The sequence below is a fragment of the Roseicyclus sp. genome (assembly GCF_965662675.1).
In the GTDB taxonomy this organism is placed as follows: domain Bacteria; phylum Pseudomonadota; class Alphaproteobacteria; order Rhodobacterales; family Rhodobacteraceae; genus Roseicyclus.
This window is the reverse complement of record NZ_CBFIIK010000002.1, coordinates 54664-104874: the sequence shown is the minus strand read 5'-3', so window position 1 is coordinate 104874 and position 50211 is coordinate 54664. Positions and strand designations below refer to the sequence as shown.

Here is a 50211-nt window from a genome sequence, read left to right as displayed (position 1 = left end):
TTGGCGAAACGGGCGGTCCGGCGTTATCTTGCGCCCATGACCGAGCGCAAGACCGACCCGATCCGCCCCACCGATGACGAGGCCCGCAGCATGGCGCGCGGCTTGATCGCACAGGCGCGCTTTGCCGCCCTTGGCGTGATCGATCCCGCAACGGGCGCGCCGATGGTGACGCGCATCGCGCTGGTGCCGGCGCCGGACGGGGTGCCGCTAACGCTGATCTCGGATCTCTCGAGCCATACCGCGGCGCTGCGCGCGAACCCGGCCTGTTCGCTTCTGATCGGCGAGCCGGGGGGCAAGGGCGATCCGCTGACACACCCCCGCCTGACGCTACAGGCGCACGCCGAACCCGCCGACAAGGCGGCGCTCAAGGCGCATTACCTGTCACTCTATCCCAAGGCGCAGCTTTACTATGATTTCGGAGATTTCGGGCTGATCCGGTTCGCCCCCGTCGCGGGGCTTTTGAATGGCGGCTTTGGCCGTGCCTATCGCCTGTCGCCCGCCGATCTGGCGGGTTGAGCGGCTTACCAATGCGTTGTGCCAACGGCACCCTTGATCTTGCCAATCAGATTGGGCGTGACCCAGCCGCCGTAGAAATCACCGGGCTGGGGCAGCACACGGATCTCGCCGACATAGGCCGCATCGACCGATGTGGCGTAAAGGGCGATGTGGTCGCGGATCGCCTCGAACTGCGCGGTGGGGGCGGGGTAGAACCATCCCGCATTGCGCGCCCGCCGCCCGTTCAGCACCAGATCGACATAGGCCGCCCGCCCCTTCCATTCGCACCATGTCTCGCGCTGGGACGCCACAAGAACAGCAGACAGCACCGCATCGGGCGGCAAATAATAGGTCGGCGCGTGGTGGGTCTCCAACACCCTCCAGGCCGTTCCCGCATCGGCATTGGCGATCTCGACACCCGCAAAGATCACGCGCAGGGGCTGGTGCACCCGTTCCAACCTTGGCGGGCGGGGGTAATCTTGTACATTCTCGACCGGCAGAACCGTCATTCCCGCACCTCCTTGCAGGGGCGGAGCTAGCCCGATGAGACGCAAAAGAAAAGCCCGCCCCATAACAGGACGGACAATCCGATACCACAAAGCTCAGACGTCGAAGCGCGCGGTAATCTGTGCCGTGCCGCGCACATCTTGTTGCCAGCGCATCCGCAAGGTGCGCCCACCCGCCCCCTGCCCCGGCTCGGCATAGGGCGTGACATAGATGATCACGTTTGACGCCGAACGCAGCGGCCCCTCGGCCAAGAAAGAAATCCCACCCCGCACCTCGGAGCCAAAGGGTGAGACATCGCTCAAATCGACGTTCCAAACGCTGCTTGCCGTCCCTTGGACATGGCGCACCGTGACCGGGTTCTCGGTGCGCTTGACGATGCCGTGATAGGTATTGCCCGAAAACAGCATGTCGGCGGTGCGCCCCAGATCGAGGGTGGCGAAACTCGTGTCGATCCCCTCGACCGCCAAAAGCTGAGGGCCGGTGGTTTTCTTGAACAGGTTGTCCGTGACCGTCAGCCCGTTGATGAAATGGCCCGACCCGTAGGGCTTGATCAAGATGAAGTTCATCCACGGCGCGCTGCCCGTCGAGAAGAAGATATTCCCATCAAGTGACAGCCCGTGAAAGCTCAAACCACCGGTGAAATTCGGGGCGGGGTCACGCTCATTGCCCCATTCGATATAGCAATTATCGACGTAATTGCCTTCGAAAGTGGTCTTGATGTTGTTGTCGGTCAGGACCAGACCCGCGGTGCGCGGCCCATCGGTGACACCATCGCCTTGGAAGAAGTGGTTGCCCGACAGGATATTGCCGGTGCCAGCGATCACGCCGAAATGGCGGAAGCGCACCGCGCGATTGTCACGCACCTTGATATCAGAGACATTGGCGTTAAAGGCGATCGTCGTGCGCAAGGGCGCGGCGATATCTTGCTCGTTCGACAGGAATTGGCAGCGGTCGATCTGTAGCCCCTGACACCCCTCACCCGCCGAGGTGATGGCGCGGTCCTTGGGTCCGGTGAAATAGCAATCATTGATCTGAAAGGCCAAACCATCGCGCGGTAGGTTCAGGCCCGAGCAAATGCCCGCGCACAAGAACTCGATATCCGAGACGATGAAACGCTGCAGGTTCAGCCAGCCGAAGAAATCGAGCAGGTATTTGAACCGCCGGAAGGTATAGGTCTGCGTCACCGGGGCCGCGCGCAAAGCCCCTGAAAGCGTGACGCGCCCGCCGGCCACATCCTTGCTCGTGACATAGATTTCTCGGCCCACACCTTGGCCCGCGGTGACCAAGGCCCCGACCGGGATATCGGCCACATTCGACAGGCCCGTGATCCGCCGCGCATCCGAAGCCGACCATGTGCCCGACCGCGTATGCACCTCGTCGGCCCAAGCGGGGTTGTTCTGGGCCGCAAGCTGGCCGTTTCGCAGCACGCGGCGATTGGCATAGGTGTTGCGGTTGCCCACGATGGCCTGCACATCAAGCGGCCCATCGAGCAAAACGCGCCGCCCGCACAGATCGAAACTTTCATAGTCGGATTGGTTGAACAGCTGCTGCAGGCCCTTTTCCAAGCCCAGAACATCATCACCCATCGCCTCGGCATAGCCCTTGAGGTCGAAGTTGCGGTTCAGCGCCAGGCGCGCGCCATCGGGCATCATCAAACGCCCCTCGAAGCGGATCGGCGTATTGATCGTCAGGCTTGAGCCGATGAAGTAATTGCCCGCAGGCACCATCACCTCACGGCCCGCGGCGGCGGCATCGGCGGCGACAAAGGCATCGCGATCATCGGTGATCCCATCGCCCCGTGCGCCGAAATCGCGCACATCGACCCAATCCATCATCTTGCGGAAAAAGACCGAGGTCACATCCTCGATGGTGATGCTTTCGATGCGGACCTGACCGCCATTCGGCCCGGTCAGATCTAGGCCCATATGCCCGAAGGCCGCTTGCGGCCCCCAAGCCATGTCCACGCCGCCCCGCGCGCCTGTCCCGATGATGGCCGAGACCGTAACCACCGCGCCATAGGCTGACACCGTCGTGCTGGGCCCGGCTTGAACCACGCCGCCCACGTTTTGATTGCTCGTACTGCCCGCCCATGCCGCGATCCGGACGCTGGGGAAATTTCCCGACAGCACCTTGATCCGGGCGGAAACCCGCAGATAAAGCCCCGGCAAGATCGGGGTCTGGCCCATGTAACGCAGCCGCGTCGTGGCCTCGGTCTTCACGATCTCGAGGCAATTGCCGAAATCCGCATCGGCGGCCACCAGCGCCGCATTGGGCGCGGTGGCCCATGTATCGCTGCCCGGCCGCCCATCTTGGCGCGACCATACCGACAGCCCATTCGCGAAAGCGGGCGGCATCAAGACCAACCCGTCGGTAATCACCTGGTTCATAATTTACCCCTTTCCGCGCCTGGTTTAGCGTCAGGCGCGCGCATGTCCTTGGACCGAAAGGGGCAACCGAGGCGCCCATAAACGGCCACCTCGGTTGTGAAGCGATGTCAGTGAAACTGCCCGGCACAGCAAGCCGGGTTAAGGCCGTTCTAAAACGAAATGATTAACTGCGCGTAAAGATCAGGCCGCGACCTGTGGCGGTGGCAAGATCTGCACACCGTTGATCTTCCATCCGTTCTCGGTCTGAATCATCTGGTAGCCAAGGTAGTGGGCGTTTCCCGCCCGATCGATGACCTGCACACGTTGGACAAGGATGCCGCCGAAACTCTGCAAATCGATGAAATCGACCTGCGCCGGCGCCCAGACCATGGGATAGCCCTGCTGCACCATCCGTCCGAAATTCTGCGAATCGCGAAAGATGCGCTGGATATTGGGGCTGGCGAATTGCCAAGCCGTCGCCACATCCTCGGCCAGAAAGGCGTCGAATTGCCCGCCGATCACGGCCTCGATCTCGGGGTTGGGATCCAGCGCCTCTTGGGCATGGGCCATCAGGGAAAAGAAGCTTGCGAAAATACCTGCAAGAACCATGCGCAACATCTCGGCAACCCCTTTCACAAATTGAGATGCCGAGATGGTAGCGCGCCGTAATGCGATTTCACGCGCTCAATTCGCCCGCCAATCCCTTGGCGATCAGGGCGCGGGTTTCCTCGATGCCGTAAAGCGCGATGAAACCACCGAAACGCGGTCCTTGGCTGGCACCAAGCAGCACCTCGTAAAGCGCGCCGAACCAATCGCGCAGCGGCTCGAACCCATGCAGCTTGCCGACGGCAAAGACGATGGATTGCAAGAAATCGTCATTGTGCCAATCGATTGTCACCTCCGCCGCCGCAACCCCCTCCAACGCAGCCTTGCGCGCCAGAACATCGCGCGCCTTGGCTTCATCGCCCAGACAGGCCGACAATTCGGCCATGGCAGCGGCTTCCTTTTCGTTGGCGGCACGGAAGACGCGGGTGGGTTTCACGAAATCGGCATAGTAGCGGATCGCGAAACCGGCCGCCTGATCCAGATCGGGGTTCCCATCGGGCGAGGCGTCGGGCGCATAGCGACGGATAAAGGCCCAAAGCCGGTCCTTGTCCTCGGCGCCCGAGACACTGACAAGGTTCAGCAGCATCGCAAAGGGCACGACCATCGTCGACACTGGCACATCGCCGCCATGTATATGCCAAACCGGGTTGGCCAATTGCTGCTCGGGGGTCTGATCGGGATAGGCGCGCAATTGCTGATGGTATTCATCCACCGCCTTGGGGATCACATCGAAATATAGCCGCTTGGCTGTCTTCGGCTTGAGATACATGAAGTAGCTCAAGGATTCCGTCGAGGCATAGCTCAGCCACTCGTCGATCGAGATACCATTGCCCGAAGATTTCGAGATCTTCTGCCCTGTCTCATCCAAGAACAGCTCATAGGTGAAATGATGCGGCGCGGGAGCGCCCAAGATCTCGCAAATCGCGTCGTAGATCGGCGTGTTGGTCGAGTGGTCCTTGCCATACATCTCGAAATCGACGCCCAGCGCGGCCCAGCGCGCACCGAAATCGGGCTTCCACTGCAACTTGCACTGCCCGCCCGTGACCGGCAGCGTCCATTCGCGACCCGTCTCGTCGTCGAAGGTCACGGTGCCCGCTGTCGCATCGACATGCTTGATCGGCACGTAAAGCACGCGCCCCGTTTCCGGGTGGATCGGCAGGAAGATCGAATAGGTCTGTTGGCGTTCATCACGCAAAGACGCCAGCATCACCTTCATCAGCGCGTCATAGCGTTCGCAAGCGCGTAGCAAGATGGCATCGAAAGCCCCCGAGGCGTAATACTCGGTCGCCGAATAAAACTCGTAATCGAACCCGAATGTATCGAGAAAGCGACGCAGCATCGCGTTGTTGTGATGGCCGAAGCTTTCGAATTCCCCGAACGGGTCGGGCACACGTGTCAGCGGCATTTGCAGATGCTCGCGCAGCATGTCCTGATTTGGAACGTTCCCGGGAACCTTGCGCATCCCGTCCATATCGTCGGAAAAACAGATCAGCCGCGTGGGGATGTCTGAGATGATCTGGAACGCGCGACGGATCATCGTGGTGCGCAGAACTTCGCCGAAGGTGCCGATATGGGGCAACCCCGAGGGGCCATAACCCGTTTCGAACAGCACATAGCCCTTTTCGGGCGGCGCGTTTTCATAGCGTTTGAGCACCGCCCGCGCCTCTTCGAAGGGCCAAGCCTTGGAGGTCATCGCGGCATCGCGGAGGGTGGTCATCTGTTTCGGTCCCGAATTGACAGCGAGCCCCATCGCCCGCGCGCCCATGCCCCTATTGTGCAGACGCGGCAACGTCAATAAATTCCCCGTGATGAAAGGAGGCCCAAGATGGCCGAACTCAGCCCCGAAGATGCCCTTGTCGCGCTGATGGTGGGGGTGTCCGTATCGGATGCCGCGATCCGCACCGCCGAGCTGGTGAATATCGAGCAGATCGTGAACCATCTGCCGGTTTTCGCCAATTACGACGCCGATCGCATGCGCAGCATCGGCAATATCGTCTTCGAACTATTCGAGGAGGAAGACGGGCTTGATGCCTTCTTCGGCCTTGTGACCGATGCTTTGCCGGAGAAACTCTATGAAACCGCCTATGCGATCTGTTGCGATGTCGCGGCGGCCGATGGCGCGTTGGCGCAAAGCGAGCTGCGCTTTCTCGAAGAGTTACGCCACGAGCTGGAAATCGACCGCTTGCACGCCGCAGCGATCGAACGCGGCGCGCGCGCGCGGCACATGACGTTGTAGGATGGGCACGCAACGCCCGATTGCCCGAATACGGCAAAACTGACATTTTGGGCGTATTATGTCCGACGATGTCACGCTACCAATTTGGCTTTTTGTTCTGATCCTGCTGTTTGCGGGCGTGACCTTCGCATCGCATTTCTTGTTCCCTTCGGTGCGCTGGTTCCTGCGCCGAAGACTCGAACGCGCGGTGGAACAACTCAACACCCGCCTCAAGACGCCGATACAACCCTTCAAGCTGGCCTCGCGCACCGATACGATACGCCGCCTGATCTATGACCCCGAGGTGGCGCAAGCCATCGCCGATCACGCGCGCAGCAACAAGATCCGCGAGGATGTCGCCTTTCAAAAGGCCGAGCGCTATGCGCGCGAGATCGTGCCGGGTTTCTCCGCCTTCACCTATTTCGGTTTCGCCATTCGCGCCGCGCGCATGCTCAGCCAATCGCTCTACCGGGTACGGCTGGTGCATGCCAATGACCGCGCGCTCGAGGATATTCCGGCTGACGCTACCGTGATCTTCGTGATGAACCACCGCTCCAACATGGATTACGTGCTGGTCACGTGGCTGGCCGCCGAACGCTCGGCCTTGGCCTATGCGGTGGGCGAATGGGCGCGGGTCTGGCCCTTGCGTCAGCTTGTGCGCGCGATGGGCGGCTATTTCATCCGCCGCCGCCACAACAACCCGCTCTACCGCAAGGTGCTGGCGCGCTACGTGCAGATGGCGACCGAGGCGGGTGTGACGCAGGCCGTCTTCCCCGAGGGCGGCTTGAGCCGCACGGGCGGGCTGGGGCGGCCCAAGCTGGGGCTGTTTTCCTATATCATTGACGGGTTTCGCCCCGGCCAATCGCGCGATGTGGTCTTTGTGCCCGTGGCGATCAATTACGACCGCGTGATGGAAGATCGCAGCCTGATCGAAGCGCAAGACAGCGGAACGCGCGCCTTTCGGTTCACGCTTTGGCCGATCTGGCGCTACCTACGCCGCCAAATCTGGCACCGCATGACGGGTCGTTTTCACCGCTATGGCTATGCGGCGGTCAGCTTTGGCGACCCGCTCAGCCTGACGCATTTCCTGCATGATGAACACCAAGACCCCGCCAAGGATCTCGGGCAGGAATTGATGACGCGCATCGCCGGCGTCATGCCCATTACACCCGTGCCATTGGTTGCCCTTGCACTGACCGAAGGGGTGCGCAGCGTCGTGGCGCTGGAGGCGGTCCTGCGCCGCAGGATCGATGAGGCCCAGCGCCGCGGTATCGTGGTGCATATCCCGCGCGGCGACATTCCTTATGCGATCGAGGTCGGCCTGCGCGCGCTGATGGAGCGCGATCATGTCACCCGGATCGGCGACCGTTTGTCCGTTTCCGCCGAAGGGTCGGAGTTCCTTACGTTCTACGCAGCCTCGATTTTTCACCTTATCGGCGATCAGCCTGACCATCGTGACACGCCTGAGGCGAAAATTCAGGCTTCTACGACATAATATTTCAAATTAAGAAATTTCTGGTTTGCTTTGTTGCGCAGCGATCTGTATCCCTCGCATCAGCAGCATAAATGATTCCGCAGTGCGGCATCGGCAAAGGATCGGAGATATGACGATGGCCCTCGACGCGACCCCAGCGATCGCCAGCTATGACGCGCCCAAGAAAGATCTCTATGAAATGGGCGAAATCCCGCCCTTGGGTCATGTCCCCGCGCAGATGTATGGTTGGATCTTGCGCCAAGAGCGTCATGGCGAGCCAGTCGATGCGCTGAAGGTCGAAGTGGTCGATACCCCCAAGCTCGACAGCCACGATGTGCTGGTCCTCGTGATGGCAGCGGGTGTGAACTACAACGGCGTCTGGGCCTGTCTGGGCAAGCCCGCATCGGTTTTCCGCCAGCACAAGGCGCCCTATGCGATCATCGGGTCGGATGCGGCGGGCATCGTCTGGGCCGTTGGCGACCGCGTCACCCGCTGGAAAGTCGGCGACGAGGTCGTGATCCATTGCAATCAGGACGATGGCGATGACGAGGAATGCAATGGCGGCGACCCCATGCTGTCACCCAGCCAGCGCATCTGGGGCTACGAGACCGCCGATGGTAGTTTCGCGCAATTCACCCGCGTGCAATCCCAGCAGCTCATGCCGCGCCCCAAGCATCTGACATGGGAAGAAAGCGCCTGCTACACGCTGACGCTGGCGACCGCCTACCGGATGCTCTTCGGCCATGAACCTCATGACCTGAAGCCCGGCCAGAACGTGCTGGTCTGGGGCGCTTCGGGTGGCCTTGGGTCTTTCGCGATCCAGCTGATCAATGCGGCGGGCGCCAATGCGATCGGCGTGATCTCGGAAGAGGACAAGCGCCAATTCGTGATGGACCTGGGCGCCAAGGGCGTGATCAACCGGAAAGACTTCAACTGCTGGGGCCGCCTGCCCGAGGTCGGCACCGACGAATACACCGACTGGTTCAACGAGGTGCGCCGTTTCGGCAAGGCGATCTGGGACATCACCGGCAAGGGCGTGAATGTCGACATGGTCTTCGAACACCCCGGCGAGGCGACTTTTCCCGTCTCGACTTTCGTCGTCAAGCGCGGCGGCATGGTCGTGATCTGCGCCGGCACATCGGGCTATAACTGCACCTTCGACGTGCGCCATATGTGGAGCCACCAAAAGCGCCTGCAGGGCAGCCATTTCGCCCATCTCAAACAGGCCGCCGCCGCCAACAAGCTGATGCTCGACCGCCGCCTTGACCCCTGCATGTCCGAGGTCTTCCCCTGGGACGACCTGCCGCTGGCGCACATGAAAATGATGCGCAATGAGCATAAACCGGGCAACATGGCCGTCTTGGTGCAAGCGCCGCGCACCGGGCTGCGCACCTTGGAAGACGTGCTGGAAGCAGGCCCGCAAAAAGGCTGAGTTACCCAGCCAATTCAAGGCAATTGGCCATCTGAGCGTCAAAATTTCACCGCAATCGGGTTTTAACCCTGATCGCGTTGTAAGGAGACGACACCGATGGGCATTGATCCGATTGCATGCACATTGCTTGCCGCCGCAAGCGTTTCGACAGGCTTGCGGCGCATGGGTAGGGCCAAGCTCAAGGGGTCGACGCTGGCCGCACACTACATGCCGACCAAGCAAGATCAGGCATTGAGCATCGCCGCCCAGCGTCATCGCGCACGACTAATGAACATTCCCGATAGTGCGATTGACAGCCATATCGAAGACGCGCGTGCGCGCGGTCAATCCGACCTGCTGGCCCTGCAAGGGTTGATCTCAGGCAACGACCAGCGACGCCGCTGAAACAGGCCGCTCAGCCCGTCGAGGCCTGACGGATCGCCGCGATATTCGCGCCGTAGACTTCTGGGCTGTCAACTGATCCGCCCTTGAACACGGCAGATCCGGCAACCAGCACATCGGCACCCGCTGCCGCGACCAATGGCGCGGTCGTAACATCCACACCACCGTCGATCTCGATATGAATGGGCCGATCACCGATCATCGCGCGCAGGCTGCGCACCTTAGCCGTCATATCGATGAATTTCTGCCCGCCGAAACCGGGGTTCACCGTCATCACGCAGACCAGATCAGCCATGTCCAAAAGATGCGCCACCGCCTCGGCCGGCGTGCCGGGGTTGAGCGCCACACCGGCCTTCATCCCTGCGCCCCGGATCGCCTGTAGCGTGCGGTGAATATGCGGCCCCGCCTCGACATGGGCGGTCAAGACATCCGCGCCCGCCTCGGCATAGGCATCGATATAGGGATCGACGGGTGCGATCATCAGATGCACATCCATTACCGTCTGCACATGCGGGCGAAAGGCTTTGACCGCCATCGGGCCAAAGGTCAGGTTCGGCACGAAATGCCCATCCATCACATCGACATGGACCCAGTCCGCGCCATGATCCTCGATCGCGCGGATCTCGGCCCCGAAATTGGCGAAATCGGCGGACAGGATCGAAGGTGCAATCTTGATGGAACGGTCGAAGGTCATCTGGCAGGCTCCGTATGGCGGTGACGTCCTGTTAACGTCTTGGTCCACGGCTGTCACGGCCCCAAACGGCCGCCGGGTCAGGCTTGCCAAGCGACAGGGCGCATGACACGCTTTCGACGTGATGCCAAAAGAACAGCCCAACCCCACCATGCACGCGACGACCCAACTCCGCACCGCAGCGACGCAAAGCCAATTGCCGCAGCTTCACCGCCCCCGCAATCCGGGGCTGCCGCTCGATCTTGACTGGATCGCGCGGGTGCAGGCCAACACCTCGGCCATCGAACGGCGCGCAGCCACCCTGCCCGGTCGGCGCACGGTGAAAAAGGAGTATCAGGCCGCGTGGCTTGCACGTGCGATCACATGTATCGACCTGACGACGCTGTCAGGCGACGATACGGCGGGCCGCGTGCGACGGCTGTGTGCCAAAGCCCGCCAACCGGTGCGCGCCGATCTTCTCGACGCCCTGGGCCTGCCGCCGATTACCGTGGGCGCGGTCTGCGTCTATCACGAGATGGTGGAAGCCGCCGTAGCGGCGCTGGCGGGCTCGGGCATCCCCGTCGCCGCTGTCTCGACCGGCTTCCCGGCGGGGCTATCTCCCTATCACCTGCGCGTGAAAGAGATCGAGGAAAGCGTGAAAGCGGGTGCTTCGGAAATCGACATCGTCATCTCCCGCCGCCATGTCCTGACCGGCAATTGGCAAGCGCTTTATGACGAGATGCGCGAATTTCGGGCCGCCTGCGGCGAGGCGCATGTGAAGGCGATCCTTGCAACAGGCGAGCTTGGCACGCTCAGGAATGTCGCGCGCGCGTCGCTCGTCTGCATGATGGCGGGGGCCGATTTCATCAAGACGAGCACGGGCAAGGAAAGCGTCAACGCCACGCTGCCTGTCTCGCTCACCATGATCCGCGCGATCCGCGCCTATGAGGCGGCCACAAGGATCAAGGTCGGCTACAAGCCCGCGGGCGGCATCTCCAAGGCCAAGGACGCGCTCGTCTATCTCAGCCTCATGAAAGAAGAACTGGGCGACGACTGGCTGCGCCCCGACCTGTTCCGCTTTGGGGCCTCAAGCCTTCTGGGCGATATCGAACGACAACTCGAACATCATGTCACCGGCGCCTATTCGGCAAGCTGGCGGCATCCGATGGCATGACGAAACGATCCGTTTTCCAGCCGTACGGCAAAGAAAGACGACGACGATGACCACCCGCGAGATCTTTGAAACGATGGACTATGGCCCCGCCCCCGAAAGTGCCGCCGAAGCGCTGGACTGGATCGCCACCCGTGGCCCCGCCTTTGGTCATTTCATCGACGGCAGCTTCACCGCGCCGGGCGAAACCTTTGCCACCCGAAACCCGGCGACGGGCAAGGAACTGGCCCAGATCACCCAAGGTACGGCCGGGGACGTGGACGCGGCTGTAACAGCCGCAACAAGAGCCTTTCCGAAATGGGGAAAGCTGTCGTGCCACGCGCGGGCGAAATACCTCTATGCTTTGGCGCGCCTCCTGCAAAAACACGCCCGCCTTTTCGCCGTGCTCGAAACCCTCGACAACGGCAAGCCGATCCGCGAGGCCCGCGACGTCGATATCCCGCTGGCCCAGCGGCATTTCTACCACCACGCAGGGTTGGCACAGCTGCGCGATACCGAAGCGCCGGGCATGGCGCCTATCGGCGTATGCGGGCAGGTCATCCCGTGGAACTTCCCCCTCCTCATGCTGGCATGGAAAATCGCCCCGGCGCTGGCCGCCGGGAACACGGTGGTTCTGAAACCCGCCGAATACACCTCACTGACAGCTCTCTTGTTCGGCCAGATCTGTCAGGAGGCAGGCCTGCCCAAGGGCGTCGTCAATATCGTCACCGGAGACGGGCGGACGGGTGAGGCCATCGTGACCCATCCAGCGACCCAGAAAATCGCCTTCACCGGCTCCACCGCTGTCGGCCGCCGCATCCGCGAACAGACGGCGGGGATGGGAAAATCCCTGACGCTCGAGCTGGGCGGCAAATCCCCCTACATCGTCTTCGACGACGCCGATATCGACAGCGCCATCGAGGGGTTGGTCGACGCGATCTGGTTCAATCAGGGGCAGGTCTGCTGCGCGGGCTCGCGCCTGCTGGTGCAGGAAGGGATCGCGGACGATTTCCACGCGCGGCTGAAAGCGCGCATGGCCAAGCTGCGGGCCGGCGACCCGCTCGACAAATGCATCGACATGGGCGCGCTGGTCGACCCAAGGCAACATCAGGCGATCAGCGCCATGGTGGATGCCAATACCGAAGGGCAGATCTACCGCGCGCCCACGAATTTGCCCTCGCAGGGATGTTTCTATCCGCCGACACTGATCACCGGGCTTTCGCCGGCCGCACCGCTCATGCAAGAGGAAATCTTCGGGCCGGTGCTTGTCTCCACCACCTTTCGCACGCCGGCGGAGGCTGTCGAGATCGCAAATAATACCCGCTACGGTCTGGCCGCGACTCTTTGGACCGAGAACCTCAACCTCGCGCTCGACATCGCGCCGAAACTGGCCGCCGGTGTGGTCTGGGTGAACGCCACGAACCTGTTTGATGCGAGTGCCCCCTTTGGCGGCATCCGCGAGTCGGGCTTTGGTCGCGAAGGCGGATGGGAGGGGCTCTCGGCCTATCTCAAGCCTGCACGCAAGCACACCCCGATCAAGCCCATCGCGCCTGTTCCCGCCCCCGCCACGCCCGAGGCGACAGGGCTGGACCGCACGGCCAAGCTTTACATCGGCGGCAAACAGGCCCGTCCCGATGGCGGCTATAGCCAAGCTGTCTGGTCCAAACGCGGCCGGCTTTTGGGGCATGCAGGCGTCGGCAACCGCAAGGATATACGCAACGCGGTCGAGGCCGCGCGCGGCGCGGGCGCATGGGGAAAGGCCACCGCGCATAACCGCGCGCAGGTGCTTTACTATGTCGCCGAAAATCTCGCAGCGCGGGCGGCGGAATTCCAACACCGCTTGCGCGAAATGACGGGATGTTCGAAATCGCGAGCCGAGGCCGAGCTTGACGCCAGCATTGCGCGGCTCTTCAGCTATGGCGCATGGGCCGACAAGATGGATGGCCGCGTGGCGCAGGTGCCGATCCGGGGTGTTGCATTGGCGATGCGGGAACCCGTGGGCGTGATCGGTGCGCTCGCGCCAGATGAGGCGCCGCTTCTGGGAACCTTGTCCCTTGTCGCGCCGGTGATCGCGATGGGCAACCGGGTGATCTTGGTGCCATCGGCCGCTTATCCCTTGGCTGCGACCGATCTTTATCAAATCTTCGACACCTCGGATCTGCCCAGCGGCGTCGTCAATATCGTGACGGGCGATCCGCAAGAGTTGGGCAAGACCTTGGCCGCACATGCCGATGTCGATGCGCTATGGTCATTTGCCGGTGGCATGGACCACGCCGCGCTCGAAGCCGCCTCGGCGGGTAATCTCAAGCGGACATGGATCAATCGCGACGCCCCGGATTGGGCAGGCGCGTCGGGCGAGGGACGGAGCTTTCTTGCACAGGCGACCGAGGTCAAAACGATCTGGATCCCCTATGGCGAATAGGCCCGGCGACATGAGGTATGGCTAGCGGCAAGATGCCTCCGGCGGGGATATTTATGAAACGAAGAAGCGGCGACACTCCGCCTAGCCGCGCCCGGCCGTCTTGTCCTTGATCTTGGCCCATTGCACGGCCAAGCGGTCGCGCAACGGGTCGATCACGCGATCCTCGAATCGTTCCCAGATACGCCATACCATGAAACCGATGACCAGAAGCGCCAACAAGATGATGGCATTGAGCCAAGGCACGAAAGTCGCATCCGGCCCGTCGACGGGGCGAATGCCTACTGCATTGGGATAGGTCGTCAAAAGCCGCGAGCGCCAGCCATAATGGGTGACCGCCACCCATTGCGGGGCGGCGGCGGTCGAAGTCAGGTTCGCCGCCTCGGCATGCAGATCGGCGCTGTCGAGTTTGAAGTAGGGCGGCCAGCCGAAGCCCGTATCTTCGTTGCGATAGACCATCACGGCACCCGACACATGCACCGCATTGATCAGACGCAGGTCGCGGCTATCGGTCTGGGCGTTGCCGCTATCACCTTGGGCGTAAAAGATCCGGTTAAGCCCGGAAAAATCCTGCCGGATGATTTCGGTCCCGGTAATGCGCACGATGTCGCGCTGCGGCAGCGTGTAATGCAGCATGGCCCCGAGGATCAGGATCAGGGTCAAGAAAAAGACGATACGGGGCCAGCGCATGGGCGCACCTCAATTCGTAAGGGTGATATACAAGCTCAAACCTGCGACCGGCAGCAGGTAAACGAAAAACACTAGCCATGCGCGGATGCGCCGCGCGATCGGCGCAATGCGCTCGTCGATCCACGCGTCGCGATCACCGGGTCGCCCGGCCATCACCCATTGCTCTTCCAAGCGCATCTTGGCACCGGCGCGCCAATAGAAGAACAACGAGACATAGACCACCGTCAGTAGCGCCAGCATCAACAGCAGCATACGTCCAAGCCCGATGATCATCTTTCGCCTCTTTTTCGTATCTCGATGCTTTCGATATAGGGGATATTTGTACGAAATGGCAGGGCTTGCAGCCTGTGCCGCATCGGCGCACTCTTGCGGCGATGGAAAATGATGACCGATTGCTGGAGGCCATTGCCGCGCGCCAAGACGAACTGGTCGCGCTGACCCAAGCATTGGTCCGCATCCCGACCCTCAATCCACCGGGGCGCAATTACCTCGAGATCTGCGAGATGCTGCAGGCGCGGTTGTCAGCCAAGGGTTTCACAGTTGAGATGATCCGCGCCCATGGCGCGCCCGCCGATAGCGAAGCATACCCGCGATGGAACATGGTTGCGCGCCGCAACGGGGGGCGACCCGGCGATTGCGTGCATTTCAACAGCCATCATGATGTGGTCGAGACCGGCCATGGCTGGAGCATCGATCCCTTCGGCGGCGAGTTGCGCGACGGACGCGTCTATGGGCGCGGGGCATGCGACATGAAGGGGGGCCTGGCCGCCAGCATCATCGCGGCCGAGGCATTCATCGACACTCATCCTGACCACGCCGGCGCAATCGAGATCAGCGCCACGGCGGACGAGGAATCGGGCGGCTATGGCGGTGTCGCCTATCTGGCCGAGCGCGGCTATTTCAGCCCGGAACGCGTGCAGCATGTCATCATCCCCGAGCCCTTAAACAAAGACCGCATTTGTTTGGGCCATCGCGGCGTATGGTGGGCCGAGATCGAGACGCATGGGCGGATCGCGCATGGCTCCATGCCGTTCTTGGGTGATTGCGCCGTGCGCCATATGGGCGCGGTTTTGGCCGAGATGGAGGCGACGCTGTTTCCCCTCTTGGCGGGCAAGCGCACCGCCATGCCCGTCGTGCCGGAAGGGGCAAGATCCTCGACCTTGAATATCAACGCGATCCATGGCGGCGAACCGGTCCAGCCCGATGGCTATGATGGCCTGCCCGCCCCATGCGTGCCAGACCGCTGCCGCATCACAATCGACCGGCGCTTCTTGATCGAAGAAGACCCCACCGAGGTGAAGGCGGAGATAACCGCCCTGATGGAGCGCGTGCGCGCCCGCAGGCCCGGGTTTTCCTACGAGATCAAAGAGCTTTTCGAGGTGCAGCCGACGATGACGGCGCGCGACGCGCCGATCGTGACCAGCGTCGCCGCCGCGATCGAACGGGTTCTGGCACGACAGGCCGATTATGTCGTTTCACCCGGCACCTATGATCAGAAACATATCGACCGGATCGGGCGGCTGAAGAACTGCATCGCATATGGGCCCGGTATCTTGGACCTTGCCCACCAGCCCGATGAATGGGTGGGCGTGCAGGACATGATCGACAGCGCCAAGGTCATGGCGCTGACCTTGGGCGAGTTGTTGTTGGCCAAGCCGTGTTAAGTGGTTTCCTCGAAGCCAAGATGGCGCAAGGCGTGGGCGGCCATGTCGCGGGCGGCCTCATCCCCATCGATCAAGGTGCGGTTGAGCGTTTTGACAACACGGCTCAAGGTGCGCGACGATGTGTGCTTTCGGATGAAGTCGGGCATCGCATCGGGGCTTATCGCCAAGATCTCGTCGATGGTCAGATTCGGCATGCCGCCCCCTCAATTCGTGCTCCAGCCTAAAATCTTTAATCCGATTCGCCAGCCAAAGCCCATAGATTTTGACGCTGCCATTCCGGCCACACCCGGCCAGCCGGCTTGCATGGCCCAACGCAAGATGCAAAGAACGAGCGAAGGTTCACAATTCGCGCCAAAGGCGCGCGTCTTTTTTGTCTGGACACGACTCCATGAACGAACAGCCCATTTTCGACCAAGTTTTCCTCAGCGTCGGCGCGATGAAGGCGGGAACCACCTGGCTTTACGATGTCATGAGCCGCCATCCCGATGTACATTTCAGCCACGAAAAGGAAATCCATTACTTCTATGCGCAAGCCTTGCGCCCTGGGCTCTTGTCGGATCGGGCGCGCATGCGACGCGCCAAAGGATATCTCGCCTTCGACCCCGAGGTGTCGCATGTTCAGGTGCTGCAAAAACGGGTGCGCTGGGTGGCGAACTGGCTGAACGGTCCGGTGGATGATGCTTGGTTCAACGAGTTGTTTCTGCACCGTGGCCAGGCGCGCTGGGTTGCGGATTTCTCGAACCTGAACGCGCTTTTGCCAAGCGAGACGTGGCGCGATATACACGCCCGCTCTCGCCGCCTGCGCGTGCTATACACCTTGCGCGAACCCATCGATAGACTCTGGAGCCATGTGCGCTTTCATCTCAAGGTGCAGGGGCGATCCCATTTGCTCGATGGCTGGCACGCCGATGAGATTTTCGCCCATATTCAAGAGGGCGATTATCTTGAGCATACCAACTATGTCGCGGCCATCACGCGGCTGCGTTCGGGTATGCCTCAAGACTGTCTGATGATCGATTTCTTCGACCGTATCGGCCATGATCCACGCGGCTTTGTGGCCGATATCGAGCAGTTTCTGGATATCGCGCCGCAGACGCTCCCGGATAATATCGTGTCGCGGGTGGTCAACCCGTCACCGCCCCACCCCATGCCAGAAGGGCTGGCCGAACGATTGGAGCCCTTTGTCAGCGCCCAGCGCGACGGCTTGCGCGCGATGGGTTTCACACTTCCGCAGAGCTGGGGCTAAGTACGTTCTGCGCGACGATTTTTGCCGGGATTTTTTCTCCACTCTGCGCCATGATGGCGCCGGGACACCTTGTGGGAGACGAACACCATGATCCATCATCTTCGCCGTGGCGTGGCAATCTGTGCGCTCAGCGCCGGGGCCGCGTTTGCCCAGCAAGCCGATCTTTCCATCGGCATGGTGCTGGAGCCGCCGAACCTCGACCCGACGGCCGGCGCTGCCGCCGCCATCGACGAGGTAGTCTATGCCAATCTCTTCGAAGGGCTCACCCGCTTCGGCCCTGACGGATCGGTCAATCCCGGCCTCGCCGCTTCTTGGGAAATTTCCGCGGATGGCACGGTCTATACCTTCGCGCTCCGCCCCGGCGTGAGCTTCCATGACGGCACGACCCTGACCGCCGATGACGTGGTGTTTTCGCTCGACCGCGCCCGCGCCGAGGGGTCGACCAACGCCCAGCCCGCGCTTTTCGCCAATATCCTCAGCGCCGAGGTGGTGGATGATCTGACTGTGCGCGTCACGCTCGACGGGCCCGACGGGGCGTTCCTCTTCGACATGGCATGGGGGGATGCGGTGATCGTCGCCCCTGAAAGCGCCGAGACGAATGCCACCAACCCCATCGGCACCGGCCCTTTCCGCTTTGCCAACCGGGTCGAGGGCGACCGGATCGAGCTGGTCCGCAATGATGCCTATTGGGGCACGCCCGTAGCGTTGGAGGCCGCGACCTTCCGCTTCATCTCGGACCCCAACGCCGCCTTCGCCGCGATGATGGCGGGCGATGTCGATGCCTTCCCGAATTTCCCGGCCCCCGAAACACTGGCCCAGTTCGCAGCCGATCCGCGCTTTACGGTCATTGTCGGCTCGACCGAGGGGGAAACCATCCTCGCGATGAACAACGCCCAAGCGCCGCTGGATGATGTCCGCATCCGCCAAGCGATCGCCCATGCGATCAACCGCCAAGATATCATCGACGGAGCGATGTTCGGCTATGGCACGCCCATCGGCACGCATTTCGCGCCGCATAACCCGAACTATGTCGATCTGACCGGCCTGTCGGCCCATGACCCCGACGCTGCCCGCGCGCTTTTGGCCGAGGCCGCACCAGGCGGTCTGAGCTTGCGCCTTGCGCTGCCGCCCCCCGCCTATGCGCGCCGTGGCGGCGAGATCATCGCCGCACAACTGCGCGCGGTGGGGATCGAGACCGAGATCACAAATCTCGAATGGGCGCAGTGGCTTGAACAGGTCTTCCGCGGGCGTGATTTCGACCTGACGATCGTCAGCCATACCGAACCAATGGATATCGGCATCTACGCCCGGCCCGATTATTACTTCCAATATGCCCGGCCCGAATTCGTTGCGCTGAACGAGACGCTCGCCACCACGTCGGACCCGACGGCGCGCGCAGCACTCATGGTCGAGATGCAAGAGATGATCGCGGGCGATTACGTCAACGGCTTCCTCTTTCAGCTGGCAAAAACCGGTGTCGCGAACGCGAATATCGAAGGACTTTGGGCCAACTCACCGACGCAGGCCAATGACCTGACCGCCGTGCGCTGGACCCAGTAAGTCGACCTGCGCCGCCCCATCGGGGCGGCGCCTTTCATTACCGATGGCCCCATGAAGCTGACATCGCCCGTCTTGCCGCAAGGCAGCCCCGAGATTTCGCGCCCCGATCCCGCCCGCCTGATCGCGGGTGACCCCGAACATCGCACATGGCTGACCGATGAGGCGCCGGGCCTGTGGTGCGGCGTCTGGCAATCGACGCCCGGCACTTGGCGCGTGGTCTATGATGAATGGGAATATTTCCGCGTGACGGATGGGGTTTCGATCCTGACCCCCGATGGGGGCGATCCGATCACCCTACGCCCGGGCGAGGCTCATGTGATCCGTCCGGGCTTTACCGGCACATGGCAGGTGGTCGAAACCACCACCAAGGATTTCGTGATCCGACTCTAGCACCCGCAAAGCAACACCCCCGGCGGTCGAACCACCGGGGGAAATGCCCTTCATCTTTCCAAAAATACGCATTCCCCTGCTTCAAGACGCGGCCAAAGGGGGAATGGCGCGGCTCACATCGGCGGGATGGCGCAGAACCTCATTCCGCAGGAATGGCGAAAAACATCGTCTCGCCCGAATGGTCATCGACCCCGTCATTGTCCGTCGAGACCCACATCGTGCCATCCGCCGCAATCGCCAGACCTTCGACCTTGTCCAGCACGTAGCCGCCGGTCGATGTCAGATAGGGCAACAGGTCCACCATCGTTTCCTTTTCCAGCACCGCGGGCGTTTCGCCCAAAGCGACCATGTTTTCCATTGCCGACAGGGCCACGCGGGTGATCAGCTTGGTCACAGCGGCACCAGCAAGCTGGTTGTCGCGCTCGACAAAGTACAGATGATCGCCATGGGCCACGATTTCCGACAGCCCGACCCAGCCGGTGGCGGGTGCGGTCAGAGGATAGTGGATGACCGACCATTCCTCGGTTTCTAGATTGTAGCCCAGAACCTTGGCATGGTTGGCCGGATCGTCGCGCCACGGGCGCTGAACGGCCATGTAGAGCATGTCGCCGACCCGCGTGATCCCTTCGAAGCCGAAGCGGATTTCGACCGCCAGCAATTCGTTGGGCAACGCGATGGTATCCTCGATCGCGCCATCGGAACCGATATGGTAGATCGCATGGGGAATGATCCGGTCGCTGCGCCCTTCGGAGGCGACCCAGAATCCGCCTTCGCCATCCAGCGCGATGCCCTCCAGATCCATCAGCTGCGCGGGCTGACCCTCGCGCGTCACGCGGATCGCATCGACGATGCGGGCGGGCGTTTGGCTGACGTCGATGTGGAAGATCGTCGGCTGCATGCCATAAAAGCTGTCGGAAACGGCATAGATCGTGCCATCCTCGGCCATTACCTGACCGGAAATCGCGCCCCAGCCGATCAGGCTGTCGGTGCCGGCACTCGTGAGATGTGGATAGACCGCCGGCGCGTTCTGATACTCGTAGATCATCACATGGGCCGGTGCCGCGCCGTCTTCGCGCCCGTCGAATTCATTTGCGGTAACGATCAGGTTACGTGCGGGGATCGCCATCGCGCCTTCGGGCGAGATGCCGGAGGGCAGAAGCTGCGCCAGCACGGGCGCCGTCGGGTTCGACATGTCATAAACACCGATGACCGACGCACGCTCGGCCAAAAGGAACATCATCGGCACGCCACCGAAGGTGCCGACCTCCATCCCTTCGGGCTCCACGCCCTTATTGCCGGACCGTTCTTCTGGGTAATGGCCGATCTCTGCGACGGCATATTCAAAGCTCATCCCCGCCTCGAACACCTCGGTCCCGTCGCGGCGGAATACGGTAAAGCCGCGGCTGCCGCCATCCATGTCGCCCTCGTTGGCGATGACGACATGATCGGCGTCGATCCACTGGATCGCATCGGGTTCGCGCGGGATATCGGCAAGCTGCCCGTCAAAGGTCAGCGCACCCTCTTCCTTGGTATCCACACCCTCAAGGCTGACTGACCCGGCACTGAAATGGCTCAGGACATCGCCAGCCGAGGACAAAACGACAATGTGGTTGTTTTCCTGCAGCGTCACGGCGATGTCGCCGTTGGCGTTCACATCGACGAATTCCGGCTCGGGGTCTTCGCCCGCGACCTCGGCCAGACCGGTTAGATCGACGCGGATTTGCGCCGCGCAATCCATCGCGCCATTGGCACCCAAGGGCTGGATCACCAGATAGCCCGCGGGCATCTGCGGCACACGGCCATCGCCTAGATCCTCGTCGCGCTCGTTCTCGATGGCGACGGTGATAAAGCTGCCATCAGGGGCCACGGCGGTGCTGTCGGGCTGACCGCCCAGATCGCACGAGGCGATCACGTCGCGGCTGGCGACATCGACCGCATGCAAGATGCCCGAGGGGGCAGTATAACTTTCAGAGGTATTCTCGGCCACGAAAACCGTCTGGCCGAGCGCGGAAACGGCGGTCGGCTCACCATTGGGAAGCACAAAGCTGCCCGCCGCGACGGGGTTCGCGGGGTCGGTGATGTCGATGAACCCGATCACACCCGCCGGGCTGTCGGAATAGATCAGCGTCATACCATCGCCCGTGGCTGCGATGATTTCGGCCGAGCTTTCGTCAGCAGCGGGCGTGTTCAGCGCAACGGGGAATGACGCGATCCGATTGAAATTCATCTCCTGCGCCAGTGCAGGGGTGGCGGCGATCAACGCCAGCGCGGATGTCAGCATGAGAGAGCGAGAGGCCATTGGAATTCTCCAGTGCAAGTGGCAGCTACGCCCGCTTGCCGCAGGGCGGTGACAGCCACGTGACAGGCCCGTTTCATTTTGATGACAGCTGACGCCTCAGGCGTAGAGCGCCGCCCACCGTTCGATCAGCTGTTGTTGCAGCCGCTTGGCGCGCTGGTTGTAGGGGCGCGCACCTTCGGGGCGTTCGCGTTCGGCCTCGGTCAGCGCATCGCGCCGTGCGGTATCGGCGCAGAAAATCGCGAATGCCACATCCCGTCCCGAGGGTAGGCGTGCATAACCCGCCAGTGACGATACGAAGTTCAATGTCCCCGTTTTTGCTGCAACCTGCACCGGGTGATCGGCAATCGGCCTGCCGCGTTGATCGAGCATCGGCTGGGCGCGCATCATCCCGCGCAATGCGCCCGTGGGGCCAGCCGCGACAAGCGCGCTGACCATATCATGCGGCCGCAGCCGGCTTTGATCGCCCAAGCCCGAATGATCGACAAAGCCTGCCTGACGCGCACCAAGCCGCGCACGCATCCACACCGACATCGCCCCGGCCGATTGCGCCAGATCAACGGGCCTTTGCCCGCCGGCCATGGTTGCCTTCAGCCCGACCACCTCGGCGGTCAGGTTGGTCGACCAGCGCATCATGTCGCGCAAGATCACCTCCATCGGCTCGCTGCGATGGGCTACCAGAACCGTCGCATGCGCAGGCGCGGAAGGGGCCAATGCGATGTCGGAAAAACTGATCCCTGCGGCGCGCGCCAATGTCGCGAACACCTCGGCGGCATACGCCGAGGGGCGCCGCACCGGCAGCCAGCGCGAACCGCTATCGCCCAACGCCTCGCGCGCTACGGTCCAATGATCGCGCCCGTCGATGTTTTCGTAGGTGTAGATCGGATCACGACGATCGGCGATGCGCATCCGGGCGATCTGCACCGCGGGGCGCAGCGTTTCCGAACGCGCGTCCAAGGCGATGGTATAATCGCCCGACTGCCGAACCCACTCGAAATAGACCCGGTTGAAATTCAGATTCAGACCGGAGATTGCGGGATTATAGCCCAGGTGCGGCGGCTGTGATGGATCGACCTCGAAGATCGCGGGAAGCGCGCCATCGGCCACCATCAAGCGCCCTGTCACAGCATGTAGCCCCTGTGCGCGCAATGCCGCAGCCATGGATGCCAATGTGTCGGTATCAAGCGTCGGATCACCCGATCCGACAAGCCAAAGATCCCCCTCCAGCCGCCCGTTGCTGATCGTGCCATCCGCAACAATGCGGGTTTCGAAACGATAACCCGGACCAAGCCGTTCGAGCGCATAACCGCAGGTCACCGCCTTGGTGACCGAAGCAGGCGGAAGCGGCAAAAGCGGGTTCATCCCCTCGAGAATTTCACCGGTCGTCGCATCGGCCACGACACAGCCGACGCGCCCGCCAATCGCCGCCTCTGCGACCAGATCCTGCACCGATGGGATCGTCCCCGCCAAAAGCCCGGCAGGGCGCATGATCGGACGCAGCGATGCGGCAGGAGCCGTCGCAATGGCAGGTGTTGCCGCGAAAGCGGCAAGGCCAGACAGGAATGCACGACGCGACGCCATCAAAACACCATTTGCGCAGACTTTGACGGAACTAAACCGCAGCATCGCATCACGCTCAAGGGGTTGCGGCTTCAACCCTCTGCGAGGACAGCGCTTTTCGTGGCAATGGCGATGGGATAACAGGGCGCATGCAACGTGATGTCCTTCGGGCTTTGCCCCTGATGCTGCTGGCGATGACGCTGATCCCGGCAGGGGATGCGGCGGGCAAGCTTCTGGGCGAGGCGGGCGTTGCGCCGGTTTTCACCGCATGGAGCCGTTTTGCCCTTGGGACGGTGATGATCTTGCCCTTCGTGGCCCGGATCATGCCGCTGGCCCTCTTCGGCGATTGGCGGATCTGGCTGCGCGGGCTGCTTTTGGCAGGGGGAATCTTGTCAATCCTGACCGCACTGCGCACCGAACCCATCGCCGATGTTTTCGGGGCCTTCTTCATCGGGCCGATCCTGGCCTATGTGCTTTCGGCATGGCTGCTCAGGGAAGGGTTCTCGCCCATCCGGATCGGGCTTCTGCTCTTGGGCTTTTTGGGCGTCTTGCTGGTGGTGCGGCCCGGCTTTGGCATGACAGCGGGGCTTGGCTATGCCGTATTGGCGGGGCTGTTCTACGGCGGGTTCTTGACCACCTCGCGCTGGCTGTCGGGCATTGCACATCCCGGCGCACTGCTGTTGAGCCAACTGGTCGTCGGAACATTGGCGCTGGCCCCTTTCGGGCTGATGGCCCTGCCCGCCCTTGAGGCAAACATCACGGCGCTCACCTTTGCCTCGGCCTTTGGCTCGATGCTCGGCAATCTCTTCTTGATCCTCGCCCTGCGGATGGCACCGGCGTCGCGGATGGCCCCTTTCGTCTATTTCCAACTGGTTGCAGCAACGGCGCTGGGTTGGGTGGTGTTCGGTGCGCTGCCTGATGGGCTGACCCTGGCAGGGCTGGCGACCTTGCTTTTGTCAGGCCTTGCGACCTTGGCGCTGCGCGAAAAACGCTGAAACGCTACCAGTCACCGCGCGCGCGTATCGCGCTCGACGAGGCGTCGATCATCGGCAGATTGACGAAACACCACGTCGGGGGCGTTGCATGGGCCAAAAGCCGCGCCGCCTCGGCGGGCAATTTCGCATGCCGATAGATACCGGCCGCCTTGGCCGTGCGCGCCGCGATCCGGCTGCCCGGACGGGCCAGAACACCCACCGACACGCGCGCCATGATCTCTTGCCAATCTTGCCAGCGATGGAACTGGGCCAGATTGTCGGCCCCCATCAGCCACACGAAGCGCACACCGGGGTAAAGTGCTTGCAGCGCCGCGATGGTCTGGGCGGTGTAGCGCGTGCCGATCCGCGCCTCGATATCGGTGATGATAATGCGCGGATGATCGACCAGCGCATGCGCGGCGGCCAATCGCTGGGCCAATGGCGCGGGTCCCTTGGATTTCAGCGGGTTCCCGGGGCTGACCAGCCACCAGACACGGTCAAGCCCGAACCGCTTGAGCGCCTCGCGGCTGACATGCAGATGGCCGAGATGGGCCGGATCGAAGGATCCGCCGAAAAGGCCGATCGTCTGGCCGGCAAGTGCGAGGGGCAAATCGGATCGCAAGGGCGGATCGGGCCTTGTTCAGGGGGCATTGGCGCACCTTGATGCGGGCTCGAGGGCGCATAGTCAACGCATCCGCGCGCAGCCCGGATTGCCCATCGGCCCGGAAGCGACTAGATGGCTTGCAAACCACATGATCATCACACGGAGCGGCACATGGCCTCCTACCAGTATGTCTATCACATGGATGGTGTCTCCAAGACCTATCCGGGCGGCAAGAAATGCTTCGAAAATATCCGCCTGAACTTCTTGCCCGGCGTGAAAATCGGCGTCGTTGGCGTCAACGGATCGGGTAAATCCACCCTGATGCGCATCATGGCAGGCATCGACACCGATTTCAGCGGCGAGGCATGGTCCGCCGAGGGTGCGCGCGTCGGCTACCTGCCACAAGAGCCGCATCTCGACGAAAGTCTCAATGTGCGTGACAACGTCATGCTCGGGGTCGCCGCCAAGAAGGGTAAGCTCGATCGCTATAACGAGTTGGCGATGAACTACTCCGACGAGACCGCCGACGAAATGGCCGCGCTGCAAGACGAGATCGACGCCGAGAACCTTTGGGATCTCGACAGCCAGGTCGATATCGCGATGGAGGCGCTGCGCTGCCCACCCGACGAGGCCGAGGTTGCGACGCTTTCAGGCGGCGAACGGCGCCGCGTGGCGCTGTGCAAGCTTTTGCTCGAAGCGCCCGAAATGCTGCTCTTGGACGAACCGACCAACCACCTCGACGCGGAAACCATCGCTTGGCTGCAAAAGCACCTGATCGAATACAAGGGCACGATCCTGATCGTGACCCATGACCGCTATTTCCTCGACGATATCACAGGCTGGATCCTTGAACTCGATCGCGGGCGCGGCATTCCCTACGAGGGCAATTATTCCGCATGGTTGGAACAAAAGGCCAAGCGGCTGGAACAAGAAGCCCGCGAGGACAAATCGCGCCAGAAAACGCTTGAGCGCGAATTGGAATGGATCCGCGCCGGTGCCAAGGCGCGCCAAGCCAAGCAAAAGGCGCGTATTAACGCCTATGAAGAGATGGCAAACCAATCCGAGCGCGAAAAGATTTCCCGCGCCCAGATCGTTATTCCCAATGGCCCGCGCCTCGGCGGCAAGGTGATCGAGATCGAGGGTCTGAAGAAAGGCTATGGCGAACGGCTTTTGATCGAGAACCTGTCCTTCTCTCTGCCGCCGGGGGGTATCGTGGGCGTGATCGGCCCGAACGGAGCGGGCAAATCCACCCTCTTCCGTATCCTCACCGGGCAAGAACAACCCGATGAGGGCAATGTCACCTTCGGCGACACGGTAGAGCTTTCCTTCGTGGACCAATCGCGCGACGCGCTCGATGGCAGCAAAACCGTATGGGAGGAAATCTCGGGCGGAGCCGAGATCATCGAATTGGGCGATGCCTCCATGAACAGCCGTGCTTATTGCTCGGCTTTCAACTTCAAAGGCGGCGACCAGCAAAAGAAGGTGGGGCTGCTCTCGGGCGGTGAACGCAACCGCGTGCATATGGCCAAGCTTCTGAAATCCGGCGGCAATGTGCTGCTGCTCGATGAGCCGACCAACGATCTCGACGTGGAAACCCTGCGCGCGCTCGAAGACGCGCTTGAGGATTTCGCGGGCTGCGCCGTCATCATCAGCCACGACCGTTTCTTCCTCGACCGGCTCTGCACCCATATCCTCGCCTTCGAGGGCGAGGCGCATGTGGAATGGTTCGAGGGCGATTTCTCGGCTTATGAGGACGACAAGAAACGCCGCCTAGGCCCCGACGCGCTAGAGCCCAAGCGGTTGAAATACAAGAAGTTCACGCGCTGAAGAAACGCAGGGTCTCGGGTGCGTCATCAGGCGCACCCGACAGTCGTGATGTGCCTGATGGCGCACCCTTGCGAGTGGCCTCCGGCAGTTCGGGCTTGCAATTTGAGCCGATAACCCCCATGTGTCCCTCGCGAACGTTATTCTTTTTCGACCACTGTCTCCCCTAACAGGCTGTCAGTCTTTCGATCCAGACCGACCAAGCCAAGCTGCCGCATCTCGTGGGCAGCCTTCAGTTAGGAGTTAACACGATGGCCAATGGCACCGTGAAGTGGTTCAACAGCACCAAGGGTTTCGGCTTTATCGCACCCGATAGCGGCGGCAAGGACGTTTTCGTCCACATCTCCGCGCTCGAGCGTTCGGGCCACACAAGCCTGAAGGACGACCAGAAGGTCACCTTCGACGTCGAATCCGGCCGTGATGGTCGCGAATCCGCGATCAACATCGTTCTGGTCTGAACCAGACGCCTGCGCTGGGTTCAAACCCGGCGATCCGGCCAAAAAACGAAGGTGCGCAGCGATGCGCACCTTTTTTCTTGGGCGCAACATCGCGCGGCAGGGCTTGTCATCAGCCCAAGACGCGCCCAAATGATTGACACAGGCAATCACAAAGGGGTCGGCCTTGTCTCATATCATCACCTGTCTGACATGCGGCACCACAAACAGGGTTCCCGCCGAGCGGCTCGGCGCGCATCCCAAATGCGGCACATGCGGCGCGAAACTGGCCGAGGCCAAGGTGCATGAGGTCGACAGCGCCACATTGCGCAAGGCCGAGCGCAAGGACAGCCTACCGCTTCTGGTGGACTTCTGGGCGCCTTGGTGCGGGCCTTGCCGCGCGATGGCCCCCGAATTCGAAAAAGCCGCGCGCGCGCTGACGCCGCATGCACGACTGGCCAAGCTCAACACACAGGTCAACGGCGATGCGGCACAACGCTACGCCATCAGGGGCATTCCCGCGCTGATCTTGTTCCAAAACGGACAAGAGGTTGCGCGGCTGACAGGCGCGCGCCCGGCCGCCGAGATCACGGCCTTTGTTCAGCAACATAGCCGAAACCGGGCATGAACCGTCGCTAGAAGCGGAACGAGTAGATCAGCGCGATCGGGATGACCATCGCGCTCCAGATGCAGAAAAAAAATGCCATCCGGCCCAGCTTGAGCCAAAGCTGGATCTCCGCGTCCTCGCTGAATGCCGCGCTCACCCCGGTCGCGGTTGCGGCTTTGGGATCGATGAATTCCATACGTGACACGCGCGGTCCTCCTCATGGTTGCAAACAGAAACATCAAGCATCCCAACATAAGCGCCTCGCGGCTTGGGTCCAGTAGTACGGGGCTGCTTTCACTGGATTGTGCGGGAAAACCGCTTATCATCCCGGCAGTCGGGCTTGGAAAATGGATGGTCGCGTGTTTTTTCGAATTCTTTTCTCCGCCACGATGGCCCTATCGCTTTTGAGCGCACCCGCTGCCCGCGCACAAAGCGGCCAAGAGGCGGCCTTTGTCCTTGGCTTGATGGAATCGATGAATGCGCTGTCAGTACGCTTCAACCGCGAGGTCTGCGGCTATATCCTGCGCCATCCCAACGGGGCCTATTCCTCCACCAAAGTCAGCTGGGGCGGGCTTGCCAGCTGCGCGTCTCTGCCGATCGAAGAGGGGATGGAGGTCGTCTCGTCATGGCATACCCACGCGGCCTATGCCGTCGATTACGATGGCGAAGTTCCCTCGATCCAGGATGTCGAAGGCGATATGAGCCTCGGCGTGAACGGCTGGGTCGGCACACCGGGTGGGCGGTTGTGGTTCGTGGATGGCCTGAACGGCACGATGCGCCAATTCTGCGGTCGTGGCTGCCTTCCGGAAGACCCGAATTTCGTGCCCGAGGACCACGGCGCTGTTTTCGAGAGCTACACGCTCGACCGATTATATACGCGGTTCGGCCGCGACCCTTGAACGCTTAACGCAAGGCGGCATGTCGGTGGCAGCTGGTCAGGTGATCATTCACAAGCCCCGTGGCCTGCATCCATGCATATGTGATCGTTGGTCCGCAAAACCGGAACCCGGCGCGGCCCAGATCCTTTGACAAGTTCAGGCTCAGCGCGGTTTGTGCCGGCACTTGCGCCTGATGCGCCCAAGTGTTCTGGAGCGGCGCCCCATCGACGTACCGCCAAATGAATTGCGAAAACCCGATCTTTTCTTCGATTGCGAGATAAGCACGCGCATTGCCGATCGTGGCCGCGATCTTGCCGCGATGGCGCACGATGCCCGGATCGGCCAAAAGGCGGATGATGTCATCTTCGCCCCAGCGCGCGATAACCGCGGGATCAAAGCCTTGGAAAGCCGCGCGAAACGCGTCGCGCTTGCGCAAGATCGTGATCCAAGAAAGCCCCGCCTGAAACCCGTCAAGAACCAGCTTTTCCCACAGCGCGCGCCCGTCGCGCTCGGGGACGCCCCATTCGGTGTCGTGATAAGCGACATACAGCGGATCTGTGCCGCACCAAGTGCAGCGGCCAGCGTCGGACATTCGGAAAACCACCGCCAATTGGAAGCAAATGCAAGGTTTCATCATTCCTTAAGTGCGCAGGCTGCATGACAGCAAGCGAATTGCTTCGCATGAGGATGTGATGGGTCATTTCCGCAGGAAACCGGTCGAGCCGGGTTTAGGCAGCCCTCTTGATGTCGCGACCAGTCAGCGTGATCGCGGCACGCTGGAAATGGTCCGCCACGCGCTGGAACGCGGGGATGCTTTGCTGGCCTATCAGCCGGTCATGCGCGCCGATGGGCGCGGCGTCGCCTTCTACGAGGGGTTGATCCGCCTGATGGACGAGACCGGGCGCGTGATCCCCGCGCGCGATTTCATCACGGTGGTCGAAGAGCAGGATCTTGGTCGCCTGATCGATTGCGCGGCCCTGCGCCTTGGGCTGTCGGCACTGCGCACCAACTCGACACTGAAACTCTCGATCAATATGTCGGCTCGCTCGATCGGCTATCCAGACTGGATGCGCACGCTGCAACGCGCCATCCGTCTGCAACCCGATATCGTGCATCGGCTGATCCTTGAGATCACTGAGACCTCGGCCATGCAGATGCCCGAGATCGTGCAGGCCTTTATGGAAACGCTGCAAGACAAAGGTGTCTGCTTCGCCCTCGATGATTTCGGCGCTGGCCAAACCGCCTTTCGCCATTTGCGGCGGTTTTGCTTCGATATCATCAAGATCGATGGTCAGTTCTCACGCAATGTCGACACCGACCCCGACAACCAGGTACTTTGCGCGGCACTTATCTCGCTTGGGCGACACTTCGACATGATCGTGGTCGCCGAAGCCGTCGAAACCGAAGGGGAGGCGGCATGGCTGGCCAGCGCTGGCGTGGATTGCCTACAAGGCTACCATTTCGCCGTGCCCACCATCACCCCGCCATGGAAAACCGCGGCCAAGACCTGAGCGCGCGCATCGTCCACAGGCACGGATGATCGGCTGAGACACCGTGTCCGTTGAAATATGGGCGAAAGCGGGGCTAACACTTCCCTGACACAGCGAATCCGTGCGCTGCCCCCTTGGTGGGGTGCGTGTCGTTCACGAAAGGGACTTTCATGACCAATGTCGTCATCGCCTCAGCCGCGCGCACCGCGGTCGGCAGCTTTTTGGGGTCTTTCGCCAATACACCCGCCCATGATCTTGGCCGCGCCGTGATCGAGGCCGTCGTCGCCCGTGCCGGGATCGACAAGGCGGATGTCAGCGAAACCATCCTTGGCCAAGTGCTGACCGCCGCACAGGGCCAGAACCCGGCGCGGCAGGCGCATATCAATGCAGGCCTGCCCAAAGAGGCCGCCGCTTGGAGCATCAATCAGGTCTGCGGCTCGGGCCTGCGGGCGGTGGCACTGGGCGCACAGCATATCATGCTGGGCGATGCCGCGATCGTGGTGGCCGGTGGTCAGGAAAACATGTCGATGTCGCCCCATGCAGCCATGCTGCGCCAAGGCCAGAAGATGGGCGATATGTCCTATATCGACACGATGATCCGCGATGGCCTGTGGGATGCTTTCAATGGCTACCACATGGGCCAGACCGCCGAGAATGTCGCACAGCAGTGGCAGATCAGCCGCGACGCTCAGGATGAATTCGCCGTGGCCAGCCAGAACAAGGCCGAAGCGGCGCAAAAGGCCGGCAAATTCGCCGATGAGATCGCGCCCTTCACGATTTCCACCCGCAAGGGCGACATCGTGGTCGATAGCGACGAATATATCCGCCACGGCGCCACGGTAGACGCAATGGCCAAGCTGCGGCCCGCCTTCGCCAAGGATGGGTCTGTCACGGCGGGCAATGCCTCGGGGCTGAACGACGGTGCGGCCGCCACGCTCTTGATGTCCGCCGATGAGGCCGAGCGCCGCGGCATCACGCCCTTGGCGCGCATCGCCTCTTACGCCACCGCCGGGCTTGACCCGACGATCATGGGCGTCGGCCCGATCTATGCCAGCCGAAAGGCCTTGGAAAAAGCGGGCTGGACGGTCGACGATCTCGATCTGGTCGAGGCCAATGAGGCTTTCGCCGCACAAGCCTGCGCCGTGAACAAGGATATGGGCTGGGATCCGGCGATCGTGAACGTCAACGGCGGCGCGATCGCCATCGGCCACCCGATCGGTGCGTCGGGCTGCCGCGTTCTCAACACGCTCTTGTTCGAGATGCAGCGCCGTGGCGCCAAGCGCGGCCTTGCCACGCTGTGCATCGGCGGCGGCATGGGTGTCGCCATGTGCATTGAGCGCCCCTGACCTGACCCGTTTCATGATCTGGGCGCCTTCGGGCGCCCTTTTCATATGCGGCAGGTGGAAAATCTTGTGTAATAATATTGCGTATCATGATTACAAATTGTAACACCATTACAACGAACCAAAGCCAGACTGGAGAAGACCATGGCAAGAGTAGCACTCGTCACCGGCGGCAGCCGCGGCATCGGTGAGGCGATTTCCAAAGCCCTCAAGGCCGAGGGCTATGCCGTCGCCGCCACCTATGCCGGCAATGACGAAAAAGCCGCGGCCTTTAGCGCGGCGACAGGCATCAAGACCTACAAATGGGATGTCGCCGATTACGAGGCCTCCAAGGCCGGTATCGCGCAGGTCGAGGCCGATCTTGGCCCGATCGACACCGTGATCGCCAATGCCGGCATCACCCGCGACGCAATGTTCCACCGCATGACCCCCGCCCAATGGAAAGAGGTGATCGACACCAATCTGACGGGCGTGTTCAACACGGTGCATCCCGTCTGGTCGGGCATGCGCGACCGCAAATTCGGGCGCGTGATCGTGATTTCTTCGATCAACGGCCAGAAAGGTCAAGCAGGTCAGGTCAACTATGCCGCGACCAAGGCGGGCGATCTGGGTATCGTGAAATCATTGGCCCAAGAGGGTGCGAAATTCGGCATCACCGCCAACGCGATCTGCCCGGGCTACATCGCCACCGAAATGGTCATGGCAATCGACGAATCTGTTCGCGACAAGATTATTGCGGGCATCCCGGCGGGCCGCTTGGGCGAACCGTCCGAAATCGCGCGCTGCGTGACCTTCCTTGCCGCCGAAGACTCGGGCTTCATCAATGGCGCGACGATCTCGGCCAACGGGGCGCAGTTCTTCGTCTGACCAATTCTTGCCATCCGAAGACGCGAAAGGCCGGGGCATGACCCCGGCCTTTTCATTGCCAACCCTGCGCCCGCGTCAGGCGCGGCGGGCAAAAACGCTCATGAGCTGGTTCCAGAAATATTTGGCGCATTCCGCCCGCGCCGCTGCGATTTTCACGCGCATCTCATCTGTCAGTGCAAAGCTATCCATCGATCTGATCCTCTCGGTGGGATATGTTCTTCCCTTGGTACCGAGATAGGTCAGTCTTCATGACCTGAGTAGCCGCGAAAATGGCAAAGCCGCCTTTCGCCGAGCGCAACACTGCTCCGAAGCGACCGCGCGATTGCGGCGGTTCAGTTCGCCAAGCGCGAGATTTCTTCCTTCAGCCGCAGCTTTTCCTTCTTCAGCTCGCGCACCTTCAGATCATCGATACCCGGGCTGCGCTGCGCCTGCTCGACCATCGCGGCCAGATTGGCGTGCTTTTTCTTGAGTTCCTGCAGATGAGAGCCAAGCGACATGGGCAAATTCTCCTCTTTGATGACAGTCACATGACAACTCCATCACGGAACCCGAGTCGTGTCACGCAAAACCGTGCGGAAAATGCATTGCCTTCGATCAATCATCGCCCGGAAAAGGCAGCGCGGCGCCCGCTCGCAACACCGCTTGGGCCGCAGCGGTGTAGTCGGGTGCATCCACCCCATGCGCCGCACCTTCATGTATAAGAAATGGCGGCAGAAGCGTGAATGGCGTGCGCGCCGCGCGTCGCGCGCGGATCACCACCCGCGTGGCCGCCCGCCCGATGCGCGGTTGCAGGGGCAAGACCGTGACCGCGCCGAACCCCACGGCCAGCGCGCCCAGACAATCGGGCAACCGCTCGGCCAGATGGATCATTGTCAGCCAACCACCAGGCCTCAGCCGCGCACGTGCCACATCGATCCAATCGCCAAGCGGTGTCTGCGCCCGATTGGCCGCCTCGCGCCCCGCATCGCTGGCCTGTGATCCGTCACCGGCGGCGAAATAGGGCGGGTTGGTGATCACATGGTCGAACTGCATCTGCCGCAGATCGACGGGCAAGGCGGTCAGATCGGCTGTGACGATGCGCAAATCGGCACCAGCTGTCGCGGCGTTTTCGCAGGCCAGCGCGGCATAGTCGAGCTGGCGCTCGACCCCAACCAAGTGCAACCCCGACACACGCGCTGACAGGCAAAGCGCCGCCGTCCCCACACCACAGCCCAAATCCAGAACATGCGCCCCCGCCCCCGCCGGACAGGCCGCGGCCAGAAACACCGGATCGGTCGCAGCGCGATATCCGTCGCGGGGTTGGCGCAGCACGACACGCCCGCCCAGAAATGCATCGGTAGTCGTGGCCATGACTGTCATTCGCTGACCGGCAAACCATTGTCGCGCAACGCAACGCGGGCCTGTGCCGCATCAACCTCTCGCACCAGCATGCGCCGCGGCAAAATGCCGATCGAACCTTCGAGAACGCTCATATGGACGTCCAGCACGAAGACCTCTATACCCTCGCCGGACAAAAGCGCCGAGGCAAAGGCAATCTCGGTCGGGTCGGTGCTGCGCATGATTTCCAGCATATGACGGATGTAAGCAGACCCGCGGCACTTGTCGAGATGGGGACATTGGGGAGGATGTGGCCCATGAGCCTTGATGATGCAGCCACCAAGCCGCATGAACGCATGCAAGCCGCCTTGGCCGATGATCTGGCCGCGGTCGATGCGCTGATCCGTGGGCGCATGTCATCCAAACACGCCCCCCGCATCCCCGAAGTGACCGCCCATCTGGTCGAGGCGGGCGGCAAGCGGGTGCGCCCGATGTTGACCTTGGCCGCCGCGCGGCTTTGCGGCTACGAGGGAACGGCGCATCACAAACTGGCCGCCACGGTCGAATTTATCCACACGGCAACGCTGTTGCATGATGATGTGGTCGACGAAAGCCAAAAGCGGCGCGGGCGGCCCACCGCGAATTTGCTGTGGGACAACAAGTCATCGGTTCTGGTGGGTGACTACCTTTTTGCCCGCGCGTTCCAGTTGATGGTCGAGCCCGGCAATCTGCGCGTGCTGTCGATCCTGTCCAACGCCGCCGCCGTGATCGCCGAGGGCGAGGTGCTGCAACTGACCGCTGCGGCCAATATCGCCACGACCGAAGAGACCTATCTTCAGGTCATCCGCGGCAAGACCGCCGCGCTCTTCGAAGCGGCCTGTGAGGTGGGTGGCGTGATCGCCGAGCGTCCCGAAGATGAGGTCCGTGCGCTGGCCACCTATGGCGACGGGCTTGGCATCGCCTTTCAGATGGCCGATGATCTGCTCGATTGGGGCGGTAGCGACGGGGTGATCGGCAAGAACACCGGCGATGATTTTCGCGAGCGCAAACTGACCCTTCCCGTGATCCGCGCCATCGCGCGCGCCGAGGCGGATGAGCGCGCCTTTTGGCAGCGCACAATCGACAAGGGCGACCAGCGCGACGGTGATCTGGATCACGCGCTTGCGCTGTTGCGCCGTCATGGCACGCTGGATGAAACGCGCGCAGAAGCTTTCGCTTGGTCGGCGCGCGCGCAGGCGGCGCTGACCCATCTGCAGCCCCACCCCCTTCGCGACATGATGCACGATCTGGCCGATTACGTAGTGGCGCGGCTGGCCTGACCTCTAGGGTAGGATCGCGGCCGCTTGCACCCACCAATCGGGCTGGGCGGCGGACAGTGCCGCCGCCGCTGCCTTGGCCGCCGCTTCGGTCGCGAAAAGCCCGAAACACGTGCCACCCGACCCCGACATACGCGCGAGCAGGCAATCGTCACTGTCACGGATCGCCGCGATGACCGTATCGATCACCGGCACGATCTGCCGAGCGGGCGGTTCTAGATCATTGCGCGTTCGGGCCAACCATGCGGCGAAACCACCCGCATCGCTCCAACCCTGATCGGGCATTGCAGGTAGGCCCGGGTTCCGGGTGCGCGCCAAGCCCTTGAACACCGGCCCCGTCGGCACCGCCACACCGGCATTGACCAAGACGAGCCAAAGGGGCGGAAGAGGCGGAAGAGATATGAGCACCTCGCCGATCCCCGCCATGCGGCTTGGCCGCCCCGACACGCACACCGGCAGATCGGCGCCCAATCCCAGCACCGCCGCCATGTCGGGTAGTGGCTGGTCCCAAAGCGCTGCCAAACCGCGTAGCGCCGCCGCCGCATCGGCCGAGCCGCCGCCGATCCCACCTGCATGGGGCAGATGTTTTTCCAAGGTGATCGCGGCCCCTTGCCCCGCCGGAAACAGGGCGGCCGCCTGCAAGACCAGATTGCGCCGATCTGTTGGCACGCCAGCCGCGCGCGGCCCCAATACCTGCAGCGAGAGCGTGGCAGCAGGCGCAATTTCCAGCCAATCGCCCGCATCGGCGAAAACCACGATGGAATCGAGCAGATGGTACCCATCTACACGCCGCCCCGTGACATGCAGCGCCAGGTTGACCTTGGCGGGTGCGAGGTGCCTCACTGCGTTTCGCCCACCCCGCCCTCTTCCTCGAGGACGCGATAAAGTCCGATTTCCAGCTTGCGACGGATGCGGGTGGCGTCGGTCTCCGCGGGGGCGAAACTCAGCGCGCGTTGCCATTGAAACTGCGCCTCACGCTTGCGACCGACCATCCAATAAACATCGCCCAGATGGTCGTTGATGATCGGATCGGTCGGCAAAAGCGCAACTGCGCGTTCCATCGGTGCGACCGCCTCGTCGAAACGACCCAGACGATACAGCACCCAGCCAAGGCTATCGACGATATAGCCCGAATCCGGCCGCGCCGCGACTGCGCGCTCGATCATGCCCAAAGCCTCGTCCAGGTTGCGACGCTGTTCGACCAGCGAATAACCCAGATTGTTCAAGACTTGCGGCTGCTCGGGATTCAGGACAAGCGCTTGGCGAAAGTCGGCCTCGGAACCTGCGAAATCATCCAGATTCTCGTAACAGATGCCGCGCGTATAGTAGATGAACCAATAGCGGTTTTGCGTAATATCGACGAGATCGAGGGCCGCGGTATAGGCATCGACCGCCTCTGTGCAGCGATCGGTACGACGCAACGCATCGCCCAAGGCCGCCTGCACGGTCGCAAGGCCGGGATGCAAGGTGGCCAGATCGCGCAGCACGCCCACCGCGGCTTCTTCACGGCCATCCTCGAAATAAGCATCGGCGCGGCCAAGCTGGGCATCGACGAATTGCGGATCATCCGCGCCGATCTCGACATAGGTGTCGGCGGCAAGGCTGTATTGCCCTGCATCGCGCAGCAACTCCCCGGCCAAGATCAAGGCCTCGGAATGGGTTGGGTCGATCCCATGCGCGGCGCGGGCATAAAGCAGCGGCAGCGTGCCTGACCCGCTTTCGCCGCCCAAGGCGCGCGCGATGCCATAGAAGACCTCGGCCACACCCTGCTGTGCGGTCGTAAGGAAACCGTAACCCGTTGGCGCGGCCCCTGCCGCGATCTCTGCGCGCATGGCAAGCATCGCCGGATCGGGCACGACATTGGTATAGAAATCCAACAGTTCCAGCGCATCCTCGCGCCGGTCGAGTTGTACCAGCACCTCGGCACGGGCGCGGATCGCCCGCGTGCTTGCAGCCAACGGGCCGAAAGCCTCGCCCGACAAGATGGCATCGGCACCCTCGAAATCACCAACCGCCGCACGCGCATAGGCCAGATGCGTATAGGCGATATCGGCCACACTCTCATCGGCGGCGACGGCCACGAAGGCTTCGGCGGCACGACTCATGTCGCCTTCGCCAAGATAGATCCAGCCCATCGCCAGATCGTCGATCAGCGGCCCGGCACCTTGGCCCGCTTCGATCGCGGCACGTACCCCGACCAGATCACCAACGGCCATTCCCCGCACCATTCCGACAAGATTGACCAATTCCTGCCCGCCTTGGGCGGACGGAAGCATCTGGGCAATCGTCTCGGCACGCATCCATTGGCCCAAAGCGGCATTGGCGAAGATCGCGTTGCCGATCAGAAGCGGATTGCCGGGATCGGCGGCAAGCGCATTCTCGAAATAGACCGCCGCCGCGCGGTGATTACCCTCCAGCACGGCAGCACGCGCCGCCAGATAGGGCCCGGCCAGCCCTTGACCGCTTTCCTGTGCCGTGGCGGCATGACCGAACCCAAGACCGATGATGATGGGCAAGGCAGCAAGCAAAGGGCGGCGCATGAAGGAAACTCCCCGTTAGGGGGCAAAGATTAGGCCCCGCACCCGGCGAGGGCAATGCACCCAAGCCGCGCCAAGCATCTTTATCACCAAGTTCCGATCACATGTTCGGGTAGTTGGGCCCATCACCGCCTTGCGGCACCGTCCAATGAATGTTCTGCGACGGATCCTTGATGTCGCATGTCTTGCAATGGACGCAGTTCTGGAAGTTGATGACGAAGCGCGGATCGGCGCCCGCATCCTGCACCACCTCATAGACGCCCGCAGGGCAATAGCGCTGCGCGGGTTCGGCGTATTCGGGCAGGTTCACCTTGATCGGCACGGACGCATCCTTGAGCGTCAGATGCGCGGGCTGGTGTTCCTCGTGATTGGTCATCGAGAAGCTGACATTGGTCAGCCGGTCAAAGCTCAGCACCCCGTCAGGCTTGGGATAGTCGATGGGCTTGTGGTCGCTGGCCTTGCCAGTCGCGGCCGCATCCGATTTGCCGTGGCGCAGCGTGCCGAAGAAAGACACACCCGCAAGGCTGTTTGTCCACATATCCAGACCGCCCAGCATCAGCCCGCCCATCAGCCCGTATTTCGACCAGAGCGGTTTGACGTTGCGCACGGGCTTGAGATCTTTGGCAATCGGCCCCGACTTGTGCAGGTAATCATCATAGGCGCCCAGCTCATCACCCGCGCGACCCGCCGCGATGGCACTGGCTGCCGCTTCGGCCGCAGCGATCCCCGACAGCATTGCATTATGGTTGCCCTTGATGCGCGGCACGTTCACCAGACCGACGCCGCAGCCAAGGATCGCCACACCCGGCGCCACCGCCTTGGGCATGGATTGCCAGCCGCCCTCGGAAATCGCGCGCGCGCCGTAAGCGATGCGCTTTCCGCCCTTCAACAGCTCGGCCACCATCGGGTGATGCTTGAAGCGCTGGAATTCCATGTAGGGGTAAAGATGCGGATTGGCGTAGTTCAGGTGAACCACGAAACCCACATAGACCTGATTGTTATCAAGGTGATAGATGAACGACCCGCCGCCCGCATTGCTGCCCAAAGGCCAGCCCATGGTGTGCACAACCGTGCCTTCGCGGTGCTTTTCAGGGTCGATCTCCCAGATCTCTTTCATGCCGAGACCGAATTTCTGCGGGCATTTGCTGCTTTGCAGATCGTATTTCGCCAAGACCTCCTTGGTCAGCGACCCGCGCACGCCCTCGCCCAGCATGACGTATTTACCGCGCAGCTCCATCCCCGGCTCATAGGCGTCACCGGGCGTGCCATCAGGATTTTTCCCGAATTCACCCGCGACGACACCGGCAACCTCGCCGTTATCGCCATAGACGATCTGCGAGCAGGACATGCCGGGGAAAATCTCGACGCCCAGCGCCTCGGCCTGTTCGGCCATCCAGCGACAGACATTGCCCATCGACACGATGTAGTTGCCGTGATTGCTCATCAGCCCCGGCATGACCGCGTTGGGGAGGCGAATACCGCCCCCTTCGCCCAGCATGTAGAAGCTGTCGCTTGTGACCGGCACGGTGATGGGCGCACCGCGCTTTTTCCAATCGGGGATCAGCTGGTTCAGCCCCACCGGGTCAAGCACCGCCCCCGACAGGATATGCGCGCCCACCTCCGAGCCCTTTTCCAGCACCACGACCGACAGATCGGGGTCGATCTGCTTCAACCGGATCGCCGCCGACAGCCCAGCGGGGCCGGCACCCACGATCACAACGTCGTAATCCATGCTTTCGCGTATCGTCTCGGTCATGGTCTTCCCTGGCTCCCGTCAGGACCGCTTGGGCCACAGCTTGCGCAAGATTGTTTCGTGAATGCGTATTGGAGCGCGCCGCAAGGGTCAATCATGACGCGACAGCATGGTGTCGCAGGGGGAGGTGATTGACATAAGCGATCAGCGCGTATATACAGATGTCATACATAGTGGCGACAGAACCACCGTTCGACGAGGCAGAGCATACGGGCCTGATATGAAACCCTATCGAACGGGACAGAATGAATGTTGTTTGAGTGGTCTAAATCAAAGCGGACAGAGAACCTCACCAAACATGGCGTCGATTTGGTCTTCGCCGCATTGATCTTCGAAGGCCCGGTCCTGACGCAGATCGACGACAGAAACGACTATGGGGAAACCCGTTACATTTCCGTCGGACTGATCGATGACGAGGCCTATGTCGTCGTTCACACCACCCGAGGCGACCGCACGCGCCTGATCTCTGCATGGCTGGGAGGCCAGAAAGCAAATGGGCGATACAAAGCACGCTTCCCTTGATGAAATTCGGGCGATGCACGCGCGCGGCGAAATCAAGCCGCCTGCGCCGGGCGCGCCGGAATACGACCTGCCCGAGGCGTTTTGGGAAAAGGCCGAAGCCGTCTATCCGGAACGCAAGACGCCCGTATCACTGCGGGTCGATCCCGATGTGCTTGAATGGTTCAAGGCGAAGGGGCCCGGCCATCTGACGCGCATGCAGACTGTGTTGCGCGCCTATGTCGAGGCAAAGCGCAAGCAGGAAGAGGCCGAAAGGGGCTAGAAGCGCGGTATCCTGCGGTCTAGGTCTTTTGCCCAAACACCCGGAGTAACAGCCCATGACCCCCCTACGCCTTGTCTATCTCGCGCTTGTCATCATCGGCACCATCCTGCCCTGGAGCTATTTCTACGCATGGTTCACCGAGCATGGCTGGGCGCTCGGCCCGATGATCGATGCGTGGTGGGTCAATGATGCGACGAGTGCGCTGGTCTATGACCTGACGATCGCGGCCATCGCGCTGACGATCTGGGCGTTGGTCGAAGGGGTGCGCGGCGATCGCTGGTTCTTTCTGGTGATCCCCGTGACCTATGGCATCGGGGTCAGCGCGGGCCTGCCCTTGGCGCTGTTTCTCATGGCACGCAGGGCGCGGTGAAGGTGCGCCCGAGGGCGTACCTTGGTCGCAAAACACTTGCCTAAGGCAAGATCACCGTCTGCCCAGTGGTTTCGCGCGCCTCAAGCGCGCGATGGGCATCGGCCACCTGATCGAGAGAGAACCGCTGATCGATCCGAATCTTCACATCACCCGCAAGGACCTTGGCGAACAACTCGCGTGCCATTTGCTGACAGGTGGCATGATCGGCGATCTGGGTAAAGAGCGTGGGCCGCGTGATCTTGAGCGAGCCCTTGGGCCCCAGCGTCGCAAGATTGAAGGGCGGCACCGGCCCCGAAGCATTGCCGAAGGAAATCATGAAGCCCAAGGGCCGCAAGCAATCGAGCGATCCCTCGAAGGTGTCCTTGCCCACTGCATCCATGACCACATCGACACCCCGACCGCCGGTCAATTCGCGCACCTTGGCCACCCAATCGCCATCGCGGTAATTGATGCAGGCATCGGCCCCGTGATCGATGGCCAACTGGCATTTCTCATCTGTGCCGGCCGTGCCGATCAGGCGGATGCCCTCGCTTTTGGCCCATTGGCAGGCGAATAGCCCCACCCCACCTGCGGCGGCATGGAACAGCACCGTGTCTCCCTTGGCGATCGGCGTAGTGCGGCGGAACAGGTATTGGGTCGTCAGACCCTTCAGCATCATCGCCGCCCCTTCCTCGAAGGAGATACCATCGGGCAGCGGGCAGACCTGATCGGCCTTGATTACCCGCGCCTCGCAATAAGCGCCCGGCGGCATCGAGGCATAGGCGGCACGATCACCGACCTTGAGATGGGTCACACCCGCGCCCACGGCCTCGACTACGCCAGCCCCTTCCATGCCCATCGCATGCGGCATCTGCAGCGGGTAAAGACCCGCACGCTGGTAGACATCGATGAAATTCAGCCCGCAGGCATGATGGCGGATGCGAATCTCGCCCGAACCCGGCTCGCCCACGGGGCGATCCACGATTTTGTAGGCCTCCGGCCCGCCCGGGGCCTCGATAATGACGGTCTTTGCCATGTGTGCGTCCCTTCCTATCCGCTTGCGGCGGAGCCTAGCGGGGAAAGTCGCGGCGTCCAGCCTCTTTGATGCGGGCCGCAAGCGTGCTACCTGCGCCCACGATCCCCTATCAAGGCACGCCAGATGGACCATTTTCTTTACAAGGACGGTATCCTCCACGCCGAGGATGTGCCGATCCCGCAGATCGCCGAGATGGTCGGAACACCCTTCTATGTCTATTCCTGCGCCACGCTGACGCGCCATTACCGTCTGTTCGAAGAGGCGTTGGCGGGCCTCGATCACCTTGTTTGCTTTGCGATGAAGTCGAATTCCAACCAAGCGGTCATCGCCCATCTGGCGGGGTTGGGCGCGGGGATGGATGTGGTCTCGGGCGGTGAATACCTGCGCGCCAAGGCCGCCGGCGTTCCCGGCGAGCGGATCGTGTTCTCCGGCGTCGGCAAGACGCGCGACGACATGCATATGGCGCTGACCGGCGGCATTCGCCAGTTCAACGTCGAAAGCGAGCCGGAATTGCAGGCCCTTTCCGAGGTGGCGACATCGCTGGGCCTCAGCGCACCCATCACCATCCGCGTGAATCCCGATGTCGACGCCAAGACCCATGAAAAGATCGCCACCGGCAAATCCGAGAACAAGTTCGGCATCCCGATCGCCAAGGCGCCCGCCGTCTATGCCATGGCCGCATCCCTTCCGGGGATCGAGGTGGTGGGGATCGATGTCCATATCGGCAGCCAATTGACTGATCTGGAACCCTTTCGGCAGGCCTATCAAAAGGTGCGCGAATTGACGCTGACCTTGCGGGCCGAGGGGCATGATATCCGCCGCCTCGATCTGGGCGGTGGCCTTGGCATCCCATATGAACGCAACAACAGCGCCCCGCCCTTGCCCACCGAATACGGCGCGGTGATCCGCGAAGTGGTGGGCGATCTGGGCGTCGAGGTCGAGATCGAACCGGGCCGCCTGATCTCCGGCAATGCGGGGCTGCTTGTCTCTTCGGTCATCTATGTGAAAGAGGGCGAGGGGCGCGATTTCCTGATCCTTGACGCGGCGATGAACGATCTGGTGCGGCCTGCCATGTATGGCGCTTGGCACGATATCGTGCCGGTGATCGAACCCGCGCCGGGGGTGGAACAGCGCCCCTTCGATGTGGTCGGGCCGGTTTGTGAGACCGGCGACACCTTTGCCAAGCAACGCCAGATGCCGCCCGTGGGCGCGGGCGATCTTGTCGCTTTTCGCAGTGCGGGCGCCTATGGCGCGGTGATGGCGAGCGAGTACAATACAAGGCCCCTGATCCCCGAAGTTCTGGTCAAGGGCGATCACATGGCCGTCATCCGCGCCCGTCCGACATTTGACGAGATCATAAACCGAGATACAGTTCCCTCCTGGGTATAGCCCACGGGGCAAACCGCCCCCGAAAGGGACCATGACCAACGCGACCCCCAAGGACCAAGCGCTGACGCGCCTGATCTGGCCACTTCGCCTGACGCGCGCGGGCATGATGGCCGAGCGGGCGACGCGCGCCTTTTGGCCGGTCTGGAGCATCGCGATGGTGGCGGTGGCCCTGTTCGCCTTCGGCTTTGCCACCACCGCGCCGCCCCTTTTGGTCATGATCACGCTGGGGCTTTTCGGGGTGGCGCTTGCCGCTGCGATGGCGCGTGGGGTGATCAGGTTCCACATGCCCAGCCGGACCGAGGCGCTGGCCCGGCTTGATGCGACACTGCCGGGGCGGCCGATTTCGACCTTGCTGGACCACCCCGCCATCGGCAGCGACGATCCCGGTGCACAGGCCGTTTGGGCCGCGCATCTGCGCCGTATGGCTGCACGCACCCAAGAGGCGCGCGCGCCGGAACCCGATCTGCGCCTGTCACGCCAAGACCCTTTCGCGCTGCGCTATGTCGCGGCGACGGCGTTCGTCATGGCCGTGGCCTTCGGTACGCTTGGCCGCGTCAATGACATCGGAGAAACAGTGGGTATCGGCCCCGGCAGTGCCGCCGCCTCTGGCCCGTCATGGGAAGCGTGGATCGAGCCGCCGCTTTATACTGGCCTGCCTTCGCTTTATCTCAACGAGATTTTGGCCGAGGCCTTCGAGGTACCGCAAGGCGCGCGCATGAGTTTCCGCACCTATGGCGCGCCGGAAAGCATCGGCATCGTTACCGATATCGGCGATTTGCCCACCGACAGCGCCGACGCTCAGGTGCGGACCATCTTGATCGAACGCGGCGGCGATTTCACCGTGACCGGGCCGATGGGGCGCAGCTGGGCCATCTCGGTTCTGCCCGACCAAGCACCGGCCGTGGCGTTGATTGGCGAGGTGACAGGCGAACCGCCGGGCCAGATGCAGCTCAGCTTTGCCGCGCAAGATGACTACGGCGTACAATCGGGCACCGCCCATATCCGCCTCGATGCCGAGCGCGCCATGCGCCGTTACGGGCTTGCCGTGGCGCCCGAACCGCGCGAGGCGCTGGTGCTGGACCTGCCCATGCCCTTTCGCGGCGAGCGCACCGATTTCACCGAGGTGCTGGTCGAAGACCTTGCCGAGCATCCCTTCGCCAACTTGCCTGTCTCGCTTGTACTGACAGTGACAGATGCGGCGGGCCAGATCGGCACGGTCAGCTACGATATCCCGCGCCTGCCGGGGCGGCGCTTCTTCGACCCGCTGGCCAATGCGCTGATCGAGATGCGCCGCGATATCCTGTGGTCGCGCGAGAACGCACCACGCGCCGCACAAATCCTGCGCGCCCTGACATGGAGCCCCGAGGCAGGCCTAGACGAAGGTGTCTTTCTGCAAATCCGCAGCGCGATCCGCAGGCTGGAAAGCGCGGTGGACAGCCTTGCGCCAGAAACGCGCGATCAAGTGGCCGACATCTTGTGGAACGCCGCGATGGAGCTTGAGGTGGGCGATCTGGACGATGCGCTCGAACGCCTGCGCCAAGCGCAAGAACGCCTCTCCGAAGCGATGCGCCAAGGCGCCAGCGACGAAGAGATCGCCCAACTCATGCAAGAGCTGCGCGAGGCGATGGATGACTATATGCAGCAACTCGCCGAGAACGCCCAGCCGGGCGAGGATCGCCCCGAGCAAGATGGCGAGCGCATGGAAATGTCGATGGCCGATCTCGATGAGATGATGCGCCAGATCGAAGAGCTGATGCAGCAAGGCCGCATGGCCGAGGCACAAGAAATGCTCAATGCGCTGCAGCAGATGCTGGAAAACATGCAGGTGACCCAGGGCGGCGAGGGCGGCGATGGCCCACGCAGCCCCGGCCAGCAGGCGATGGAAGGGCTGCAAGACACGTTGCGCGATCAACAGGATTTGGCCGACGACGCCTTTCGCGAGTTGCAAGACCGGCTGAACCCCGGTCGCCCCCAGCAGGGCCAGCAACAAGGTCAGCAGCAGGGCCAACAGCAAGGTCAGCAACCCGGCCAACAGCAAGGTCAGCAACAAGGGCAAGGCGAGAACGGCCAATCCCAAGGCGAGGGTCAAGGCGGCGAGAACGGCGAGGGCATGACACTGGCCGAACGCCAAGAGGCGCTGCGCCGATTGCTGGAGGAACAGCAAGGTCGCCTTCCGGGTGCTGGCACCGATGCCGGTGACGAGGCGCTGCGCCAACTCGACCGCGCGGGCCGGGCGATGGAAGAGGCCGAGGGGCGGCTCGAAGGGGGCGACATCGCGGGCGCGCTTGATTCGCAATCCGAAGCGCTCGAAGCGCTGCGCGAAGGCATGACCGAACTGGGCCGCGCCTTGGCCGAGGCGCAGGCGGGCCAAGAACCGGGACAAGGACAGGCCGATGGCAATATGGCCCCCGACCGCCCGCTGCAAGATCCGCTCGGCCGCCAAGCCGGCAATTCCGGCAGCTTCGGCAGCGACGAAGCGATCGCAGAGCGGGACGAGGCGTTCCGCCGCTCACGCGAATTGCTCGACGAGTTGCGCCGCCGCTCGGCCGAACAAAACCGCCCCGAGGTCGAACGCGACTATCTGCGCCGTTTGCTGGATCAATTCTGATCCGACCCGACGCAAGGATCACATCTATTGCGCGGTATTGCCCAAGCTTTGGGCCAAGTCATCCAACCAAAAGCGCATACCGTTCACGGCGGCGACATACCCATCGGTCACAGCTGCCAGCGCGGGCAGCTGCGCTGCAACCACATCGGCATTGGCATAAAGCGCCACCGCACCCGCCCCAAGCGCCGCGGCCAGAAAGAACCCGATCCGCACACCCCGACGCCTGCGTGGGATCGTCTCGAGCGTGTCGATATCACTTGCATCGGCATCACCAGCGGAGCGGTCTGCGCTGTCACGCAACGTCGAATTGATTTGATCGATATCGGGAAACAGATCGCGCGCGGCAACGCCACGGCCAAGCGTCGCCTTGCCTGCGTCGAAGGCATCCACAGCCGCGTCCAGATCGGGGCGCATGCGCGGGGCGGTCTGGGCCGAGGCCTCCGGCACCAAGGGCATCTCGGGCTGGCTTTCAACCGGGTCGGCCTCGGCCTGACGCAAGCGGGCCTCCCGCGCGGCTTCTTCTCGCAAGATATCGCGGATCGCCGGGTCGATCTCGGGGCGCGCCGGCGCAGCCGCGGGCTGTGGCGGCGCGGGCGGCGCGGGTGCGTCGGCGGCGTTGATGGAAAGATCATCGGCGGCATCCGTAGCCGCGTGACCGGCGCCCTCGGCGGCGGCGGATGTTTCCACTTCCAGCTCTGTGGGCGGTGGCGTTTGTGCAGGCGGCGGCTGCATATCCGCGCCGACCTGTTTCTCATCGCTGCGCCGACCGGGTTGGAACCATGTCGTCGCACAATTCGAACATTGCACATCGCGCCCCTCGGGGGGGATCATGCTATCGGCGACCTCGTACCGGGCGCCACAATTCGGACAGGTCAGCCGCATTACCGTTCCCGCATACCCTATTTTCGCGGCGCATAACGGATCAAGGCGCCGCGCCGCCTGTCATTCCCATATCTTGTAGCAGCGCACCCCTTGTATTCCAAGGGTGCGGGTAGTCGGCTGATTGCAACCTTCGCGCATCCGTTGCATGACGGGCGCGGTAATGGTGCTGGTCCAAGGAGTGCGCTTTCGTGATCGACATGCAAGATGCCGCCTATGGCTACGGAGCCGAACCGATCCTGTCGGAGATAACGCTACGCCTTTCGCCGGGCTCTTTCCATTTTCTGACGGGACCATCGGGATCGGGAAAAACGACCTTCCTCAAGCTGTGCTATGGCGAACTGACCGCCACACAAGGCAGTGTCACGATCTTCGGCCAAGATACAGCGACACTCAACCGTGACAGCATTGCCCGCACCCGCCAAAGGATCGGCGTGGTCCATCAAGATTGCGAATTCCTCGATCACCTGCCGATTGTCGAGAATATCGCCTTGCCCCTCAGCGTCGCGGGCCGTGAGCGGGGGGCGAACGACGACAATCTGCGGGAATTGATCGCCTGGGTCGGCCTGAACGCGCGCGCGGCCGCCCGCCCGCCCGAATTGTCGGGCGGTGAACGCCAGCGCGCGGCGCTTGCGCGCGCCATCATCATGGACCCCGACCTGATCCTCGCCGATGAACCGACGGGCAATGTCGATTGGGAGATGTCGCTCAGGCTGTTGCAATTGCTATGCGAATTGAACCGCTTGGGCAAAACCATCGTGATCGCGACCCATGACCTTGCGCTCATTCGCGCCGCCAAGGCACAGGTGCAAGCGCGCGTTCTGCGCATCGCCGATGGCAAGCTGAGTGCCGCGGGGGCGAACCTATGAGCATCGTGACCAACATGATGAACTTGCTGCGAGGCGACCCACAGGCCGACCGGATCGTGCCACGCACCGGACAGACCGCGCGGCTGACGCTGGCGGTTTCGGCCGCGATGGCCTTTCTTGCCGTTTTTGCGCTGGCCTTGTCTCTTGCCTCGGGGCGATTGGCCGATCGCTGGTCGGCCGCCTTGGCGCAAAGTGCCACCATCCGCCTGTCCGCCGCTGACGATCAGATCGAGATCCAGACCCGCGCCATTCTGACCGTATTGAGCCAGACCCCCGGCGTGACCGCGGCACGCGCCTTGTCGGATGACGAACAGCGCGCCTTGCTCGAGCCTTGGTTCGGCCCCGATCTGCCCATTGCCGATCTGCCCGTGCCACGCCTGATCGAGATCATCGAGGATGGAACGGGCTTCGACGCCGCAGGGCTGCGCCAGCGCCTCGCCGCCGAGGCCCCGGGCGCGGTTCTCGACGATCACACGCGCTGGCGCCGCCCCTTGGTTGCAGCCGCCGATCGTCTGCGCATGCTGGGCTGGATTTCGTTGAGCTTGATCCTTGGCGCGACGGCGGCGATGATCACGCTGGCGGCGCAGGCGGCGCTTGCCTCCAATGTGCAGGTGTTGCGCGTGATGCGCCTTGTTGGCGCCCAAGACAGCTATATCGTGCGCGCCTTCGTGCGGCGCTTTACCAACCGCGCCCTGACCGGGGCGGGGATCGGTGCGGCACTGGGCATGCTGGCTATCGCGCTATTGCCACGCGCGGCCGAGGAGGGGGCGTTTTTGACGGGCCTCGGCTTTCAGGGAACGGCTTGGTTTTGGCCACTCACCATCCCGCCATTGGCCGCGGTCACGGCCTTCTGGGCAACACGTATCGCGGCTTTCCGCACCCTGAAGGGACTGAGATGATTCAACTGCTGCGCTCCATGGCCTTCATCGTCCAGATGTATGTCGCCATGCTGGTCATCTCGTTGGCCTATTTCCCTTGGGCGGTGATCTCGCCTGCAGGTGCGCATGCGGCATGCCATGCCTATTGCCGCTGGGTAATCTGGACGCTGGGCTGGATGACCGGCCTGCGCTGCGAGGTGCGCGGCACGCCCCCCACCGACGATGTGATGATCGCCGCCAAACACCAGAGCTTTCTGGACATCTTGATGATCTACAACGCCGTACCACGCGGCAAGTTCATCATGAAACGCGAATTGCTGTATGCCCCGCTCTTGGGCCAATACGGGCTGCGCATCGGGTGCGTGCCAGTCAATCGCGGCAAACGCGGGGCGGCGATTTCCAAAATGTTGTCGGATGTGAAAACGGGCCGGCGTCAGGGCGGTCAATTGATCATCTACCCCCAAGGCACGCGCGTGGCCCCCGGGGTTCCGCGCCCCTACAAGGTCGGCACTGGGGCCCTCTACGAGCAATTGGGCCAGCCCTGCGTGCCGGTTGCAGCCAATGTCGGCCTGTTCTGGCCCCGCCACAGCCTGTTGCGCAAACCGGGCCTCGCCGTGGTCGAGTTCCTGCCCAGGATCGAACCGGGGCTGGCGCGAGATGAATTCATGCGCAAACTGGAAAATGACGTCGAAACCACATCCAACCGCTTGATGGCGGAAGCGGGGTTTCATGCGGATCATTGACGACATCGTGGAACTTGAGGCGCTTTACGACCGCCCCAGCCCTTTGTCGGTCGCCAAGGTCGCACGCTCGCTGACGCCGCTTTATCGCGACTGGATCGCGGCGTCGCGCTTTTGTGTGTTGTCCACCGCCGGACCCGATAGCACTGATGCCAGCCCAAGGGGCGATGACGGCCCGGTCGTGCGCATCATCGACGACCAAACCCTCTGGATGCCCGATTGGCGTGGCAACAATCGGCTCGATTGCTTGCGCAATATCGTGGCCGATGGGCGGGTATCGCTGATGTTCATGGTCGCAGGCTCCAGTAATGTGGTGCGCGTCAAGGCCCATGCGGTTCTGACCGATGACCCGGCCATCACCGAAACATTCACACAAGGCGGCAACCACCCCAAGCTGGTCATCATCTTCACCGTGGACGAGATCTATTTCCAATGCGCCAAGGCGATCATGCGCGCAGGCCTTTGGTCTGATGTGCAGGCCCCAACCGACTTGCCGACGGCTGGTCAATTCCTCAAGGAAATGGACCATGAGTTCGACGCGCAAGGCTATGATCTGACCAATCCGGGCGATGCGCAAAAGCGGATGTGGTAGACGATGCTGTCATATCAACATGCCTATCATGCGGGCAATCTTGCCGATGTGCACAAGCATGCGCTTTTAGCCTCTGCCCTCGACCATCTGACCCGCAAGGACAAGGCGCTGAGCTATTTCGAAACCCATGCCGGACGCGGGCTCTACAAACTCGACGGGTCCGAGGCGCTGAAAACCGGCGAGGCGGCCCAAGGGATCGGCCGCGTTGCCGACTGGTTCACACCCGATCACCCCTATGCCCGCGCCCGCGCAATGGTGACGGCCGAGCATGGACCCGCGGCATATCCCGGCTCGCCACTGATCGCGGCCGCGCTCTTGCGCGGCTTCGACACCATGACATTGGCCGAATTGCACCCCGCCGAAGTGGCGGCGCTGCGCGAAGCCATGCCACAACGCTATGTGCAACTTTTGCAAGAGGACGGCCTGGCCATGGCGCTCTCGCGCACGCCCCCCGATCCGCGGCGCGGCATGATGCTGATTGACCCCAGCTACGAGGTCAAAACCGATTATGACCGCATCCCCGACCTGATCGCCAAGCTGCACCGGAAATGGAATGTCGGGGTGGTGATGCTGTGGTACCCGGTTCTGTCCAACAACGCCCATTCAGCCATGGCCCAGACCCTGCGGATGCGTTTCTCCGATGCGCTCAGCCACGAAGTCCGCTTTGCCCCCGCCCGTCCGGGCCATGGCATGATCGGATCTGGCATCTTCGTGCTGAACCCGCCCTTCCCCCTACAAGACGAGGCGACACGCCTGTCACGGCTCTACGCGGCGCTCTGACCCCTCTTCGTTTCACAAATATCCTCGGGGGAGCACGAGGGGGCAGACAGCCCCCTCGTATCTCTCCGGCCGCGCGGCAAGCCCTTCGTTCAGACAGCCCCCAAAGCTGCGACAGACACATCCGCCACATGATCGCGCCCATAGGCGACGATCCCGATCGACCGGATATCCTCGGGCTTGATCCGCCCCGCCATCATCCGGCCCGAAGCCGCAAAATCCGCCAAGGGCAGCGTCACCTCGGCCCA

The 50211-nt window shown here is 62.4% G+C and carries 52 protein-coding genes (1 of these 52 only partly in view); 30 read left to right on the top strand and 22 right to left on the bottom strand.

Annotation, left to right across the window (positions count from 1 at the left end; translation table 11 throughout):
• Complete coding sequence (locus tag ACTG4J_RS01150) at positions 1-516, top strand: HugZ family protein (protein WP_439136651.1); 516 nt, start codon at positions 1-3, stop codon at positions 514-516.
• A 5-nt stretch (positions 517-521) separates the two neighbouring features.
• Here ACTG4J_RS01150 and ACTG4J_RS01145 read toward each other — a convergent pair whose 3' ends face one another.
• The 4 genes from ACTG4J_RS01145 to ACTG4J_RS01130 all read right to left on the bottom strand — a co-directional run bounded on the left by ACTG4J_RS01145 (position 522) and on the right by ACTG4J_RS01130 (position 5691).
• Positions 522-1004 (bottom strand): DUF427 domain-containing protein, encoded by a 483-nt coding sequence (locus ACTG4J_RS01145; protein ID WP_439136650.1) that lies wholly within the window; start codon positions 1002-1004, stop codon positions 522-524.
• Between the two features lie 93 nt (positions 1005-1097).
• Positions 1098-3389, bottom strand: a complete 2292-nt coding sequence (locus ACTG4J_RS01140) for a glycosyl hydrolase family 28-related protein (protein ID WP_439136649.1) — start codon at positions 3387-3389, stop codon at positions 1098-1100.
• A gap of 180 nt (positions 3390-3569) precedes the next feature.
• Positions 3570-3986: a DUF4864 domain-containing protein gene (locus tag ACTG4J_RS01135; protein WP_439136648.1), complete on the bottom strand. Its 417-nt coding sequence runs from the start codon at positions 3984-3986 to the stop codon at positions 3570-3572.
• A 58-nt stretch (positions 3987-4044) separates the two neighbouring features.
• A complete protein-coding gene (locus tag ACTG4J_RS01130) occupies positions 4045-5691 on the bottom strand; it encodes a lysine--tRNA ligase (protein ID WP_439136647.1) in 1647 nt (548 codons plus the stop codon).
• 108 nt (positions 5692-5799) lie between these two features.
• Between ACTG4J_RS01130 and ACTG4J_RS01125 the strand changes: the two genes are divergently transcribed.
• The 4 genes from ACTG4J_RS01125 to ACTG4J_RS01110 all read left to right on the top strand — a co-directional run bounded on the left by ACTG4J_RS01125 (position 5800) and on the right by ACTG4J_RS01110 (position 9479).
• Entirely contained in the window at positions 5800-6210 is a 411-nt protein-coding gene (locus ACTG4J_RS01125; RefSeq protein WP_439136646.1) for a tellurite resistance TerB family protein, read from the top strand.
• Between the two features lie 118 nt (positions 6211-6328).
• Positions 6329-7684, top strand: a complete 1356-nt coding sequence (locus tag ACTG4J_RS01120; RefSeq protein ID WP_439136645.1) for a 1-acyl-sn-glycerol-3-phosphate acyltransferase — start codon at positions 6329-6331, stop codon at positions 7682-7684.
• Positions 7685-7799: 115 nt separating this feature from the next.
• Positions 7800-9095, top strand: a complete 1296-nt coding sequence (ccrA, locus tag ACTG4J_RS01115; protein WP_439136657.1) for a crotonyl-CoA carboxylase/reductase — start codon at positions 7800-7802, stop codon at positions 9093-9095.
• Between the two features lie 162 nt (positions 9096-9257).
• Positions 9258-9479, top strand: a complete 222-nt coding sequence (locus tag ACTG4J_RS01110) for a hypothetical protein (protein WP_439136644.1) — start codon at positions 9258-9260, stop codon at positions 9477-9479.
• A gap of 10 nt (positions 9480-9489) precedes the next feature.
• On the opposite strand, the gene rpe is transcribed toward ACTG4J_RS01110, so the two are convergent.
• Positions 9490-10170, bottom strand: coding sequence for a ribulose-phosphate 3-epimerase (gene rpe, locus ACTG4J_RS01105; protein WP_439136643.1), 681 nt, complete (start codon positions 10168-10170; stop codon positions 9490-9492).
• A 148-nt stretch (positions 10171-10318) separates the two neighbouring features.
• Here rpe and deoC point away from each other — a divergent pair, with 148 nt between their 5' ends.
• Positions 10319-11320, top strand: a complete 1002-nt coding sequence (deoC, locus tag ACTG4J_RS01100; RefSeq protein WP_439136656.1) for a deoxyribose-phosphate aldolase — start codon at positions 10319-10321, stop codon at positions 11318-11320.
• Positions 11321-11366: 46 nt separating this feature from the next.
• Complete coding sequence (locus tag ACTG4J_RS01095) at positions 11367-13718, top strand: aldehyde dehydrogenase family protein (RefSeq protein WP_439136642.1); 2352 nt, start codon at positions 11367-11369, stop codon at positions 13716-13718.
• Positions 13719-13799: 81 nt separating this feature from the next.
• Here the strand turns inward: ACTG4J_RS01095 and ACTG4J_RS01090 are convergent, their stop codons facing one another.
• Together ACTG4J_RS01090 and ACTG4J_RS01085 are read right to left on the bottom strand one after the other, a co-directional pair.
• A complete protein-coding gene (locus ACTG4J_RS01090; RefSeq protein WP_439136641.1) occupies positions 13800-14405 on the bottom strand; it encodes a DUF1523 family protein in 606 nt (201 codons plus the stop codon).
• 9 nt (positions 14406-14414) lie between these two features.
• A complete protein-coding gene (locus tag ACTG4J_RS01085; RefSeq protein WP_439136640.1) occupies positions 14415-14678 on the bottom strand; it encodes a hypothetical protein in 264 nt (87 codons plus the stop codon).
• A 101-nt stretch (positions 14679-14779) separates the two neighbouring features.
• Between ACTG4J_RS01085 and ACTG4J_RS01080 the strand changes: the two genes are divergently transcribed.
• Entirely contained in the window at positions 14780-16069 is a 1290-nt protein-coding gene (locus ACTG4J_RS01080) for an acetylornithine deacetylase/succinyl-diaminopimelate desuccinylase family protein (protein WP_439136639.1), read from the top strand.
• On the opposite strand, the gene ACTG4J_RS01075 is transcribed toward ACTG4J_RS01080, so the two are convergent.
• Positions 16066-16263, bottom strand: coding sequence for a hypothetical protein (locus ACTG4J_RS01075; protein WP_439136638.1), 198 nt, complete (start codon positions 16261-16263; stop codon positions 16066-16068). The two genes, ACTG4J_RS01080 and ACTG4J_RS01075, sit on opposite strands and share 4 nt — an antisense overlap.
• A gap of 194 nt (positions 16264-16457) precedes the next feature.
• On the opposite strand from ACTG4J_RS01075, the gene ACTG4J_RS01070 reads away from it, so the two are divergent.
• The 3 genes from ACTG4J_RS01070 to ACTG4J_RS01060 all read left to right on the top strand — a co-directional run bounded on the left by ACTG4J_RS01070 (position 16458) and on the right by ACTG4J_RS01060 (position 19265).
• Positions 16458-17315, top strand: a complete 858-nt coding sequence (locus tag ACTG4J_RS01070) for a sulfotransferase (RefSeq protein ID WP_439136637.1) — start codon at positions 16458-16460, stop codon at positions 17313-17315.
• 87 nt (positions 17316-17402) lie between these two features.
• Positions 17403-18875 carry an ABC transporter substrate-binding protein gene (locus ACTG4J_RS01065; RefSeq protein ID WP_439136636.1) on the top strand — a complete coding sequence of 491 codons (1473 nt, stop codon included), beginning with the start codon at positions 17403-17405 and terminating at the stop codon, positions 18873-18875.
• A 51-nt stretch (positions 18876-18926) separates the two neighbouring features.
• Complete coding sequence (locus ACTG4J_RS01060) at positions 18927-19265, top strand: cupin domain-containing protein (RefSeq protein WP_439136635.1); 339 nt, start codon at positions 18927-18929, stop codon at positions 19263-19265.
• Positions 19266-19404: 139 nt separating this feature from the next.
• Here ACTG4J_RS01060 and ACTG4J_RS01055 read toward each other — a convergent pair whose 3' ends face one another.
• Both ACTG4J_RS01055 and dacB read right to left on the bottom strand, forming a co-directional pair.
• Positions 19405-21564, bottom strand: coding sequence for an esterase-like activity of phytase family protein (locus tag ACTG4J_RS01055; RefSeq protein ID WP_439136634.1), 2160 nt, complete (start codon positions 21562-21564; stop codon positions 19405-19407).
• A gap of 96 nt (positions 21565-21660) precedes the next feature.
• Complete coding sequence (dacB, locus tag ACTG4J_RS01050) at positions 21661-23142, bottom strand: D-alanyl-D-alanine carboxypeptidase/D-alanyl-D-alanine endopeptidase (protein ID WP_439136633.1); 1482 nt, start codon at positions 23140-23142, stop codon at positions 21661-21663.
• Positions 23143-23303: 161 nt separating this feature from the next.
• Between dacB and ACTG4J_RS01045 the strand changes: the two genes are divergently transcribed.
• Positions 23304-24116, top strand: coding sequence for a DMT family transporter (locus ACTG4J_RS01045; RefSeq protein WP_439136632.1), 813 nt, complete (start codon positions 23304-23306; stop codon positions 24114-24116).
• Positions 24117-24120: 4 nt separating this feature from the next.
• Here ACTG4J_RS01045 and ACTG4J_RS01040 read toward each other — a convergent pair whose 3' ends face one another.
• A complete protein-coding gene (locus ACTG4J_RS01040) occupies positions 24121-24717 on the bottom strand; it encodes a nicotinate-nucleotide adenylyltransferase (protein ID WP_439136631.1) in 597 nt (198 codons plus the stop codon).
• 153 nt (positions 24718-24870) lie between these two features.
• On the opposite strand from ACTG4J_RS01040, the gene ettA reads away from it, so the two are divergent.
• The 3 genes from ettA to trxC all read left to right on the top strand — a co-directional run bounded on the left by ettA (position 24871) and on the right by trxC (position 27585).
• A complete protein-coding gene (ettA, locus tag ACTG4J_RS01035; protein WP_439136630.1) occupies positions 24871-26526 on the top strand; it encodes an energy-dependent translational throttle protein EttA in 1656 nt (551 codons plus the stop codon).
• Between the two features lie 248 nt (positions 26527-26774).
• Positions 26775-26981, top strand: a complete 207-nt coding sequence (locus ACTG4J_RS01030; RefSeq protein ID WP_422239439.1) for a cold-shock protein — start codon at positions 26775-26777, stop codon at positions 26979-26981.
• A 163-nt stretch (positions 26982-27144) separates the two neighbouring features.
• The gene (trxC, locus tag ACTG4J_RS01025; protein WP_439136629.1) at positions 27145-27585 is read left to right on the top strand and encodes a thioredoxin TrxC; all 441 of its coding nucleotides are present in this window, start codon (positions 27145-27147) and stop codon (positions 27583-27585) included.
• A 7-nt stretch (positions 27586-27592) separates the two neighbouring features.
• On the opposite strand, the gene ACTG4J_RS01020 is transcribed toward trxC, so the two are convergent.
• Positions 27593-27760: a hypothetical protein gene (locus ACTG4J_RS01020; protein ID WP_439136628.1), complete on the bottom strand. Its 168-nt coding sequence runs from the start codon at positions 27758-27760 to the stop codon at positions 27593-27595.
• A gap of 163 nt (positions 27761-27923) precedes the next feature.
• On the opposite strand from ACTG4J_RS01020, the gene ACTG4J_RS01015 reads away from it, so the two are divergent.
• Positions 27924-28463 carry a DUF4329 domain-containing protein gene (locus ACTG4J_RS01015; RefSeq protein WP_439136627.1) on the top strand — a complete coding sequence of 180 codons (540 nt, stop codon included), beginning with the start codon at positions 27924-27926 and terminating at the stop codon, positions 28461-28463.
• 4 nt (positions 28464-28467) lie between these two features.
• Here the strand turns inward: ACTG4J_RS01015 and ACTG4J_RS01010 are convergent, their stop codons facing one another.
• A complete protein-coding gene (locus ACTG4J_RS01010) occupies positions 28468-29034 on the bottom strand; it encodes a DNA-3-methyladenine glycosylase I (RefSeq protein ID WP_439136626.1) in 567 nt (188 codons plus the stop codon).
• A gap of 100 nt (positions 29035-29134) precedes the next feature.
• On the opposite strand from ACTG4J_RS01010, the gene ACTG4J_RS01005 reads away from it, so the two are divergent.
• The 3 genes from ACTG4J_RS01005 (at position 29135) to phbB (ending at position 32142) form a co-directional block, all read left to right on the top strand.
• Positions 29135-29953, top strand: coding sequence for an EAL domain-containing protein (locus ACTG4J_RS01005; RefSeq protein ID WP_439136625.1), 819 nt, complete (start codon positions 29135-29137; stop codon positions 29951-29953).
• 149 nt (positions 29954-30102) lie between these two features.
• Positions 30103-31278 (top strand): acetyl-CoA C-acetyltransferase, encoded by a 1176-nt coding sequence (locus ACTG4J_RS01000; RefSeq protein ID WP_439136624.1) that lies wholly within the window; start codon positions 30103-30105, stop codon positions 31276-31278.
• A 141-nt stretch (positions 31279-31419) separates the two neighbouring features.
• On the top strand, positions 31420-32142 hold the full coding sequence (gene phbB, locus ACTG4J_RS00995; protein WP_439136623.1) for an acetoacetyl-CoA reductase: 723 nt from the start codon (positions 31420-31422) through the stop codon (positions 32140-32142).
• A gap of 332 nt (positions 32143-32474) precedes the next feature.
• Here the strand turns inward: phbB and ACTG4J_RS00990 are convergent, their stop codons facing one another.
• The 3 genes from ACTG4J_RS00990 to ACTG4J_RS00980 form a co-directional block, all read right to left on the bottom strand.
• Positions 32475-32639: a YdcH family protein gene (locus tag ACTG4J_RS00990; RefSeq protein WP_439136655.1), complete on the bottom strand. Its 165-nt coding sequence runs from the start codon at positions 32637-32639 to the stop codon at positions 32475-32477.
• Positions 32640-32736: 97 nt separating this feature from the next.
• Positions 32737-33492: a tRNA1(Val) (adenine(37)-N6)-methyltransferase gene (locus tag ACTG4J_RS00985; RefSeq protein ID WP_439136622.1), complete on the bottom strand. Its 756-nt coding sequence runs from the start codon at positions 33490-33492 to the stop codon at positions 32737-32739.
• Positions 33493-33497: 5 nt separating this feature from the next.
• A complete protein-coding gene (locus tag ACTG4J_RS00980; protein ID WP_439136621.1) occupies positions 33498-33713 on the bottom strand; it encodes a putative signal transducing protein in 216 nt (71 codons plus the stop codon).
• A gap of 63 nt (positions 33714-33776) precedes the next feature.
• On the opposite strand from ACTG4J_RS00980, the gene ACTG4J_RS00975 reads away from it, so the two are divergent.
• The gene (locus ACTG4J_RS00975; RefSeq protein ID WP_439136620.1) at positions 33777-34778 is read left to right on the top strand and encodes a polyprenyl synthetase family protein; all 1002 of its coding nucleotides are present in this window, start codon (positions 33777-33779) and stop codon (positions 34776-34778) included.
• A gap of 3 nt (positions 34779-34781) precedes the next feature.
• Here ACTG4J_RS00975 and ACTG4J_RS00970 read toward each other — a convergent pair whose 3' ends face one another.
• The 3 genes from ACTG4J_RS00970 to ACTG4J_RS00960 form a co-directional block, all read right to left on the bottom strand.
• Positions 34782-35618 (bottom strand): 4-(cytidine 5'-diphospho)-2-C-methyl-D-erythritol kinase, encoded by an 837-nt coding sequence (locus ACTG4J_RS00970; RefSeq protein WP_439136619.1) that lies wholly within the window; start codon positions 35616-35618, stop codon positions 34782-34784.
• Positions 35615-37315, bottom strand: coding sequence for a tetratricopeptide repeat protein (locus ACTG4J_RS00965; protein WP_439136618.1), 1701 nt, complete (start codon positions 37313-37315; stop codon positions 35615-35617). The genes ACTG4J_RS00970 and ACTG4J_RS00965 overlap by 4 nt, the downstream gene beginning before the upstream one ends.
• Before the next feature lie 97 nt (positions 37316-37412).
• Entirely contained in the window at positions 37413-39068 is a 1656-nt protein-coding gene (locus ACTG4J_RS00960) for a 4Fe-4S dicluster domain-containing protein (protein ID WP_439136617.1), read from the bottom strand.
• 246 nt (positions 39069-39314) lie between these two features.
• On the opposite strand from ACTG4J_RS00960, the gene ACTG4J_RS00955 reads away from it, so the two are divergent.
• From ACTG4J_RS00955 to ACTG4J_RS00945, 3 genes are read left to right on the top strand one after another with little or no spacing between them, the layout of a single operon-like run.
• The gene (locus ACTG4J_RS00955) at positions 39315-39587 is read left to right on the top strand and encodes a BrnT family toxin (protein ID WP_439136616.1); all 273 of its coding nucleotides are present in this window, start codon (positions 39315-39317) and stop codon (positions 39585-39587) included.
• A gap of 13 nt (positions 39588-39600) precedes the next feature.
• Positions 39601-39846 carry a BrnA antitoxin family protein gene (locus ACTG4J_RS00950; protein ID WP_439136615.1) on the top strand — a complete coding sequence of 82 codons (246 nt, stop codon included), beginning with the start codon at positions 39601-39603 and terminating at the stop codon, positions 39844-39846.
• 55 nt (positions 39847-39901) lie between these two features.
• Complete coding sequence (locus ACTG4J_RS00945) at positions 39902-40216, top strand: DUF2834 domain-containing protein (RefSeq protein WP_439136614.1); 315 nt, start codon at positions 39902-39904, stop codon at positions 40214-40216.
• Between the two features lie 40 nt (positions 40217-40256).
• On the opposite strand, the gene ACTG4J_RS00940 is transcribed toward ACTG4J_RS00945, so the two are convergent.
• Positions 40257-41231, bottom strand: a complete 975-nt coding sequence (locus ACTG4J_RS00940; RefSeq protein WP_439136613.1) for a quinone oxidoreductase family protein — start codon at positions 41229-41231, stop codon at positions 40257-40259.
• 123 nt (positions 41232-41354) lie between these two features.
• Between ACTG4J_RS00940 and lysA the strand changes: the two genes are divergently transcribed.
• Both lysA and ACTG4J_RS00930 read left to right on the top strand, forming a co-directional pair.
• Complete coding sequence (gene lysA / locus ACTG4J_RS00935; protein WP_439136612.1) at positions 41355-42620, top strand: diaminopimelate decarboxylase; 1266 nt, start codon at positions 41355-41357, stop codon at positions 42618-42620.
• A gap of 31 nt (positions 42621-42651) precedes the next feature.
• Complete coding sequence (locus ACTG4J_RS00930) at positions 42652-45228, top strand: TIGR02302 family protein (RefSeq protein WP_439136611.1); 2577 nt, start codon at positions 42652-42654, stop codon at positions 45226-45228.
• Between the two features lie 24 nt (positions 45229-45252).
• Here ACTG4J_RS00930 and ACTG4J_RS00925 read toward each other — a convergent pair whose 3' ends face one another.
• Entirely contained in the window at positions 45253-46059 is an 807-nt protein-coding gene (locus tag ACTG4J_RS00925) for a hypothetical protein (protein WP_439136610.1), read from the bottom strand.
• A 239-nt stretch (positions 46060-46298) separates the two neighbouring features.
• Here ACTG4J_RS00925 and ACTG4J_RS00920 point away from each other — a divergent pair, with 239 nt between their 5' ends.
• From ACTG4J_RS00920 to rlmJ, 5 genes are read left to right on the top strand one after another with little or no spacing between them, the layout of a single operon-like run.
• Complete coding sequence (locus ACTG4J_RS00920) at positions 46299-46976, top strand: cell division ATP-binding protein FtsE (RefSeq protein ID WP_439136609.1); 678 nt, start codon at positions 46299-46301, stop codon at positions 46974-46976.
• Positions 46973-47875 (top strand): cell division protein FtsX, encoded by a 903-nt coding sequence (locus ACTG4J_RS00915; RefSeq protein WP_439136608.1) that lies wholly within the window; start codon positions 46973-46975, stop codon positions 47873-47875. Before ACTG4J_RS00920 ends, ACTG4J_RS00915 begins: the two co-directional genes overlap by 4 nt.
• Positions 47872-48597: a lysophospholipid acyltransferase family protein gene (locus tag ACTG4J_RS00910; protein ID WP_439136607.1), complete on the top strand. Its 726-nt coding sequence runs from the start codon at positions 47872-47874 to the stop codon at positions 48595-48597. The genes ACTG4J_RS00915 and ACTG4J_RS00910 overlap by 4 nt, the downstream gene beginning before the upstream one ends.
• Positions 48584-49186 carry a pyridoxamine 5'-phosphate oxidase family protein gene (locus ACTG4J_RS00905; RefSeq protein ID WP_439136606.1) on the top strand — a complete coding sequence of 201 codons (603 nt, stop codon included), beginning with the start codon at positions 48584-48586 and terminating at the stop codon, positions 49184-49186. The genes ACTG4J_RS00910 and ACTG4J_RS00905 overlap by 14 nt, the downstream gene beginning before the upstream one ends.
• 3 nt (positions 49187-49189) lie before the next feature.
• Entirely contained in the window at positions 49190-49966 is a 777-nt protein-coding gene (rlmJ, locus tag ACTG4J_RS00900) for a 23S rRNA (adenine(2030)-N(6))-methyltransferase RlmJ (RefSeq protein ID WP_439136605.1), read from the top strand.
• An 89-nt stretch (positions 49967-50055) separates the two neighbouring features.
• Here the strand turns inward: rlmJ and ACTG4J_RS00895 are convergent, their stop codons facing one another.
• A protein-coding gene (locus tag ACTG4J_RS00895; RefSeq protein WP_439136604.1) for a CIA30 family protein crosses the window boundary here: on the bottom strand, positions 50056-50211 show its 3' end. Its footprint extends 378 nt past the window's final position; the window shows 156 of its 534 coding nt (coding positions 379-534); its start codon lies beyond the right edge, outside the window — the gene reads right to left on this strand; the stop codon is at positions 50056-50058.

Excerpts from the sequence above, each read along its gene's own strand:
- ACTG4J_RS01145 (WP_439136650.1), bottom strand. The coding sequence starts at position 1,004 with ATGACGGTTCTGCCGGTCGAGAATGTACAAGATTACCCCCGCCCGCCA.
- ACTG4J_RS01140 (WP_439136649.1), bottom strand. The coding sequence starts at position 3,389 with ATGAACCAGGTGATTACCGACGGGTTGGTCTTGATGCCGCCCGCTTTC.
- ACTG4J_RS01135 (WP_439136648.1), bottom strand. The coding sequence starts at position 3,986 with ATGTTGCGCATGGTTCTTGCAGGTATTTTCGCAAGCTTCTTTTCCCTG.
- ACTG4J_RS01130 (WP_439136647.1), bottom strand. The coding sequence starts at position 5,691 with ATGACCACCCTCCGCGATGCCGCGATGACCTCCAAGGCTTGGCCCTTC.
- ACTG4J_RS01125 (WP_439136646.1), top strand. The coding sequence starts at position 5,800 with ATGGCCGAACTCAGCCCCGAAGATGCCCTTGTCGCGCTGATGGTGGGG.
- ccrA (WP_439136657.1), top strand. The coding sequence starts at position 7,800 with ATGGCCCTCGACGCGACCCCAGCGATCGCCAGCTATGACGCGCCCAAG.
- ACTG4J_RS01110 (WP_439136644.1), top strand. The coding sequence starts at position 9,258 with ATGGGTAGGGCCAAGCTCAAGGGGTCGACGCTGGCCGCACACTACATG.
- rpe (WP_439136643.1), bottom strand. The coding sequence starts at position 10,170 with ATGACCTTCGACCGTTCCATCAAGATTGCACCTTCGATCCTGTCCGCC.
- deoC (WP_439136656.1), top strand. The coding sequence starts at position 10,319 with ATGCACGCGACGACCCAACTCCGCACCGCAGCGACGCAAAGCCAATTG.
- ACTG4J_RS01095 (WP_439136642.1), top strand. The coding sequence starts at position 11,367 with ATGACCACCCGCGAGATCTTTGAAACGATGGACTATGGCCCCGCCCCC.
- ACTG4J_RS01090 (WP_439136641.1), bottom strand. The coding sequence starts at position 14,405 with ATGCGCTGGCCCCGTATCGTCTTTTTCTTGACCCTGATCCTGATCCTC.
- ACTG4J_RS01085 (WP_439136640.1), bottom strand. The coding sequence starts at position 14,678 with ATGATCATCGGGCTTGGACGTATGCTGCTGTTGATGCTGGCGCTACTG.
- ACTG4J_RS01080 (WP_439136639.1), top strand. The coding sequence starts at position 14,780 with ATGGAAAATGATGACCGATTGCTGGAGGCCATTGCCGCGCGCCAAGAC.
- ACTG4J_RS01075 (WP_439136638.1), bottom strand. The coding sequence starts at position 16,263 with ATGCCGAATCTGACCATCGACGAGATCTTGGCGATAAGCCCCGATGCG.
- ACTG4J_RS01070 (WP_439136637.1), top strand. The coding sequence starts at position 16,458 with ATGAACGAACAGCCCATTTTCGACCAAGTTTTCCTCAGCGTCGGCGCG.
- ACTG4J_RS01065 (WP_439136636.1), top strand. The coding sequence starts at position 17,403 with ATGATCCATCATCTTCGCCGTGGCGTGGCAATCTGTGCGCTCAGCGCC.
- ACTG4J_RS01060 (WP_439136635.1), top strand. The coding sequence starts at position 18,927 with ATGAAGCTGACATCGCCCGTCTTGCCGCAAGGCAGCCCCGAGATTTCG.
- ACTG4J_RS01055 (WP_439136634.1), bottom strand. The coding sequence starts at position 21,564 with ATGGCCTCTCGCTCTCTCATGCTGACATCCGCGCTGGCGTTGATCGCC.
- dacB (WP_439136633.1), bottom strand. The coding sequence starts at position 23,142 with ATGGCGTCGCGTCGTGCATTCCTGTCTGGCCTTGCCGCTTTCGCGGCA.
- ACTG4J_RS01045 (WP_439136632.1), top strand. The coding sequence starts at position 23,304 with ATGCTGCTGGCGATGACGCTGATCCCGGCAGGGGATGCGGCGGGCAAG.
- ettA (WP_439136630.1), top strand. The coding sequence starts at position 24,871 with ATGGCCTCCTACCAGTATGTCTATCACATGGATGGTGTCTCCAAGACC.
- ACTG4J_RS01030 (WP_422239439.1), top strand. The coding sequence starts at position 26,775 with ATGGCCAATGGCACCGTGAAGTGGTTCAACAGCACCAAGGGTTTCGGC.
- ACTG4J_RS01020 (WP_439136628.1), bottom strand. The coding sequence starts at position 27,760 with ATGGAATTCATCGATCCCAAAGCCGCAACCGCGACCGGGGTGAGCGCG.
- ACTG4J_RS01010 (WP_439136626.1), bottom strand. The coding sequence starts at position 29,034 with ATGTCCGACGCTGGCCGCTGCACTTGGTGCGGCACAGATCCGCTGTAT.
- ACTG4J_RS01005 (WP_439136625.1), top strand. The coding sequence starts at position 29,135 with ATGGGTCATTTCCGCAGGAAACCGGTCGAGCCGGGTTTAGGCAGCCCT.
- ACTG4J_RS01000 (WP_439136624.1), top strand. The coding sequence starts at position 30,103 with ATGACCAATGTCGTCATCGCCTCAGCCGCGCGCACCGCGGTCGGCAGC.
- phbB (WP_439136623.1), top strand. The coding sequence starts at position 31,420 with ATGGCAAGAGTAGCACTCGTCACCGGCGGCAGCCGCGGCATCGGTGAG.
- ACTG4J_RS00990 (WP_439136655.1), bottom strand. The coding sequence starts at position 32,639 with ATGTCGCTTGGCTCTCATCTGCAGGAACTCAAGAAAAAGCACGCCAAT.
- ACTG4J_RS00985 (WP_439136622.1), bottom strand. The coding sequence starts at position 33,492 with ATGGCCACGACTACCGATGCATTTCTGGGCGGGCGTGTCGTGCTGCGC.
- ACTG4J_RS00980 (WP_439136621.1), bottom strand. The coding sequence starts at position 33,713 with ATGCTGGAAATCATGCGCAGCACCGACCCGACCGAGATTGCCTTTGCC.
- ACTG4J_RS00975 (WP_439136620.1), top strand. The coding sequence starts at position 33,777 with ATGAGCCTTGATGATGCAGCCACCAAGCCGCATGAACGCATGCAAGCC.
- ACTG4J_RS00965 (WP_439136618.1), bottom strand. The coding sequence starts at position 37,315 with ATGCGCCGCCCTTTGCTTGCTGCCTTGCCCATCATCATCGGTCTTGGG.
- ACTG4J_RS00960 (WP_439136617.1), bottom strand. The coding sequence starts at position 39,068 with ATGACCGAGACGATACGCGAAAGCATGGATTACGACGTTGTGATCGTG.
- ACTG4J_RS00955 (WP_439136616.1), top strand. The coding sequence starts at position 39,315 with ATGTTGTTTGAGTGGTCTAAATCAAAGCGGACAGAGAACCTCACCAAA.
- ACTG4J_RS00950 (WP_439136615.1), top strand. The coding sequence starts at position 39,601 with ATGCACGCGCGCGGCGAAATCAAGCCGCCTGCGCCGGGCGCGCCGGAA.
- ACTG4J_RS00945 (WP_439136614.1), top strand. The coding sequence starts at position 39,902 with ATGACCCCCCTACGCCTTGTCTATCTCGCGCTTGTCATCATCGGCACC.
- ACTG4J_RS00940 (WP_439136613.1), bottom strand. The coding sequence starts at position 41,231 with ATGGCAAAGACCGTCATTATCGAGGCCCCGGGCGGGCCGGAGGCCTAC.
- lysA (WP_439136612.1), top strand. The coding sequence starts at position 41,355 with ATGGACCATTTTCTTTACAAGGACGGTATCCTCCACGCCGAGGATGTG.
- ACTG4J_RS00930 (WP_439136611.1), top strand. The coding sequence starts at position 42,652 with ATGACCAACGCGACCCCCAAGGACCAAGCGCTGACGCGCCTGATCTGG.
- ACTG4J_RS00925 (WP_439136610.1), bottom strand. The coding sequence starts at position 46,059 with ATGATCCCCCCCGAGGGGCGCGATGTGCAATGTTCGAATTGTGCGACG.
- ACTG4J_RS00915 (WP_439136608.1), top strand. The coding sequence starts at position 46,973 with ATGAGCATCGTGACCAACATGATGAACTTGCTGCGAGGCGACCCACAG.
- ACTG4J_RS00910 (WP_439136607.1), top strand. The coding sequence starts at position 47,872 with ATGATTCAACTGCTGCGCTCCATGGCCTTCATCGTCCAGATGTATGTC.
- ACTG4J_RS00905 (WP_439136606.1), top strand. The coding sequence starts at position 48,584 with ATGCGGATCATTGACGACATCGTGGAACTTGAGGCGCTTTACGACCGC.
- rlmJ (WP_439136605.1), top strand. The coding sequence starts at position 49,190 with ATGCTGTCATATCAACATGCCTATCATGCGGGCAATCTTGCCGATGTG.